Annotated in this window: 57 protein-coding genes and 3 tRNA genes (1 of these 60 cut by a window edge); 36 read left to right on the plus strand and 24 right to left on the minus strand. The window is 59.6% G+C overall.

The window, feature by feature from the left end; genetic code table 11:
- The first annotated feature begins 217 nt into the window (after positions 1–217).
- From dnaA to AADH44_RS00050, 10 genes are all read left to right on the plus strand, one after another.
- Complete coding sequence (dnaA, locus tag AADH44_RS00005; protein WP_341953303.1) at positions 218–1,633, plus strand: chromosomal replication initiator protein DnaA; 1,416 nt, start codon at positions 218–220, stop codon at positions 1,631–1,633.
- Between the two features lie 326 nt (positions 1,634–1,959).
- Positions 1,960–3,105, plus strand: a complete 1,146-nt coding sequence (gene dnaN / locus AADH44_RS00010) for a DNA polymerase III subunit beta (protein WP_341953305.1) — start codon at positions 1,960–1,962, stop codon at positions 3,103–3,105.
- A gap of 3 nt (positions 3,106–3,108) precedes the next feature.
- Positions 3,109–4,005 carry a phosphogluconate dehydrogenase (NAD(+)-dependent, decarboxylating) gene (gene gnd / locus AADH44_RS00015; RefSeq protein WP_341953307.1) on the plus strand — a complete coding sequence of 299 codons (897 nt, stop codon included), beginning with the start codon at positions 3,109–3,111 and terminating at the stop codon, positions 4,003–4,005.
- Between the two features lie 12 nt (positions 4,006–4,017).
- A complete protein-coding gene (gene recF, locus AADH44_RS00020; RefSeq protein WP_341953308.1) occupies positions 4,018–5,181 on the plus strand; it encodes a DNA replication/repair protein RecF in 1,164 nt (387 codons plus the stop codon).
- Positions 5,174–5,674, plus strand: coding sequence for a DciA family protein (locus tag AADH44_RS00025; RefSeq protein ID WP_341953310.1), 501 nt, complete (start codon positions 5,174–5,176; stop codon positions 5,672–5,674). Before recF ends, AADH44_RS00025 begins: the two co-directional genes overlap by 8 nt.
- A gap of 165 nt (positions 5,675–5,839) precedes the next feature.
- The gene (gyrB, locus tag AADH44_RS00030) at positions 5,840–7,834 is read left to right on the plus strand and encodes a DNA topoisomerase (ATP-hydrolyzing) subunit B (protein WP_341953312.1); all 1,995 of its coding nucleotides are present in this window, start codon (positions 5,840–5,842) and stop codon (positions 7,832–7,834) included.
- 59 nt (positions 7,835–7,893) lie between these two features.
- Positions 7,894–10,470 (plus strand): DNA gyrase subunit A, encoded by a 2,577-nt coding sequence (gyrA, locus tag AADH44_RS00035; RefSeq protein ID WP_341953314.1) that lies wholly within the window; start codon positions 7,894–7,896, stop codon positions 10,468–10,470.
- Positions 10,463–10,870, plus strand: coding sequence for a DUF3566 domain-containing protein (locus tag AADH44_RS00040; RefSeq protein WP_341953316.1), 408 nt, complete (start codon positions 10,463–10,465; stop codon positions 10,868–10,870). The genes gyrA and AADH44_RS00040 overlap by 8 nt, the downstream gene beginning before the upstream one ends.
- 48 nt (positions 10,871–10,918) lie before the next feature.
- A tRNA-Ile gene (locus AADH44_RS00045) sits at positions 10,919–10,992 on the plus strand.
- A 29-nt stretch (positions 10,993–11,021) separates the two neighbouring features.
- Positions 11,022–11,094: transfer RNA gene (locus AADH44_RS00050), tRNA-Ala, on the plus strand.
- Positions 11,095–11,177: 83 nt separating this feature from the next.
- On the opposite strand, the gene AADH44_RS00055 is transcribed toward AADH44_RS00050, so the two are convergent.
- Together AADH44_RS00055 and AADH44_RS00060 are read right to left on the minus strand one after the other, a co-directional pair.
- The gene (locus AADH44_RS00055; protein ID WP_341953318.1) at positions 11,178–12,347 is read right to left on the minus strand and encodes an ice-binding family protein; all 1,170 of its coding nucleotides are present in this window, start codon (positions 12,345–12,347) and stop codon (positions 11,178–11,180) included.
- 276 nt (positions 12,348–12,623) lie between these two features.
- On the minus strand, positions 12,624–13,169 hold the full coding sequence (locus tag AADH44_RS00060; protein ID WP_341953319.1) for a hypothetical protein: 546 nt from the start codon (positions 13,167–13,169) through the stop codon (positions 12,624–12,626).
- A 133-nt stretch (positions 13,170–13,302) separates the two neighbouring features.
- Between AADH44_RS00060 and AADH44_RS00065 the strand changes: the two genes are divergently transcribed.
- Both AADH44_RS00065 and AADH44_RS00070 read left to right on the plus strand, forming a co-directional pair.
- A complete protein-coding gene (locus AADH44_RS00065; protein ID WP_341953320.1) occupies positions 13,303–13,842 on the plus strand; it encodes a peptidylprolyl isomerase in 540 nt (179 codons plus the stop codon).
- Between the two features lie 194 nt (positions 13,843–14,036).
- Complete coding sequence (locus AADH44_RS00070; protein WP_341953321.1) at positions 14,037–14,681, plus strand: rhomboid family intramembrane serine protease; 645 nt, start codon at positions 14,037–14,039, stop codon at positions 14,679–14,681.
- A 59-nt stretch (positions 14,682–14,740) separates the two neighbouring features.
- Here AADH44_RS00070 and AADH44_RS00075 read toward each other — a convergent pair whose 3' ends face one another.
- Positions 14,741–14,971, minus strand: coding sequence for a cell division protein CrgA (locus AADH44_RS00075; RefSeq protein WP_100387768.1), 231 nt, complete (start codon positions 14,969–14,971; stop codon positions 14,741–14,743).
- Positions 14,972–15,052: 81 nt separating this feature from the next.
- Here AADH44_RS00075 and AADH44_RS00080 point away from each other — a divergent pair, with 81 nt between their 5' ends.
- The 3 genes from AADH44_RS00080 to AADH44_RS00090 are packed head-to-tail and all read left to right on the plus strand — an operon-like array spanning position 15,053 to position 16,616.
- Entirely contained in the window at positions 15,053–15,826 is a 774-nt protein-coding gene (locus tag AADH44_RS00080; RefSeq protein WP_341953322.1) for a class E sortase, read from the plus strand.
- Positions 15,826–15,984, plus strand: coding sequence for a hypothetical protein (locus AADH44_RS00085; RefSeq protein WP_341953323.1), 159 nt, complete (start codon positions 15,826–15,828; stop codon positions 15,982–15,984). Before AADH44_RS00080 ends, AADH44_RS00085 begins: the two co-directional genes overlap by 1 nt.
- Positions 15,981–16,616: a gamma-glutamyl-gamma-aminobutyrate hydrolase family protein gene (locus AADH44_RS00090; RefSeq protein ID WP_341953324.1), complete on the plus strand. Its 636-nt coding sequence runs from the start codon at positions 15,981–15,983 to the stop codon at positions 16,614–16,616. The genes AADH44_RS00085 and AADH44_RS00090 overlap by 4 nt, the downstream gene beginning before the upstream one ends.
- Here AADH44_RS00090 and pknB read toward each other — a convergent pair.
- From pknB to AADH44_RS00130, 8 genes are all read right to left on the minus strand, one after another.
- A complete protein-coding gene (gene pknB, locus AADH44_RS00095; RefSeq protein ID WP_341953325.1) occupies positions 16,613–18,340 on the minus strand; it encodes a Stk1 family PASTA domain-containing Ser/Thr kinase in 1,728 nt (575 codons plus the stop codon). The two genes, AADH44_RS00090 and pknB, sit on opposite strands and share 4 nt — an antisense overlap.
- A gap of 69 nt (positions 18,341–18,409) precedes the next feature.
- Positions 18,410–20,077 carry a protein kinase gene (locus tag AADH44_RS00100; RefSeq protein WP_341953326.1) on the minus strand — a complete coding sequence of 556 codons (1,668 nt, stop codon included), beginning with the start codon at positions 20,075–20,077 and terminating at the stop codon, positions 18,410–18,412.
- Positions 20,074–21,528 carry a penicillin-binding transpeptidase domain-containing protein gene (locus AADH44_RS00105; RefSeq protein ID WP_341953327.1) on the minus strand — a complete coding sequence of 485 codons (1,455 nt, stop codon included), beginning with the start codon at positions 21,526–21,528 and terminating at the stop codon, positions 20,074–20,076. The genes AADH44_RS00100 and AADH44_RS00105 overlap by 4 nt, the downstream gene beginning before the upstream one ends.
- On the minus strand, positions 21,525–22,970 hold the full coding sequence (locus AADH44_RS00110) for an FtsW/RodA/SpoVE family cell cycle protein (RefSeq protein WP_341953328.1): 1,446 nt from the start codon (positions 22,968–22,970) through the stop codon (positions 21,525–21,527). The genes AADH44_RS00105 and AADH44_RS00110 overlap by 4 nt, the downstream gene beginning before the upstream one ends.
- A complete protein-coding gene (locus AADH44_RS00115; RefSeq protein ID WP_341953329.1) occupies positions 22,954–24,198 on the minus strand; it encodes a PP2C family serine/threonine-protein phosphatase in 1,245 nt (414 codons plus the stop codon). Before AADH44_RS00115 ends, AADH44_RS00110 begins: the two co-directional genes overlap by 17 nt.
- Positions 24,199–24,202: 4 nt before the next feature.
- On the minus strand, positions 24,203–24,712 hold the full coding sequence (locus AADH44_RS00120; RefSeq protein ID WP_341953330.1) for an FHA domain-containing protein: 510 nt from the start codon (positions 24,710–24,712) through the stop codon (positions 24,203–24,205).
- Positions 24,709–25,425: a DUF3662 and FHA domain-containing protein gene (locus tag AADH44_RS00125; protein WP_341955016.1), complete on the minus strand. Its 717-nt coding sequence runs from the start codon at positions 25,423–25,425 to the stop codon at positions 24,709–24,711. The genes AADH44_RS00120 and AADH44_RS00125 overlap by 4 nt, the downstream gene beginning before the upstream one ends.
- 79 nt (positions 25,426–25,504) lie before the next feature.
- Positions 25,505–26,209 (minus strand): M23 family metallopeptidase, encoded by a 705-nt coding sequence (locus tag AADH44_RS00130; protein WP_341955018.1) that lies wholly within the window; start codon positions 26,207–26,209, stop codon positions 25,505–25,507.
- Positions 26,210–26,428: 219 nt separating this feature from the next.
- On the opposite strand from AADH44_RS00130, the gene AADH44_RS00135 reads away from it, so the two are divergent.
- Positions 26,429–26,512, plus strand: a tRNA-Leu gene (locus AADH44_RS00135).
- A gap of 69 nt (positions 26,513–26,581) precedes the next feature.
- Here AADH44_RS00135 and pdxY read toward each other — a convergent pair.
- Positions 26,582–27,433 (minus strand): pyridoxal kinase PdxY, encoded by an 852-nt coding sequence (pdxY, locus tag AADH44_RS00140; protein ID WP_341953331.1) that lies wholly within the window; start codon positions 27,431–27,433, stop codon positions 26,582–26,584.
- Positions 27,434–27,530: 97 nt separating this feature from the next.
- On the opposite strand from pdxY, the gene AADH44_RS00145 reads away from it, so the two are divergent.
- On the plus strand, positions 27,531–27,695 hold the full coding sequence (locus AADH44_RS00145) for a hypothetical protein (protein WP_341953332.1): 165 nt from the start codon (positions 27,531–27,533) through the stop codon (positions 27,693–27,695).
- Here the strand turns inward: AADH44_RS00145 and AADH44_RS00150 are convergent.
- Complete coding sequence (locus AADH44_RS00150) at positions 27,692–28,141, minus strand: DUF2834 domain-containing protein (protein ID WP_341953333.1); 450 nt, start codon at positions 28,139–28,141, stop codon at positions 27,692–27,694. The two genes, AADH44_RS00145 and AADH44_RS00150, sit on opposite strands and share 4 nt — an antisense overlap.
- 104 nt (positions 28,142–28,245) lie before the next feature.
- Here AADH44_RS00150 and AADH44_RS00155 point away from each other — a divergent pair, with 104 nt between their 5' ends.
- From AADH44_RS00155 to AADH44_RS00170, 4 genes are read left to right on the plus strand one after another with little or no spacing between them, the layout of a single operon-like run.
- Positions 28,246–28,767, plus strand: coding sequence for a hypothetical protein (locus AADH44_RS00155; protein WP_341953334.1), 522 nt, complete (start codon positions 28,246–28,248; stop codon positions 28,765–28,767).
- Between the two features lie 46 nt (positions 28,768–28,813).
- The gene (locus AADH44_RS00160; RefSeq protein WP_341953336.1) at positions 28,814–29,875 is read left to right on the plus strand and encodes a 3-oxoacyl-[acyl-carrier-protein] synthase III C-terminal domain-containing protein; all 1,062 of its coding nucleotides are present in this window, start codon (positions 28,814–28,816) and stop codon (positions 29,873–29,875) included.
- Positions 29,872–30,402, plus strand: a complete 531-nt coding sequence (locus AADH44_RS00165; RefSeq protein WP_341953337.1) for an isoprenylcysteine carboxylmethyltransferase family protein — start codon at positions 29,872–29,874, stop codon at positions 30,400–30,402. The genes AADH44_RS00160 and AADH44_RS00165 overlap by 4 nt, the downstream gene beginning before the upstream one ends.
- Entirely contained in the window at positions 30,399–31,514 is a 1,116-nt protein-coding gene (locus AADH44_RS00170; protein WP_341953338.1) for an NAD(P)/FAD-dependent oxidoreductase, read from the plus strand. The genes AADH44_RS00165 and AADH44_RS00170 overlap by 4 nt, the downstream gene beginning before the upstream one ends.
- Before the next feature lie 74 nt (positions 31,515–31,588).
- Here the strand turns inward: AADH44_RS00170 and AADH44_RS00175 are convergent, their stop codons facing one another.
- From AADH44_RS00175 to AADH44_RS00195, 5 genes are all read right to left on the minus strand, one after another.
- Positions 31,589–32,251: an HAD hydrolase-like protein gene (locus tag AADH44_RS00175; protein WP_341953339.1), complete on the minus strand. Its 663-nt coding sequence runs from the start codon at positions 32,249–32,251 to the stop codon at positions 31,589–31,591.
- A gap of 31 nt (positions 32,252–32,282) precedes the next feature.
- A complete protein-coding gene (gene nucS, locus AADH44_RS00180; RefSeq protein ID WP_341953340.1) occupies positions 32,283–32,978 on the minus strand; it encodes an endonuclease NucS in 696 nt (231 codons plus the stop codon).
- An 86-nt stretch (positions 32,979–33,064) separates the two neighbouring features.
- Positions 33,065–34,357 (minus strand): HipA domain-containing protein, encoded by a 1,293-nt coding sequence (locus AADH44_RS00185; protein ID WP_341953341.1) that lies wholly within the window; start codon positions 34,355–34,357, stop codon positions 33,065–33,067.
- Complete coding sequence (locus AADH44_RS00190) at positions 34,350–34,643, minus strand: helix-turn-helix domain-containing protein (protein ID WP_341953342.1); 294 nt, start codon at positions 34,641–34,643, stop codon at positions 34,350–34,352. Before AADH44_RS00190 ends, AADH44_RS00185 begins: the two co-directional genes overlap by 8 nt.
- A 101-nt stretch (positions 34,644–34,744) precedes the next feature.
- Positions 34,745–36,121, minus strand: a complete 1,377-nt coding sequence (locus AADH44_RS00195) for an MFS transporter (protein ID WP_341953343.1) — start codon at positions 36,119–36,121, stop codon at positions 34,745–34,747.
- A gap of 74 nt (positions 36,122–36,195) precedes the next feature.
- Here AADH44_RS00195 and AADH44_RS00200 point away from each other — a divergent pair, with 74 nt between their 5' ends.
- Together AADH44_RS00200 and AADH44_RS00205 are read left to right on the plus strand one after the other, a co-directional pair.
- Complete coding sequence (locus tag AADH44_RS00200; RefSeq protein ID WP_341953345.1) at positions 36,196–38,163, plus strand: M13-type metalloendopeptidase; 1,968 nt, start codon at positions 36,196–36,198, stop codon at positions 38,161–38,163.
- Positions 38,127–39,071 (plus strand): serine hydrolase, encoded by a 945-nt coding sequence (locus AADH44_RS00205; protein ID WP_341953346.1) that lies wholly within the window; start codon positions 38,127–38,129, stop codon positions 39,069–39,071. The genes AADH44_RS00200 and AADH44_RS00205 overlap by 37 nt, the downstream gene beginning before the upstream one ends.
- Here AADH44_RS00205 and AADH44_RS00210 read toward each other — a convergent pair.
- Together AADH44_RS00210 and AADH44_RS00215 are read right to left on the minus strand one after the other, a co-directional pair.
- Positions 39,068–39,724 carry a GNAT family protein gene (locus tag AADH44_RS00210; protein WP_341953348.1) on the minus strand — a complete coding sequence of 219 codons (657 nt, stop codon included), beginning with the start codon at positions 39,722–39,724 and terminating at the stop codon, positions 39,068–39,070. The two genes, AADH44_RS00205 and AADH44_RS00210, sit on opposite strands and share 4 nt — an antisense overlap.
- 78 nt (positions 39,725–39,802) lie before the next feature.
- On the minus strand, positions 39,803–41,038 hold the full coding sequence (locus tag AADH44_RS00215) for a glutamyl-tRNA reductase (RefSeq protein ID WP_341953350.1): 1,236 nt from the start codon (positions 41,036–41,038) through the stop codon (positions 39,803–39,805).
- Positions 41,039–41,055: 17 nt separating this feature from the next.
- On the opposite strand from AADH44_RS00215, the gene hemE reads away from it, so the two are divergent.
- The 11 genes from hemE (at position 41,056) to AADH44_RS00270 (ending at position 50,731) form a co-directional block, all read left to right on the plus strand.
- On the plus strand, positions 41,056–42,114 hold the full coding sequence (gene hemE, locus AADH44_RS00220; RefSeq protein ID WP_341953351.1) for a uroporphyrinogen decarboxylase: 1,059 nt from the start codon (positions 41,056–41,058) through the stop codon (positions 42,112–42,114).
- Between the two features lie 4 nt (positions 42,115–42,118).
- On the plus strand, positions 42,119–43,450 hold the full coding sequence (locus AADH44_RS00225) for an FAD-dependent oxidoreductase (RefSeq protein WP_341953353.1): 1,332 nt from the start codon (positions 42,119–42,121) through the stop codon (positions 43,448–43,450).
- A 66-nt stretch (positions 43,451–43,516) separates the two neighbouring features.
- Positions 43,517–44,188 carry a hydrogen peroxide-dependent heme synthase gene (gene hemQ / locus AADH44_RS00230; protein WP_341953354.1) on the plus strand — a complete coding sequence of 224 codons (672 nt, stop codon included), beginning with the start codon at positions 43,517–43,519 and terminating at the stop codon, positions 44,186–44,188.
- Entirely contained in the window at positions 44,185–45,426 is a 1,242-nt protein-coding gene (locus tag AADH44_RS00235) for a ferrochelatase (RefSeq protein WP_341953356.1), read from the plus strand. Before hemQ ends, AADH44_RS00235 begins: the two co-directional genes overlap by 4 nt.
- The gene (gene hemC, locus AADH44_RS00240; RefSeq protein WP_341953357.1) at positions 45,423–46,337 is read left to right on the plus strand and encodes a hydroxymethylbilane synthase; all 915 of its coding nucleotides are present in this window, start codon (positions 45,423–45,425) and stop codon (positions 46,335–46,337) included. Before AADH44_RS00235 ends, hemC begins: the two co-directional genes overlap by 4 nt.
- A complete protein-coding gene (hemB, locus tag AADH44_RS00245; protein WP_341953358.1) occupies positions 46,334–47,329 on the plus strand; it encodes a porphobilinogen synthase in 996 nt (331 codons plus the stop codon). Before hemC ends, hemB begins: the two co-directional genes overlap by 4 nt.
- Positions 47,326–48,747 carry a glutamate-1-semialdehyde 2,1-aminomutase gene (locus tag AADH44_RS00250; RefSeq protein ID WP_341953360.1) on the plus strand — a complete coding sequence of 474 codons (1,422 nt, stop codon included), beginning with the start codon at positions 47,326–47,328 and terminating at the stop codon, positions 48,745–48,747. Before hemB ends, AADH44_RS00250 begins: the two co-directional genes overlap by 4 nt.
- Before the next feature lie 175 nt (positions 48,748–48,922).
- On the plus strand, positions 48,923–49,276 hold the full coding sequence (locus AADH44_RS00255; RefSeq protein ID WP_341953362.1) for a YtxH domain-containing protein: 354 nt from the start codon (positions 48,923–48,925) through the stop codon (positions 49,274–49,276).
- A gap of 7 nt (positions 49,277–49,283) precedes the next feature.
- Complete coding sequence (locus tag AADH44_RS00260) at positions 49,284–49,712, plus strand: phage holin family protein (RefSeq protein WP_341953363.1); 429 nt, start codon at positions 49,284–49,286, stop codon at positions 49,710–49,712.
- Complete coding sequence (locus AADH44_RS00265) at positions 49,712–49,936, plus strand: DUF3618 domain-containing protein (protein WP_341953364.1); 225 nt, start codon at positions 49,712–49,714, stop codon at positions 49,934–49,936. The genes AADH44_RS00260 and AADH44_RS00265 overlap by 1 nt, the downstream gene beginning before the upstream one ends.
- Positions 49,937–49,978: 42 nt before the next feature.
- On the plus strand, positions 49,979–50,731 hold the full coding sequence (locus AADH44_RS00270) for a uroporphyrinogen-III synthase (RefSeq protein WP_341953365.1): 753 nt from the start codon (positions 49,979–49,981) through the stop codon (positions 50,729–50,731).
- Positions 50,732–50,789: 58 nt separating this feature from the next.
- Here the strand turns inward: AADH44_RS00270 and AADH44_RS00275 are convergent, their stop codons facing one another.
- The 4 genes from AADH44_RS00275 to AADH44_RS00290 all read right to left on the minus strand — a co-directional run bounded on the left by AADH44_RS00275 (position 50,790) and on the right by AADH44_RS00290 (position 54,419).
- Positions 50,790–51,197, minus strand: a complete 408-nt coding sequence (locus AADH44_RS00275) for a DUF1304 domain-containing protein (protein ID WP_341953366.1) — start codon at positions 51,195–51,197, stop codon at positions 50,790–50,792.
- A 122-nt stretch (positions 51,198–51,319) separates the two neighbouring features.
- Complete coding sequence (locus tag AADH44_RS00280; RefSeq protein WP_341953367.1) at positions 51,320–52,309, minus strand: MDR family oxidoreductase; 990 nt, start codon at positions 52,307–52,309, stop codon at positions 51,320–51,322.
- A gap of 104 nt (positions 52,310–52,413) precedes the next feature.
- Positions 52,414–53,439, minus strand: coding sequence for a 6-phosphofructokinase (locus AADH44_RS00285; RefSeq protein WP_341953368.1), 1,026 nt, complete (start codon positions 53,437–53,439; stop codon positions 52,414–52,416).
- A gap of 56 nt (positions 53,440–53,495) precedes the next feature.
- Positions 53,496–54,419 carry a rhodanese-related sulfurtransferase gene (locus AADH44_RS00290; protein ID WP_341953369.1) on the minus strand — a complete coding sequence of 308 codons (924 nt, stop codon included), beginning with the start codon at positions 54,417–54,419 and terminating at the stop codon, positions 53,496–53,498.
- A 307-nt stretch (positions 54,420–54,726) separates the two neighbouring features.
- On the opposite strand from AADH44_RS00290, the gene AADH44_RS00295 reads away from it, so the two are divergent.
- Both AADH44_RS00295 and AADH44_RS00300 read left to right on the plus strand, forming a co-directional pair.
- Positions 54,727–55,980 carry an ABC transporter substrate-binding protein gene (locus AADH44_RS00295; protein WP_341955020.1) on the plus strand — a complete coding sequence of 418 codons (1,254 nt, stop codon included), beginning with the start codon at positions 54,727–54,729 and terminating at the stop codon, positions 55,978–55,980.
- A gap of 150 nt (positions 55,981–56,130) precedes the next feature.
- A protein-coding gene (locus AADH44_RS00300; RefSeq protein ID WP_341953370.1) for a sugar ABC transporter permease crosses the window boundary here: on the plus strand, positions 56,131–56,329 show its beginning. 776 nt of this gene lie beyond the right edge of the window; 199 of the gene's 975 nt are visible here — the first part of the coding sequence; the start codon lies at positions 56,131–56,133; its stop codon lies off the right edge, out of view.

Raw genomic sequence — 56,329 nt, forward strand, 5'->3', positions numbered from 1 at the left:
ATTAAAACTACGGCGTTAAACGGGTGCGGTCAAACCACACTTTGCACAACGGCGCATTATCCACACAGAATACCTCGCTATTGGTAACGACATGCTGTGGACAACTAAGGTGTGAGTCAGTGTACAAAGGCTTCACAACGCCAGTAAATCAGCGAAAATAGCTGTTCTCAACAGTGGATAAGCCTGTGAGTAAATAGCATCAATGGATGGGGTAAGAATGTCGGAAACACCCGACCCGACTAATGAACTGTGGCACATGGTTCTCGCGCAGCTCAATGGAGATGAGCGCATCACTCCGCAACTACAAGGTTTCGTGAGCCTGGTTGAACCGAAAGGTGTCATGGCCGGCACCCTCTATCTCGAGGTTCCCAATGAACTCACTCGAGGCATGCTCGAACAGCGACTTCGACAACCACTCCTCGACGCTGTCGCTGCGCTCAGTAGCGAGCACGGCATCAACAACTTCGCCACTGTCGTCAACCCCGATATACGACAAGACTCCCTTACTCAAGAAATTCCGCGTACTGAACAGCCGTACATCGAGCCAACACCACCAACGTCGATCGAACAGTCAGTACCTCGGCGCAGTGATTCCCGACTCAACCCCAAGTACAGTTTCGACAACTTCGTTATCGGCGGTTCAAACAGATTTGCTCACGCTGCAGCCGTAGCTGTAGCCGAGGCACCGGCCAAGGCATACAATCCACTCTTCATCTATGGCGGTTCGGGTCTCGGTAAAACTCACCTTCTTCACGCCATCGGACACTACGCCGAGAGCCTGTATCCAGGAATTCGAGTTCGCTACGTGAGCTCCGAAGAATTTACCAACGACTTCATCAACTCGATTGCCAATAACCGTGCTTCGGTCTTCCAATCTCGCTATCGAGAGATCGACATTCTGCTGATCGACGACATCCAATTCTTGCAGGGTAAGGATTCAACTCAAGAAGCGTTCTTCCACACCTTCAACACTCTCCACGATCACAACAAACAAGTGGTCATCACGAGCGACCTTCCCCCAAAACATCTCACCGGATTTGAAGACCGGATGCGTTCACGCTTCGAGTGGGGCCTGATAACCGACGTCCAGGCGCCTGATCTTGAAACACGTATCGCAATTTTGCGCAAGAAGGCTCAAAGCGAGAAAATGCAAGTCGGCAACGACATTCTCGAGTTCATGGCATCGAAAGTGTCGTCGAACATTCGTGAACTCGAAGGAACCCTCATTCGAGTCACCGCGTTCGCCAGTCTCAATCGCACTGAAGTCGACATGGCTCTGGTTCAGACGGTGTTGAAAGATCTGATCACGTTGGATGAAGACAACGTGATCGCGCCGGTCGACATCATTAATCACACTGCTGACTACTTCAAGCTGACAGTCGATGACCTCTACGGTTCTTCCCGCTCACAAGCAGTAGCAACGGCACGTCAGATTGCGATGTATCTCTGTCGCGAGATGACCAACCTCTCACTTCCCAAGATCGGCCAGCTCTTTGGTAATCGCGACCACACAACTGTCATGTACGCGAACAAAAAGATCACCGAGCTCATGAAAGAGCGTCGCTCGATCTATAACCAGGTCACTGAGCTCACGAGTCGTATCAAGCAGAACCACCGATTCGGTAAAAGTTAGCTATCCCTCCTTGGGGATAACTTGGGGATAACTCCTCCAACTCGCCGGAAAGATTGTTGATCATCGCACTCGTTCTGTGGAATTGCAGATTCTTGTCAGGTGAGTTTTCGCGACCAAGTGAACAATTCACCCCGTGTCGTCAACAAGTCACATGGATGTAGTTTCCCGTAGTTACAAGAAATCCCACTAGTTATTCACACAATCCACAACGGTTAAGAGTGTGACCTTTAATGAATGAAATTTGAATCCCTAATAACCTGTGGTTCGCAAGCGGATGGGCTGTGCCAGTATTAACGGCCAGAGCTTGATCCGGTTAGGGGTGGTTCATGAAGTTTCAGGTTAATCGTGATGTCTTCAGCGAGGCGGTTTCGTTTGCAGTCAAACTGCTGCCACAACGCACAACGCTGCCCATCCTCAGTGGCGTATTGATCGAGGCGACTGACGAAGGTCTCACCCTGTCGTCGTTTGACTACGAAGTTTCCGCCCGAACACAGATCACGGCAGAAGTTGATGAGCCTGGTCGAGTGTTAGTTTCGGGCAGACTTCTTGCCGAGATTGCGAGCCGACTTCCTAATGCCCCCGTGCGTTTCAGCACTGAAGACAACAAAATCACCGTCGCTTGTGGGACCGGTCACTTCACGTTGTCGAGCATGCCAGTGGAAGAGTATCCGACGCTTCCTCAAATCTCTGATCGTATGGGAACCCTCAAAGCTGATCTTTTTTCCGCTGCAATTGCTCAAGTTGCGGTCGCCGCTTCGAGAGACGACGTCACTCCCGTCATCACCGGAGTGCAGCTTGAAGTTTCCCAAAACAATATTTCACTTGTTGCGACCGACCGTTACCGGGTCGCTGTGCGTGACATCGAATGGGATGCCGGAGCCTCCGGTGTTGAATCTGCCACAGCACTTGTCCCCGCCAAGACTCTTGTTGAGGTGGGAAAGACTTTTGGAAACAGTGGCGAAATCTCAGTCGCTATTACCAGTTCGGATGAGCGCGAGCTGATTGCGTTCCAGGCCGACAAGAAAACTGTGACTTCCTTGCTCATCAAGGGGAACTTCCCGCCCGTGCGACGACTATTTCCCGACACTGTGGATAACTTTGCCGTGATGAACACTGCGGAGCTTATCGAAGCGGTGCGACGGGTCTCGCTTGTGCTTGAGCGCGAAGCTGCTCTTCGCTTCACTTTCACGACCGAAGGCGTGACCCTTGAGGCCATCGGGTCGGAGCAGGCCCAAGCATCCGAAACAATCGACGCGTTTTTGACCGGCGACGACACCGTAGTTTCACTCAAGCCGCAGTTCCTGATTGATGGGCTCAGTTCGGTTCACTCCGAGTTCGTGCGCATCTCATTTACGAAGACCGATAACCCTAACAAGCCTGGTCCGGTGCTTATCACGAGCCAGTCGTCCAAAGATCAACCAGGCAGTGACAATTACAAGTATTTGCTGCAGCCCAATCTGCTGTTGAGGTAACTTATGGCTGACATCACCCATGTAGGACTCATTGGTCTCGGTAAAATGGGCGGAAACATGCGCGAGCGCATGAGAGCCAAGGGATTGACGGTCACCGGTTACGACCCGAATCCAGCAATTAGCGATGTCGCACAACTCTCTGATCTTGTAGATGCTCTTCCCACGCCTCGCATCGTCTGGGTAATGGTTCCCTCCGGTGCAGTAACTGATTCTGTAATTACAGAGGTGGGAGCGTTGTTAGAACCTGGCGACCTTGTCATCGATGGCGGAAACACTCGGTTCACCGATGATGAAATTCATCGTCAACAACTCGCCGTCCGCAACATTGGCTTTGTCGATGTCGGCGTATCTGGTGGTATCTGGGGACTCGAAAACGGTTATGGCCTTATGGCCGGCGGAGAAGCATCCGATATTCACAGGGCACTGCCAATCTTCGATGCACTTCGCCCGGAAGGACCACGCGACGAAGGCTTCGTTCATGCTGGCCCGGTCGGTGCTGGTCATTACGTGAAGATGGTGCACAACGGCATTGAATATGCCCTTATGCAAGCGTGGGCCGAGGGGTTTGAACTTCTCGATAGTCGCAAGGACCTCGTAAAAGACGTTCCTGGGTCGTTTAAGGCGTGGCAGCGCGGAACGGTTGTACGTTCGTGGTTGCTTGAGTTGCTCGTTAAGGCTCTTGAAGAAGATCCAGATTTTGCCGACATCGCCGGTTATGTCGAAGATTCAGGGGAGGGCCGCTGGACTGTGCACGAAGCCTTGAACCAGGCGGTCGCTGTTCCGACAATTAGCGCTGCTATCTTCGCTCGTTTTGTTTCGCGCCAAGAAGATTCGCCCTCAATGAAGGCGGTCGCTGCTCTCCGTAACCAGTTCGGCGGGCATAGCGTCCGCAAGAGTTAAGCCCCCATAGCGATGCTTGTTACTCATGTTGAGCTCAAAGATTTTCGAAATTACGAGTCGCTCTCGCTAGAAATCGGTTCTGGCCCGACCCTGATCGTTGGCTCCAATGGGCAGGGCAAGACAAATCTCGTGGAGGCGCTGGGCTTTCTCAGCACACTTGGCTCGCACCGTGTTTCGGTCGACCATGCCATGGTTCGTCAAAACACCGATGCCGCAATCATTCGTGTGCGACTTGAACATAATGAACGAAAGTTTTTGGCCGAGGTTCAAATCAACCGCGCGGGAGCAAACCGGGCACAGATTAATAGATCTGCAATTCGTACTCGAGAGCTTCCGCGGTACTTCTCCAGCGTGTTATTCGCTCCCGAGGATCTCGCGTTAGTTCGTGGAGAACCATCGGGTCGACGCAGATTTATTGATGATCTTCTTGTGCTTCGCTCACCGCGATTCAGTGGAGTAATTTCTGACTATGAACGTGTCGTGAAACAGCGCAACATGCTGTTGAAATCTGCGCGTGCGTCTGGTGTGCGTGACGCTCAACTCAGCACCCTCGATGTGTGGGATGAGCGGCTCGTGGCATTTGGTGCGGAGATTATCAGTGCCCGCAGTGCGCTCGTTGCGGATCTCAGCCCCGAAGTGTCCAGTGCATATGAGCGGATTGTTGGTGCGGATCATGGTGCGTCGTTGGCAAATTCTCTCAGCATCATTTCGCGCCATGATGATTCCGATAATCCGGTTGCCACGAACGCGATCGGCGAAGTAATTTCTGTCACAGACGCGACCACGGCGTTCACTGCTGCACTCGAGTCCGTGCGCAAGACGGAACGGGATCGCGCGATTACTCTCGTCGGCCCGCACCGCGACGATCTCATTTTTGGACTCAACGGTTTGCCTGCACGCGGCTATGCCAGTCATGGTGAATCATGGTCGTTCGCGCTGGCGCTCAAGCTGGCATCGGCGGAGATCCTTCGGCGTGAATCTTCGGCGGGCGACCCGGTGTTGATTTTGGATGATGTGTTCGCTGAGTTGGATGGGTCCCGTCGACAACGACTTGCCGAGTCGATCGCAGGCTTCGAACAGGTTTTGATCACCGCTGCAGTGTTCGGTGATGTTCCTGAGAAGCTCGCGGCGAACGTAGTGCAGATTCGCGACGGTGGGGTGGTCACCGATGAATGATCGCGATCCTGCTGTCGATGAGCACGTTGCCGTCTATCTGAGATTCCGTGAAGTTTTTGGTGATCCAACGAAGCGGTCGTACATGGCCCGAAAGCGTGATCGTAAGCAACCGGGAACGAGCGTTCCTTTTGCTCCCGGTCGCGATCCTCACGGACTGGGTGATGTGATGGATAGTCTGACCAACAGCATGGGGTGGAATTCTCCTCTTGCCCGTTCCGAGTTGTTGTTGGGCTGGCCACAAATTGTGGGAGCTGAGACGGCGGAGCATTCTGAGCCGGTCGGAATCGAGGAGGGTGTGCTCACTGTTCGGTGCGACTCGACGGCCTGGGCGACACAACTGAGACTGATGCGTTCGCGCATTTCGACCACGATCGAACAGCAATACCCAGAAGCAGGTGTTGACTCGGTGCGCTTTGAGGGCCCGAACGCCCCTTCATGGAAAAGAGGCCCCAGATCAATTCCAGGCCGGGGCCCGCGCGATACTTACGGGTAACAAGGCAAATTAGGTCACGCCACCGAAGAAACTCCCGGAGAACGCAATATGACCTTCGGCGACGCTAGGAATTTGGTAGAATACCGGGAGCCGTCAGACGCACCTCCTTCTGGAGCACCAGCTCTGAATGGCGAGTGTGAACTAGCGGCAGGAGCCTAACTTCAGATGACATCGACGCCCGAAAACGACGTGCCCGAGAATTCGATAATTTCAACCGGTCATGTTGCCGCTGATAGCTATGGTGCCGATCAAATCCAGATCCTTGAAGGTCTCGAAGCGGTTCGCAAGCGCCCCGGAATGTACATCGGTTCCACGGGTCCCCGCGGTTTGCACCACCTGGTTTATGAAGTTGTTGACAACTCCGTTGATGAGGCTTTGGCCGGCTATTGCGACACCATCAATGTGTGGATTCGCAAAGATGGTTCGATTCGCGTGCGCGACAACGGTCGAGGCATTCCTGTTGATCTCAACCAGCAGGAGCAGAAGTCCACTGTTGAGGTCGTGATGACCATGCTGCACGCTGGCGGAAAATTCGGTGGCGGCGGTTATGCCGTATCCGGTGGATTGCACGGTGTGGGTATTTCGGTAGTGAACGCACTGTCGGCGGAGATCGACACCGAGGTTCGCCGTCAGGGTTACGTCTGGCGGATGAGTTTCGCCAACGGTATTCCCACGAGTCCTCTTGCCCAGGGTGAAAGCACGGACGAGACCGGAACGCAGCAAACTTTCTGGCCAAGCAAAGAGACTTTTGAGACCGTCGAGTTTGATTTCGAAACTCTGCGCGCGCGCTTCCAGCAGATGGCGTTCCTGAACAAGGGATTGCGTATCACCATCACTGACGAGCGTGGTGAAGAAGAAGTTATCGAAAGCTACATGTATGAGCGTGGCCTTGTCGATTACGTCGAGTATCTAAACAAGACTAAAAAGAATGAGCTCATCCATCCTGACGTCATAGCGTTCGAGTCGGAAGATAAAGAGAAGCGCATTTCGCTCGAAGTTGCGATGCAATGGACCGCGGGCTACACCGAGAGCGTCCACACGTACGCGAATACGATCAATACGCATGAGGGGGGAACCCACGAAGAGGGTTTCCGTGCCGCACTCACCACTCTGGTTAACCGGTACGCCCGTGAGAAGAACATCATCAAGGAGAAGGATGAGAACCTCTCCGGCGATGACGTGCGTGAGGGGCTGACCGCGGTCATCTCTATCAAGCTTGGTGAACCTCAGTTCGAGGGCCAGACTAAGACCAAGCTCGGTAACACGGAGGCGAAAGCTTTCGTTCAGCGCGTTGCTGGCCAGCAGCTTGGTGACTGGTTCGATCGCAACCCCACGCAGGCACGCGATGTTATTCGCAAGGCGATTCAGGCATCCCAAGCACGACTCGCGGCTCGCAAGGCGCGTGAGCAAACTCGTCGTAAAGGACTCCTTGAGTCGAGCGGAATGCCAGGAAAGCTCCGCGACTGCTCGAGCAAAGACCCGTCACTTTCGGAGATCTTCATGGTTGAGGGTGACTCGGCGGGCGGTTCGGCCGTTCAAGGTCGCAACCCCGAATTCCAGGCAATCCTCCCGCTGCGAGGCAAGATCCTTAACGTCGAGAAGGCACGACTCGATCGCGCGCTCGGTAATGCCGAAGTTCAAGCCATGATCACCGCCTTCGGTGCGGGAGTCGGCGAAGACTTCGACCCAGAAAAAGCTCGCTACCACAAGATCGTTTTGATGGCCGATGCGGATGTCGACGGCCAGCACATTACGACGCTGCTGTTGACCCTGTTGTTCCGCTACATGCGCCCGCTCATCGACTTGGGTTACGTCTACCTTGCTCAGCCGCCGCTATACCGCCTCAAGTGGAGCAACGCCCAACACGAATACGTGTACAGCGATGCTGAGCGCGATGCTCTCACAGAGATGGGCCTCTCGGCAGGCAAGCGCATGCCGAAGGACAACGGCATCCAGCGTTACAAAGGTCTTGGCGAGATGGACTACAAGGAACTGTGGGAAACCACGATGGACCCAGCCACCCGCACGCTTCTTCAGGTCACTTTGGATGACGCGGCCGCCGCCGACGAAATCTTCTCGACCCTTATGGGCGAAGACGTTGAGTCTCGCCGTAACTTCATCCAGCGCAACGCCAAAGACGTCCGCTTCTTAGACATCTAGCTCGAGCAGAGCTCTCGGCGCCCGCATTCGCGACTGACACAGACTGGAACTGAAACTCAATGGCTGACGAAGAAACTCCGAAGAAGACCTTCGAAGACGCACCGATCGATACGCGTCACGACAAGATCAATCAGGTTGATCTCCAACTGGAGATGCAGCGCTCCTACCTCGACTATGCGATGAGCGTCATCGTGGGCCGTGCGCTTCCTGAGGTGCGCGATGGTTTGAAGCCTGTACACCGCCGCGTGATTTATGCGATGTATGACGGCGGCTACCGCCCAGATAAGGGTTTCTCTAAGTGCACCCGTGTCATTGGTGACGTCATGGGCCAGTTCCACCCGCACGGCGACTCGTCTGTGTATGACGCTCTTGTGCGGTTGGTTCAGCCGTGGAGTCTTCGTTACCCGCTGGCTCTTGGCCAGGGAAACTTTGGCTCTCCCGGTAACGATGGCGCTGCCGCCCACCGTTACACCGAAACCAAAATGGCTCCGTTGGCCATGGAGATGGTTCGGGACATTGAAGAAGACACGGTCGACTTCCAAGACAACTATGACGGTCGCACGCAAGAGCCGACCGTTCTCCCCAGCCGTTTCCCGAACCTGCTCGTCAATGGTTCCGTGGGGATCGCAGTCGGTATGGCCACCAACATCCCGCCGCACAACCTCCGTGAGGTCGGCGAGGGCGCACTCTGGCACCTGGCACACCCCGACGCCTCGAAAGAGGAACTCATTGAGGCACTAATTCAGCGCATTAAGGGCCCCGACTTCCCGACCGGCGCACAGATTCTTGGCCTCAAAGGAATTCAGGATGCGTACCGCACGGGCCGAGGCTCGGTCACGATGCGTGCCGTGGTGAACGTCGAAGAACTGCAGGGGCGCACGTGCCTCGTCGTCACCGAGCTGCCCTACCAAGTGAACCCCGACAATCTGGCACTGAAGATTGCTGATCTGGTCAAGGATGGCAAGCTCGCTGGCATCGCCGACATCCGGGATGAGACTTCAGGTCGCACCGGTCAACGCCTAGTTATCGTGCTCAAGCGCGATGCCGTGGCCAAGGTTGTTCTCAACAACCTCTACAAGCACACGCAACTGCAGGAGAACTTCGGCGCGAACATGCTCGCGATCGTTGACGGTATTCCGCGCACACTGTCGATCGACGGGTTCATCACTGCCTGGGCAACTCACCAGATTGAGGTGATTGTTCGCCGCACCACGTTCCGTCTGCGCAAGGCTGAAGAACGTGCCCACATTTTGCGCGGTTACCTCAAGGCGCTAGACGCCCTCGATGAAGTTATCGCCCTTATTCGTCGGTCGGCAACCGTGGAGGATGCCCGTGAGGGACTCATCGCGTTGCTCGAGATCGACGAAATTCAGGCACGCGCCATTCTTGACATGCAGCTGCGTCGACTTGCGGCACTTGAGCGTCAAAAGATCACTGACGAGCACGACCAGATTGAACTCGAGATTGTCGAGTTCACGGCAATCATCGCGAGCGAACAGCGCCAGCGCGACATCGTCAGTGAAGAACTCACCGAGCTGCTCGCCAAGTACGGCGACGACCGCCGCACCGAAATCATGCTGGGTTTCGACGGCGATATGAGCATGGAAGACCTCATCCCTGAAGAGGAGATGGTCGTTACGGTTACTCGCGGCGGTTATGTCAAGCGCACTCGCAGCGATAACTACCGCAGCCAGCACCGCGGCGGCAAAGGTGTCAAGGGTGCTCAGCTTCGAGCTGATGACATTGTCGACCACTTGTTCGTTACGACCACCCACCACTGGTTGTTGTTCTTCACCAACACCGGTCGCGTCTACCGGGCGAAGGCATACGAACTACAAGAGGGCGGTCGTGACGCCAAGGGTCAGCACGTTGCTAACTTCTTGGCGCTGCAGCCGGGCGAAGAGATCGCACAGATTCTCGACATCCGTGACTACCAAACATCGACCTACCTCGTGCTCGCAACTCACAGGGGACTCGTCAAGAAGACGGCTCTTGTGGAGTACGACACCAACCGCAGTGGCGGAATCATCGCTGTAAACCTGCGCGAGGGCGACGAACTCGTTTCGGCAATGCTCGTGGAGAGCACCGACGATGTCCTGTTAGTTTCTCGCAAGGGAATGTCTATTCGCTTCACGGCATCCGATGAAGCACTACGCCCGATGGGTCGATCCACCTCAGGTGTGATGGGGATGAGTTTCCGCGAGGATGACAGCCTCCTCAGTGCGAGCGTCGTACCCGACAGCGGTTACGTTTTCGTGGTCACTGAGGGTGGCTTCGCGAAGCGCACATCTGCGGACCAGTACCGGGTTCAGGGTCGAGGCGGTTTGGGTATCAAGGTTGCCAAACTAGACGGTGCACGGGGCGATTTGGCGGGTGCTTTGATGGTGGGCGACGAAGACGAAGTTCTTGTGGTTCTTGCCAGCGGCAAGGTGGTACGCTCTTCTGTCGCTGAGGTTCCGGCCAAGGGCCGTGACACTATGGGCGTTGTATTCGCTCGATTCGCCGCTGACGACAAGATTATTGCAATCGCACGAAACAGCGAACGAAATCTAGACAACAAAGAACGTGAAGCTCAGGACGAAAGCGTTCCGAGTGAAAATGCCCCCGAGGGGAAGGACGAGTCGGTAGATGAGTAGTGTCGCGGAGAAGCTGCAGCGCAAGTCGCAGCGACAGACATCGGTAAAACAGGTTCGACTCAAGCTGGTCTACATCGACTTCTGGTCGGCTGTTAAGTTCTCGTTCCTGGTGGCAGCATCGCTGGGAATCGTTCTCGTGGTCGCATCAATGTTGGTGTGGATCGTGCTGAACTCCACAGGAATCTTCGGCGATCTCGACCGCATTTTCCGTGACATTCTGAGCGACGAAAACTTCAGTGTCGCCAGCAGTTTCTCGCTTACACAGGTAGCGGGATTCGCATTCGTGGTGGCCATTCTGAACACCTTGATTGGTACGGCACTGGGTGCGATTGCGAGTATGCTTTATAACTTCAGCGTTCGACTAACTGGCGGAATCCTCGTGGGTTTCACTAACAACTAGTCGATTACGTCAAACGGACAAGATACGGTACTCTCGTATCTGCCCAACGGGGGTATAGCTCAGGCGGTTAGAGCGCTTCGCTGATAACGAAGAGGTCCGTGGTTCAAGTCCACGTACCCCCACTGGAATATTCGAAAGAGATTCCGTAATTGGGGCCTTAGCTCAATTGGTAGAGCGCCTGCTTTGCAAGCAGGAGGTCAGGGGTTCGATTCCCCTAGGCTCCACAGCAGTGGTGAATGGATGCATAGTTCACAAAAAGAGCCCGGCCATCGGTCGGGCTCTTTTGCAGAAGTGGCCCGACGTTTCGCTATCCGGTGTGACGCCCGGAGCGTGACGCCGTCGGATGGATCCGTGTGCCGATCACAGCGATGCCGCCAGCAAGGGCCAGAATCAGAGCCACAAGCAGCGACCCAACAACGTCGCTGCCGGTTGCGGGCAGCGTGTCCGCCCCGGCCGCGGATACCGCCGCTACTGCGAGCGTGTAAGTAGCGGTCACATCTGGGGTGGTCCCGTTGCCAGCGGTCACGCTGAACGCGAATGACCCGATTGTCGTAGGTGTGCCGGAGATCACTCCGCTTGCCGTGTCGAGTACGAGACCCGGGGGAAGCGAACCGGTTGTCAGCGCAAATGTGGGAGAGGGCGTGCCGGTTGCAGTAACCGCGTGCGTGTAGGGAGTGCCGACTGTCGCGGAAGCGGGAGCGCCTGAAGTGATTTCGGGGCTTGTGGAGATTGTGCCGAAGGTAGTGCTGCAGCCAGTTGGCACGGTGACCTGGTTTGTGTCGAGAGTCACTGCGCCGGTATTCGCCAGAAGTCGGCCCTCAATTGTCGCGCCGGTGACGGCAGTAATGGATTGATTCGCCATGACGGTGCCGACCATGAGGGAGTTGTCTGCAAGTGTGGCTGAGCTGCCGATTTGCCAGAAGACGTTGCACGCACTGGCTCCCCCGGTGAGGGTGATGGTGCTGGCAGAGCTCGTGATCAAGGTGCTCTCCGCTTGAAACACCCAGACGGATGATGCGCTGCCGGCCAAGGTGAGGTTTCCGGAAAGAGAGAGTTCACCGCCAGCGTAGACGCCCGGGGTCAGTGACAGACCGCTGAGTTCGGCGAGACCGGATGTGGTCGGCGTCAAACTAGCCGCCACGTTGTAGGCGGACGTCAGGTCGCTCTGTGCTTGGGCAGCGACCGCATCGGTCGCGTGTTCGGTGCCCGTGAATGTGCCGTCGGGTAGACCAGTGAAGCCGGTAATTGACGTGCCGGGACTGACGCCAATATCGCCGTTGATTACCGACGGACCAGTGTTGGTCAGGGCGCTTGCACCAAGAACACCGAACGAGGCCGATGCACCGAGATCGATTGGACCATCGATTGTTGTTCTGGCTAGTGCGGGTGTCGCAGATACAAGGGCCACACCGAGTGCTGCGACTAGAGCTGTTGTTGCAAACACACTGCGCCTGAAACAGAAGTGATTTTTATTCACGGGATCCTCCAACGAACGTGAAGGGTAAGCAGGCCTAAAGAAAAATGTTACTGTGCGTGGCTCCGGGTGAGGGAAGCTTACACCTGGATCGATTCCGCCACAACGAATCAAGGTCGTTCCCACTAGTGGGTCGTGCGTGTGTGAAAAAAAGTTCAGGCCCGGTTCGTAGTGAACCGGGCCTGAACTCGTTAAGAGGTTTGGGCTACGCGGTGGGCGTTAGCCGACAATGGCGGGCTTTACCGCCAGAGCAGTGAAGACTAAGCAGAGCAGTGAAGACTAAGCAGTCTCAGCTTCGTCGTCGATCCACAGGTCGTCGTCGGCACGCAGAGTCTGCCATGCGGCATAGGCGACACCGACAGCAGCGACGACACCAATGCCGATCAGGATGTAGCGGCCGAAGCCGGCCGACTTGGGCTGAGCCTTCACGAGCCCGGTTTTTTCACCGGCGGTCACAGCAAGGCCCGATACGCGAGCGAACGCATCCCGAACCTGCTGGTTCTTGGCGACCTCAAGCGCAGCAAGCGCTGTGCCGAGCGCTGACGTGACCGCGGGTAGAACATCACCCTTGATCTTGCTCTTGGTGTTTTCTGCCGCTGAGCGGGCGCCAGCGATTGATGACGACAGCACGGGCTTTACCCGAGAGTCGATAGTGTCGTGAATTTTAGGACTCACTTCTTCACGAGCGTAGTTGGCGGCCTGATGGCTCGCCTCACGAACAACCGCAGAAGCGTGCTCGAGGAGCTCCCTCTGGTCGTTCCACAGGTCTTCAGCCTGACCCTTTAATCGCTTGAGTTCTTTCCGGCGTTTGCGAGTTAGTGCCACGGGAAACCTCCAAAGATGGTCGAACAGTTGTTCCATACTGCCACGCCGGGTTCCGAGTGCACACTGCTTTGGCTGTGAGCACCCTGAATCGTGCGGATAGTAGGCACAGGTTGGCTATGTAAGAATTGACCTTATGTCTCAACACACCGCCGTTGCCACAATCAAGACAAACCTCGGAGAAATCCGTCTCAACCTTTTCGGCAACCACGCGCCGAAGACTGTTGCCAACTTCGTTGGTCTCGCTAAGGGCGAGATCGAGTGGACTCATCCGGCCACCGGCCAGAAGACCACCGCGCCTCTCTACGATGGCGTCATCTTCCACCGCATCATTAAGCAGTTCATGCTCCAGGCCGGCGACCCGCTGGGTAAGGGAATCGGTGGCCCCGGCTACAACTTCGATGATGAGATTCACCCCGAGCTCAATTTCTCGGCTCCCTACATTCTCGCCATGGCAAACGCCGGCACTCGGGGAGGCAAGGGAACCAACGGTTCGCAGTTCTTCATCACAACCGTTCCTACCCCGTGGCTGCAGGGCAAGCACACTATCTTCGGCGCGGTAGCTGACGACGAGTCCAAGAAGGTTGTCGACGCAATTGAAGCCGTTGATACCGATGGTGGCGACAAGCCGCTGAAGGATGTCGTTATCGAGAGCGTCACGATCGACGAGGTCTAACCTTCGTGAGCTCATCGCCGGATGCCAGCGGCAACTACTGCTATCGGCATCCAGATCGGCAAAGTTTTACCCTTTGCCAGCGATGCGGGCGCACCATATGCCCCAGCTGCCAAACACAGGCGGCTGTGGGCGTACATTGCCCCGAATGCATTAGAGAGGCTCGCGCTAGCGGACCTAAGCGCAAACCGATTCTTGTGCGGGCAAGCCGCGCATCCACTGGCAAGCCGGTAGTCACGTACACGCTGATCGCATTGACTGTTGCGATATTTTTGCTTCAATTGATTCCGGGCAGCGGAGTGACACAGGCTCTCGTCTACTACCCGCCACTGACCGCATCAGAACCGTGGCGAATGATCACTTCGGCGTTCTTGCACTCGCCGAGTTCGATCTTCCACGTCGGTTTTAACATGTTCACACTATTCATCTTCGGCCGAGTTTTGGAGATCCCTTTGGGCCGCGCTCGATTCATCGCGCTCTATTTAGTCAGCGCTCTGGGCGGATCGGTTGCCGTGCTGCTGATTGCACCAGGCTCTGTCGTGCTCGGAGCATCTGGCGCCATCTTCGGAGTCGTCGCCGCATTCTTCGTGATTCAGCGCCGCATGGGAATAAATAACAGAGGTTTGCTGATCATTGTGGTGATCAACCTCGTCGCGGGCTTCATTCCTGGGCTAAACATTTCGTGGCAAGCTCACGTTGGAGGTCTCGTGACGGGGGCACTTCTTGCGTTCGTGTTCTTGCGTCAGCGCAACAAGGCATCGGTGATTCCTGAGGTCGCTTTCGTCGCGCTCGTCGTCGCTGGACTGATTGCCCTGACTCTCGTGCGGATCTTCGTTCTATAAGTGACTAAAAGTTATCCACAGGTTTATTAACACTGGGTATAACTACACGTGTGTAGTTTCTAGCGCCACCGAGTAGTCATCAGGAATCCGATGAAAAGGATGCCGAAGCCGACCAAAATGTTCCAGCTGCCGAGCGAAGCGACAGGAAGTTGCTGATTGCTGACATAGAACACGATGATCCACGCGAGGCCGATCAACATGAAGCCAAACATGACGGGCTTGAACCAGACCGCGTTGGGTGCGTCCTCAGCGGGACGCGACGGAGACTTTTCTGCAGAGTTACGGGCCATGAAAGAAATTCTAGCGCGAACGACCTGAGTGGCGAACTACCTCGCGGAAACCGGCCAAGGTCTGCGCGTAGAATCGTGCTTATGGTTCTGGAGGACGGTAAGCGAGTTCGTCGCCACGCACAGCCGCGTCGGCCCGTCTCCGTCATCGGCATCCTCGGAGAACTCTTCATCACCGCGGGCGTGATCGTGCTGCTTTTTCTTGTATGGCAGACCTGGGTCAATAACATTTTTGTGAGCAGCACCCAGCGCGGCGAAGCCCTCGAGCTCAGCCAAGAGTGGAACAAGGGCGAAGCGGTCACGCTCGCCCCCGAGGAACGTGCCGATCCCGGCGTGCCCATAGTCGCAACGGCGCCCGCCCAGGCCGCAGTGTTTGGCACCCTCATCGTTCCGAGGTTCGGTGCCGACTACACCCGCCCGATCGCCGAAAGCGTGAGCCTCGAACAAGTGCTCAACACGCGCGGCGTTGGTCACTACACCGGAACCCAGATGCCCGGCGAGGTTGGCAACTTTGCGGTAGCCGCGCATCGCACAGGCTGGGGAGATCCCTTCTTTGACATCAATAAACTTCAACTCGGTGACAGCGTTTACGTCGAGACCGAAGCCGGTTGGTATCGCTACGTGTTCCGATCGCTCGAGTACGTTCCGGCATCCGGTGTCGGTGTTCTTAACCCCGTGCCGCAGTTCGATGGTGCAGTTGCCAGCGATCGGCTCATGACACTCACCAGTTGCAACCCTATTCACACTGCCGACGAACGCATCATCGCCTACACCGTTTTCGATACCTGGTATCCGCGCTCCGAAGGTGCCCCCAGCGAGATCGCTGCAGTTGTGCAAAACCTTGAAGGAGCTGGCTAATGTACGCTTCCCTCTGGCGTGTACTCCCAGGACCCGCATTCGTGCGCGTTCTGATCGTGCTGATACTGGCCGCGGCAATCGTTGTGGCGCTCTTTGCGTGGGTATTCCCCTGGGTGCTGCCCCTGGTAACGCCGCTGGATGCGACGGTGCAACAGTGACCCGCATCCTCGTCATCGATAACTACGACAGCTTTGTTTACACACTCAACGGGTACCTGCTCGAGTTGGGTGCCACGACCGACGTCGTGCGCAATGACGCATTCAGTGCGGATGATGCGGCAACCTCAATCGCCGACTACGACGCCGTGCTGCTCTCGCCAGGCCCCGGCACCCCCGCCAACGCCGGAGTCAGCATCCCGATCGTGCACGCGGCACTCGCCTCAGGTCAACCGCTGTTCGGAGTCTGCTTAGGCCACCAGGCAATCGCCGAAGCGCTTGGCGCTACTGTCACGCACGCCGACGAATTGATGCACGGCAAGACCTCACAGATTGAGCACGACGACAGTCTCATCTTTCGTGACATGCCCCAGCCATTTACGGCCACCCGCTATCACTCCCTAGCAATTGTGGATGGCACGGTTCCCGACGAGCTTCAGGTGACGGCTCGCACTGCTGGCGGAGTGATCATGGGGGTGCAGCACGAAACCCAGCCGGTGTACGGCGTGCAATTTCATCCTGAGTCTGTGCTCACCGAGGGTGGCTACCTGATGCTCGGTAACTGGTTGTCGCGCGTAGGGATGCCCGATGCACCCGCATTGGCTAAGACGCTGACGCCGCTAGTTCATAATTAGCTGCCGGCGCAGTACTGGAGAGTAACCTCAGACTTCTGCGGTTGGTCACCGATGAGTGACTGGTAGCTGACAACGTTGCCCTTGCAACTGAAGTCTGCAGTGAGTCTGACGCTCAGCTGAAGCGCGGTGAGCGTGCTGTTAGCTTCACCGATATCTTTGCCCGTGACATCCGGAATTTGAACCAAACCGTTTGAGACAACCAGGTTGACGGTCTCGCCCTCACGGATGATTGTGCCGTCAGAGGTGCGTTCGGCATCCCCGCGCGGGTCAGAGCTGATGACTGTGCCCTTCGAGAGGTTAGGCGAATAGGTTTGTGAGCTCGTGCCATAGACGAGTCCGGCAGATTCCAGCAGTTTGATCGCAGCAGCTTCTTGCATGTTGGCGACGTTGGGAACAGTAACCGGTGTGCGACCCATCGAGACCACAACCTCAATTTCGAGCCCGGGCGGCACCGTTTGCCCGGGACCAGGATCGGTACGGATGATGACACCCTCTTCGACGGTTTCACTGGCTTGGTTGACGCGCTTGGGTACCAGATCAAGCTCAGTGAGTAGCGCTTCACCCTCGTCGTAGGTCATAGTGGCAACGTCGGGCACGTCTACCGATGTTGTACCGCTGAGTTGTGCTGGCGTGAGGCTGAAGGCCCACACCACAACGGCAACAATGACAACAGCCATGAGAGCGATTCCGCCCCAAATCCACGCAACCGGTGGACGGTTTTGTGTGCGCGGCGTACGGTCGTTTTGGTCGACGGCGAGCTGGCGGAAAGTGGCATCGCTGCCCGCTGTCGCGTTCGGGTTGACGCCAAACAGGGTGGCGTTGAAATCGGTGGATGCGAGCTGCTTACGTTCCGGCACGGCACCAGCAGCTGCTGCTTCAACATCGGTGCGGAACTCCGCTGCGCTCTGGTACCGGTCGAAGCGATCCTTGGAGAGTGACCGCAACACAACCGAATCGAGGGCGGGAGAAACCGCAGCGGTGGAGGTGCTTGGCGGAATCGCCTCGGCGTTGACATGCTGGTACGCCACCGCGACCGGGTTCTCTCCGGTGAATGGCGGTTGCCCGGTGAGAAGTTCGAAAAGAACGACGCCGGTGGAGTAAAGATCTGAGCGGGCATCCACACTTTCGCCGCGTGCTTGCTCTGGCGAAAAGTATTGTGCAGTGCCGACGATGGCGCTCGACTCGGCGATTGTGGCCGCAGAGTCAGAGACGGCGCGCGCGATGCCGAAGTCCATGACCTTCACCTGACCACCCGTGGTGACCATGATGTTGCCGGGCTTGATGTCGCGGTGCACAACGCCGGCGCGGTGCGAATACTCAAGGGCGGTGAGCACTTGGGCCACGATGCGTGTTGCTTCGGGCGGCGCGAGCGGGCCTTCGGCAACGATGTCTTTCAGCAGCCGACCGTCAACGTATTCCATGATGATGAACGGGATGAGCGTCTCGTGCCCCGAGGGGTCGATGACGGACTCTTCTCCCGCATCGAAAATTCGCACGATGGTGGGGTGCGCCATCTTTGCGGCATCGTGAGCTTCGCGACGAAAACGGGTGCGGAAGGCAGGGTCGTTAGCCAGCGACGGCTTGAGGAGCTTGATTGCTACCCGACGCCCGAGCCGTGAATCGATTCCCAGGTGAACATCGGCCATACCGCCGTGGCCGAGCAACTCGCCAATTTGGTATCGCCCAGCGAGCTGGCGCACGCCCTGTGCAACGCCTTCGCTCACTAGTTCACTCCTGTTTGTTGTCGCGGAAACTCCCGGTTCAGTCTATCCGGTGCTTGTTATGACAGGGACTCACTGAACACTGAAAATCACTTCTGACGACGGCGGAGACTCAAGGTCTGTGCACAGCGCGGTGTACGAGATCTTTGTCTCATCCCCGGAGTTGCCGGGCAGGGTGATCTGGAACTGAGTCTCGTTGGGTCCACGGGTTGCGTTGCCGTCATTGATTGTTGCCCCTTGAACGAGGAAGTTGAATCCAGAACGAGGATGACCCGCGGGGCATCCCTCGTAGTTGGCCCACTTGACCGTTATGACGTCACCCGGGTTGTACGGTTCCAAGGGATCGAGAGTGTTGGCCGAGGGCTGCGTTGGCGTTGGAGTTACCGCAACCTTGTCGAAGAAGTACACCGTGATGGTCTCGCCCTTCTTGACGTTGCCAACGGGCGCCGCACTGTAGGAGAACCCCACCTTTTCAGACGACTCGGCGGCCCGGCCAACCTCAGCGGCAAGCACGAGTCCCTTTTCCGTGAGGATTGCCTCTACCGCGTCTTGCGTGCGATCAAGGAGTTCCGCTTCAGTCAGCTCGACTGTCGTGGGAGTTGGCGTCGATGATGGGGTTGGTGAACTTGACGTCGGGGTGCCCGAGGTCGCTACCGGTGTTTGATCACCGGTGGGGAGCAGTAGTGCGATGATCGCGCCGATCAGCACAACAGCAAGCAGCGAAATGAGCGCGACGATGGGCCACGTCCACGGGTTGCGTTTCTTGGTCTCGTCGAGAGTCTGGGTAGAGGTGGCTCCGGTAGCATCCGCGGTGTTGAGCACGCGGGTCGCCTGAGTGGCGTTACCGTAGTTGAGCCCAACGGTGGCCGCGTGTGAGTTGTCTCCCAGAATTCCGGGAACAGCGGTTGCCGCTGCAGCAACATCTCCCCGGCGCAACGACTGTGCCGCGCGCGAGAGATGTGAGGCGGATGCCGGACGATCGCCGGGCGACTTTGCCAGGCAGGCATACACAAGGTTGCGCACCGGTTCGGGCACCGTCATGGGCAGTTCGGGTGGAGTCTCGTTGATCTGAGCCATCGCAATCGCGACTTGCGATTCGCCCGTGAAAGGGCGTCGACCGGCGAGAGCTTCGTAGGCGACAATGCCGAGCGAATAGATGTCGGTGGTTGGCGATGCGGGGTGCCCGCTGGCCTGCTCGGGAGACAGGTATTGCACTGTTCCCATGACCTGACCTGTCGCCGTGAGCGGCACCTGGTCGGCGATGCGTGCGATACCGAAGTCGGTGATCTTTACGCGGCCTTCTGGTGTGATCAGCAGGTTTCCGGGTTTGATGTCACGGTGCACAAGGCCAGCGGCGTGGGCAGCCTGAAGCGCGGCAGCAGTCTGAGCCACCATGTCGAGCACGCGGTCGGGGTCGAGCACGCGTTCGCGTTCGATGATGGCGCTGAGCGCTTCACCGGGAACAAGTTCCATAACCAGGTAAGCACTGCCCTCTTCCTCGCCGTAGTCAAAAACGTTGGCGATGCCTTCGTGGTTGACGAGCGCGGCATGGCGCGCTTCGGCACGGAAGCGCTCCAAGAACCCCGGATCACCGAGGTACTCATCTTTGAGGATTTTGATCGCAACCGTTCGACCGATTACGAGGTCTGTTGCTTGCCACACCTCGCCCATGCCACCAATCGCTACCCGACTGGAAAGCTGGTATCTGCCCCCGAACGTGAGTCCACTGGTCGGTCTCATCTGTTTAGCACCGCCTCTAGTACTTGACGCCCAATTGGTGCGGAAATGCCACTGGAGGTGCCGGACTGTCCTAGCCCACCACCATCTTCGACAACTACCGCAACCACAACTTCTGGATCATTCGCCGGCGCGAATCCGGTGAACCACAACGTGTATGGCTGACCTTCTCCGTTTTCTGCTGTACCGGTCTTACCTGCGACCTCAACCCCGTCTATTCTGGCACTGCTCGCGGCACCGCTGTTGACCCCATCCACCATCATTTGGGTGAGTGCGGCCGCGGTTTGCGGGCTGATTGCCTGACCAAACAGGGTCGGCTCGAAGGACTGAATAGTTGTGAGATCAGATGCTGTGATGCTCTCAACAAGATTGGGTTGCATCAGGGTGCCGCTGTTGGCGATGGCCATTGAGACCATTGCCATTTGCAGCGGGGATGCACGAACGCTGGATTGTCCGAATGCCGACAGCATTGTCTGTGGGCGGTCAAGTGCACGCGGGTAGACACTCTCTGTGGACTCTAGGGGCACGGAAACACTTTCATTGAAGCCAAACTTGTTGGCCTGGTCGCGAATCGTGCTTGACCCGAGCGCATCGCCCAGCTCTGCCATGGGGATGTTGCAGGAGAGTCGCACTGCGGTAGCGATCGTCGCAGTGCTCCCGGAGCCACACGTGCCACTGTCGGAGTTGCTAATGATGAACGTGCTTTCGGGTAGCTGCAACTCTGCGGGGTTGGGGAAGGCGCTGTCGGGGGAGTAGTTGCCACTCTCGAGTGCGGCCGCTGCGACCACAAGTTTGAAGGTTGAGCCAGGAGGGTTCAACGGGCCCGCCAGTGTGCGGTTGAAGAAGGGCTCATCTGGGTCGCTGAGGAGACGCTCGTAAGCATCGATCACGGCCCCGGTGTTGTGAACAGCCAACTCGTTGGGGTCGAAGGTTGGCTTCGACACCATGGCGAGAATTTCACCGGTCTTGGGCTTTATCGCGATGACCGCACCCTTAAGGTCGCCGAGAGCATCCCACGCTGCCTGCTGAATAGCAGGGTCGATGGTGAGTTCGACGGCAGCACCGGTGGGGTTCTGGCCGGTAAGAATCGAGTTCACCTGGTCGAAGAATTGATCGTTGGATGACCCACTCAAGTAGTCGTTAAGTGAACTTTCAAGACCAGTGTTGCCCTGGTTGAGCGTGAGGTATCCGGTGATCGGTGCGTACAGTTCGCCCTGGGGGTAGACGCGCAAGAACTTGAATTCGTCATCGACGGGCTGTGACAGAGCAATGGGTTCGCCGTTGACGAGAATGGGGCCACGTTCGGCCGAGTAGCTTGCGTAAAGAGTGCGTACATTGCGACCATCCGCCTGCAGGCTGTCAGCGGTGACGACCTGAATGACAGAGCTCGAGATGAATAAGCTCACAAACATAAGCAAGACGACGGTGCTCACGCGTTTGAGTTCGCGATTCATTGCCCCACCACCAATCGGTTTTCGAGCGACGGTTCCACAACGAGTTGAGGTTGGTGGCGCACCGTATCGGAAAGCCGCAACAGCAGCGCAGCAATGATCCAGTTAGCGACCAGAGATGAACCTCCGGCAGCAAGGAATGGTGTGGTGAGTCCGGTCAACGGAATCACCCGAGTGACGCCACCGATAACCACAAACACTTGCAATGCGATCACGAAGGCAAGACCGACACCGAGCAGGCGCCCGAAGTCGTCTTGCCCGGCAAAGCCGATGCGGAATCCACGAGACACAAACAGAAGGTACAGCGCGAGAATTGCGAAGATGCCGATAAGACCCAACTCTTCACCCAACGCCGAAATGATGTAGTCGCTCTCGGCGAGGGGAGTGATCTGGGGGCTGCCGCGTCCGAGACCGGTGCCGATGAGCCCGCCGTCGGCAAGACCAAACAAACCCTGCACCAACTGGTAGCTGCCTCCTGTTGCATCGTAAACGGCCGGGTTGAAGGGGTCGAGCCACGCGTCGATGCGGCCAGAAATATAGGTGAGGAAGCGGCTGGCGACGAAAGCGCCGCCTAGGAACATGGCCATTCCGAGCAGGATCCAGCTGGAGCGGCCGGTGGCGACATAAATCATCACGAGGAAGAGGCCGAAGTAGAGCAGGGCTGTTCCCATGTCGCGTTGGAAGATCAACACGAGCATGGAGGCAACGAAGACCACGATGATGGGGCCCAAATCGCGGGCACGCGGGAATGTCATTCCGAGTACTTTGCGGCCGATCATGGAGAGCGAGTCACGCGCCGACACGAGGTAACCGGCGAAGAAGACGGCTAACGCGATCTTGGCGAGTTCGCCAGGCTGGAACGAGAACGCCCCAATCTCGACCCACAGGCGTGCGCCGAACCGGGTTGCGCCAATTCCGGGAGCGAGCGGCAACAGCAGCAGGGCAATACCGCTGAACATCGCGATGTAGCGGTAACGCTGCAGTACGCGATGATTCTTGATGATCAACAAAACGGCAATGGCGATGACGATGGCAATCGCGGTCCACGTGATTTGGCGAATTCCGCCGCTCGACCAGCCCGTGAGCTCATTGGCGAGGTCAAGGCGGTAAATCATGGCGATGCCGAGCCCATTGAGCACGGTGATGATCGGCAGAATCAGTGGATCGGCATCCCGAGCAGTCACCCGCAGGGTGATGTGCATGGCGAAGACGAGAACACCGAGCAGACCGGAGAGACCCAAAACGGTGAAGCCGAGGTGACCGAGTGCCCCCAACTGCACGAGAGCGATCGACCCGAGGTTGATTCCCACCGCCACAATAATGAGGAGGAACTCGAGATTGCGCAGCCGAGCAGGCACCCGCAGCTTCAGGCGGATGTTCTCAGTAATCGCTCGCGGGCCGGCCGAAGCGGAGGCGCGAACGTCGCTGCTAGGGGACTCGGGCATCAGACAACAATCTCACTATGCGGCGGGCATCGTCGAGGTCGCGCGCGTTAATCGTGTTTTCGACACTGGCGCGGCGGTAGAGCGGCAAATCAACCACACGGACATCAGAGATTTGATAGACGTGCGAAAGCGAAATGGGACCAATGTTCTGTTGCACGCCCTGATAGATCGCAACCTGACCGTCATCGGCGCCAACGAAGTACTGCATTTGGGTGTACTGGTAGCCCCCGATTAGTCCACCAGTAATCGCTGCAACAGCAATGGTGATGAACGCGATCCAGGAGATGCGACGACCACGTACACGGCGACGATCTTCGCGGATAATCGCCTGATAGTACTCGTCAGATTCTGGTTCAAAATGGCTGTCATCAGGCTGCGTTGCCTTCAGCGGGTGCAGCAGCAGGTTCGGGAGGCGAACTGGCTTTTTCGGGATCGAGGGTTCGAACGAGAGCGGCGAAGCAGCAGAACCCACCATGATCGCTGGGGTGTGAGCAGATGTTTCGTCATCGCCGATATCGACAAGAACGACGGTGACGTTGTCGGGGGCACCCTGATCGAGGCTCGCCTGAACGAGACGCGCGGTTGCCGCTTTCGCATCCGTAACACGGCGCAAGGTTGCCGCAATTTTGTCTTCCGTAACAAAACTGCTCAACCCATCCGAACACAACAACCAACGGTCGCCCGGCTGGGTATCAAGAACTTCGGTATCAATTTCGGGAGACGCATCCACATCACCCAACACCCGCATCAACACTGAGCGACGTGGATGAACGGCCGCCTCTTCTTGCGTAATCCGGCCACTCTCGACCAGCCGCTGCACGAAAGTGTGATCGTGAGTGACCTGCGTCATTGTGCCATCGCGCAGCAAATAGATGCGCGAGTCACCAATGTGCGCCATCGCCATCTTGTTGCCAACACGCACCATGCCACTGACCGTTGTGCCCATTCCGGTGAGCTCATTGTGCTCAATAACCGTGTCAGACAGGATGTGGTTGGCTGCGATCAGAGTGTCATGCAAAACCTCTGCCGCTTCTTCAGCATTCGTGAAAACTCGGTCAGCCTCGACAACGTGCTTAATGGTGATCGCCGAAGCAACATCGCCACCAGCGTGCCCACCCATGCCATCCGCGACAACAAAAAGGTGACTGCCGGCGTAAGCAGAGTCCTGATTGTTTGCGCGGACCCTCCCCACATGGGATGCGGCAGCACTGTTGCCCGAATTGGCCATCCAGTTACCGCCGCAGTTCGAAGCTAGTAGTGCCAATCTTGATTGGCGTATTCAACGGAATCGGTGTCGGAACGCTCACACGCTGGCCCGCCAAAAAGGTGCCATTCGTGGAATCAAGATCCTGAACAACCCAACTGTCAGCCCACCGCAACAGACGGGCATGATGCGTCGACGTGTAATCATCACGAATCACCAAACCAGATTCGCTCGAACGACCAATCGTTAACTGCTCATCAGGCAACGAAATCTCTAGCCCCTCTTTCGAACCAGACACAATCACGAGACGCGTGGCATCGAGAGAGTTGCCGGCGGCCGGCGCCGGCGCCACGGGGCGGGTGGGCTGTGCGGTGGGAGGCGCTGAAGGCGCTGCAACCTGTGCAGAGTTTTGCACGGGCATCCGGCGCACCTTTTCTCCAAAGAGGTCGGAGCGCAGGGCGTAGACGATCGCGAACACGAAACCCCACATGATGGCGAGGAATGCGACACGTAACAGCAGGAGGGTTAGTTCACTCATCGGGTGAACCCCCGGTCGTCGCGGCGATCAGCGGGCTGGTCGACGTCAGCAGATTGGGCAAGCACACGGAACACGATACGGGTTCGACCGATATCAATCACGGATTCTGGCGCGAGTGGTGCGCGAGATACCGGCGATCCGTTCAATTTTGAGCCATTTGTGGAGTTGAGGTCGTTAACTTCGGCCCTCGAACCGTCCCACAGGATTTCGACGTGTTTGCGGGAGATGCCGTTGTCGTCGACGGTGATGTCGGCTTCGCTGCCCCGGCCGATGATGGTGCGTGAGTGGACAAGTGGATGCCGGGTGCCGCCAACGTCGAGCACTGGTGTCCACGCGACGGTGCCTTTGACGCTCACCGAACCAACTTCGATCATTCCTTGGCTGAGGGAGTCGTCGGGCGCGAGGACGATGGCGATGCCGCCAGAGAAGGAGTAGTGCTGGGCGGTGGCGTGGCGTTGCACAAGTTCGGTGAGCTCGGAGATGAGTGTTGACCCGAGGCCGGACATCCGCTGGTAGTCGGTCTGGCTGAGGCGAACGGTGAAGTTGTTGGGCACGAGAATGCGGTCGCGTGAGACGACGGCGGCCTGCGTGTCGAGTTCGCGGCGCAGGGCGCTGGTGATTTCGACGGGTTGCAGACCACTTTTGAAGGTCTTCGCGAATGCACCATTGACGGCACGCTCGAGACCTCGCTCAAAGTTGTCCAGAAGACCCAAAGCTCTCCTCATGATCGCTCGTTGTAGTACGTCGATGTTAGCGGCTCAGGGTGACTAACCCGTTATCGACGCCGAGCAGTTAGGGCAGGAGGCCCATCGGGTCAACGCGTGTGCCGTTGATGTAGGTCTCGAAGTGAAGATGGGCGACGGTGACGTAGCCGGTGCTCCCGCTCAATCCGATGGGGGTTCCGGCGGCCACTGTTTGACCGGGTGAGACCATCTGTGAGCCCTGGATCATGTGCGAGTAGAGGGTGGATACTCCGCTGCCGTGGTCGATTTTGATGTACTGGCCCCAGCCGCCACCGTAGGTGACTTGGGTGACGACGCCGGGGGATGCCGAAACAATGGTGGCGCCGCTGCCGGTCATAATATCGATTCCGCCGTGAAATTCTGATCCGCGGTAGCCGAAGCCGTCATTGACGGGGAAGTTTGCTGGCCACACGGCGAGGAATCCGGCGAATGCTCCGGCGTAGGTTCCGGCAAACGAACCGGAGGGGCCCGAGGGAGCGTAGACGGGGGCGGGCGGTTCAACAACAAGCTTCTTTACCGAGAGCGCGTCGCGGGCTGCGGGGGTGATCTCGGCATCGGCAGAAGAAGCAAATGACTGGCTGGGTACAGAAGTTTCTGCCTTGGCTGCTCCGACAGCAGATGACTGCTGCATAGCTGCGGATGCTGAAGCTGCGGATGCGGTGGACAGCAGGTCGCCAGAAGTGGGTTCCATGTGTGCTGCGGCTGGAACAGTCACGCTCACGACAACTGCCATGATTGCGCTGAGTGTCAGCATTCGTTTCACGCGGTAACCCCCAGGGGTGTGGTCTGTGCACTGCTCGGGTTCAGCAGTTTTGGATCAAGTCTGGTTGAACCCGCAGTTTTTGACACACGGGCAGCAACCGACGCTATATGACTAACCTGTGAATCCTAAGTGAATTGGCGCGTGGAGTCGAGTCGTTGATGCTGAGGCCGCTGTGATAATCTCACTCAGTTGAGTGTTAACTCAATCCACGCGTGAGTGGCGGAATTGGTAGACGCGCACGGTTCAGGTCCGTGTGTTCGAAAGGACGTGGGGGTTCAAGTCCCCCCTCGCGCACAGAAAAAAATACTGAAAAGGCTCGCCATTTGGTGGGCCTTTTCTTATTGATCATGACGTTTCTATTGCTTAGCGCACTTGGCGCGCGCTGAACTGCATCCGCGGCTCTGCGTAGAACTCTTGCGATTCAACGAGCTGCAGTTCGCGTTCCCCAGACTCGAGAGTCTTGGTGAGAAGGTCGAAGACGCTGGATGCGGTGCGAGCCAGAGCATCCGCGGCATTGCCCGTGCGCGTGAAGTGGGCAGTGAAGAGGGCGGCGGTTACGTCACCGGAACCGTTGGCTTTCAGCGGCAGTCGGGGGGTCTGCACAATCCAGGCTCCGGCTTCCGTCACGACCATCATTTCGATGGTGTCGTCTTCTCGGTCGGGGCGCTCGACGCTCGTCACCAGGATCGTGCTCGGGCCCATTGCTCGGGCGAGGTCGGCGGATGCGAGGGTCGACTCGATCGTGTCTGGCTCGGTATCGGTGAGGAAGCCGAGCTCGAATTGGTTGGGGGTGATGATGTCGGCGACGGGGACCACGCGCTCGCGGAGCAGGATCGGGATGGCGGGGGCGACGAAACAGCCGGATTTCGCGTTGCCCATCACGGGATCGCACGCATAGATCGCGTTCGGGTTGGCAGCCTTGACCCGGGCGACGGTATCGATGATGACATCGCCGATGCCTTCTCCGCCCTGGTAGCCGGAAAGCACAACGTCGATTTGAGGGAAGACTCCGCGATCTTCGATGCCCGCGATCACCTCGGAAACGTTGGCGGGGTCGATCATGGGGCCGCGCCAAGCGCCGTAGCCGGTGTGGTTCGAGAAGTTGACGGTATAAACAGGCAAGACCTCAACGCCGATGCGCTGCAGCGGGAACACTGCGGCCGAATTTCCGACATGGCCGAACGCGACTGCTGACTGAATGGAGAGGATCTTCATTGGTCAATCTTCCCACTGTTGGGGATGCTTGCGGATTCGGGAGGGCCACTCTCGTCGCCGGATCGGCCTCTACGACCCGATGGCTAGACTGCGAGACATGTCCAAGTTCACAGAGAAGGTTCGATCGATCTTTCGGCGATCTCCGCCGGTGACGAGAGAAGAAGCCATCGAGATAGCCGACTGGGTAAATGAAGGCGGAGCCCCAGATCCCGATGGTCCCCCACGTGTTGTTGACGATCACGACGAGGAAAAGCGGAGCTAGCGCCGCCCCAATTCCACCAGCTTGCGCTCGCGCATGGCGAGGAACAGGGGGAAGGTAAACGCAAAAGCTGTGATGCCTGACAGCACGATGTAGAGCCACGCCCGCTTCATCCCGAGCCTGCGGGCCTCGATGATGATGAGGATGCTGCCCGCAACCGCCACCACCAGCAGGTCGACGCCCAACGAGTTCACGGCGGGGCCGCTGCCGAACCAGTCGCCCAAAAAGTCGCGCAGCTGCACGATCGCGAGCACGTTGAAGAACCACGTGCCCACTAGGCCCACGATCGCGAGTACAACGAAAGTGATCGCGGTGGCGTTCCAGTGTCGGAAGAGGGTGGCGCGCTCGTGGGAAGATTCCGGGGACGTCACGCCCACGTCGGGCGACGGGGCGGCCGGCGACGAGGAAGACAGCGACGGGGGAGAGGACGACGCAGAGGGTTCAGTCATGCCACCAGTGTGCACCCGAGCATCCGGCCCCGCGCATCGGCATGCAGACCGCATGCCGACCGCACACTCGGCAGATGCCAAGCCCGGCGCACCACAATAGGCAGATGGAGCAGACACCAGACCGTGCCGAGTCGGCCGCATCCACAGAGCAAGCCGTCGCCGCCGAAGTCACCGAAACCGCTGAACCGTCGCGCGCCAGCCGTATCGGCCGCCGGGTCGGACGCATCGCGCTCGGTGCATCCCTCGTGCTGGCCGGCATCGGCCATCTCACTTTCGCGCGTGAAGATTTTCAGGCGCAGGTTCCCGACTGGCAACCCTTCGACCAAGACTTTGTGGTTGTCGCCTCGGGTGTCGTCGAGATCGCCCTCGGCAGTGCCCTCATCTTTGCCAAAAAGTATCGCCCCCAGGTTGGTTGGGTTGCCGCCGCATTCTTCATTGCCGTGTATCCGGGCAATATCTCGCAGCTCGTGAACCAGGTCGACTCGCTCGGACTCGATACCGACCTCAAACGGTGGATTCGGATGCCATTCCAACCGGTGCTCATCGCCTGGGCCCTGTGGTCGACGGGTGCGTGGCGCGCGTGGCGTGCCGCCCGCCGCAACGGCAGCCGCGACCTCCGTGCGTGATAACTTCACTGAATGAGCAGGGTCGCTGAATGAGCAGAGTCGCAGCATGAGCAGAATCGCGGCAGTGGCTCCGGTTGTGCCGGAATACAGTTACAGCCAATCCGAAATCACGGCAGAACTTGCGCCGCTGCTGTCAGCTACCGCCTCACATCACGCCGTCATTGAGCGGATGCATGGCGCTAGCGGCATCCAGCGTCGGCACACCGCTCTGCCAATTGAGCGTTACCGCGACCTGGGCGACTTTCGGGAGAGCAATAGCGAGTTCATTCGCGTTGCCACCGACCTCCTCGACCGGGCACTGACGACAGCGCTCGCCGCTGCTGGCCTCACCCCCAGTGATGTCGACTTCGTCTTCTTCACCTCCGTCACCGGGGTTTCGGCACCCTCGGTTGACGCCCTGCTGATTCCCCGGTTGGGGTTACGGCCCGACGTGAAACGGGTGCCTTCGTTTGGCCTCGGATGCGTGGCGGGGGCCGCGGGCTTGGCCCGCGTGCATGACTATTTGGTCGGGCATCCGGATGAGGTCGGAGTCTTGTTGAGCGTCGAACTGTGCTCGCTCACTCTGCAACGCGGCGACCAAACCATGGGCAACTTTGTTGCTACCGGACTCTTCGGTGACGGTGCCGCAGCGGTCGTGATGGTGGGGGATAACCGCAGTGAACCCGGCCCGCGCATTGTTGACACCCGCAGCACCTTCATCGCCGACAGCCACGACGTGATCGGCTGGAATGTGGGCGGAACCGGCTTCGAAATCGTGCTCACGGCGGGCGTTGCCGACGTGATTCAGAACAGCTTTCCCACCGAGGTCAGCGATTTTCTGGGCCGCAATGAACTCGCAATTGCGGATGTCGACACCTGGCTGGCGCATCCCGGTGGCCCTCGCGTGCTCGAAGCGTTCGAAAGCTCGCTCGGGTTACAGCGCAGTGACTTGCAGAGCAGCTGGGACTGCCTTGCCCGCGTCGGAAACCTCTCGTCGGCCGCTGTGCTTCATGTGCTCGCGGATGCCATGAACCGCGACCCCGCACCGGCGGCAGGAAGCCACGCCCTCGCGTTTGCCCTCGGCCCTGGTGTCAGCGCCGAATTCGTTCTGTTGGAGTGGCCAACATGAGCGTGATCGCCTACATCGCCCTTGTTTTTGGCACCGGCATGGAACGTCTCTATGAGTTGCGAATCTCGAAGCGCAACGCGGCAGCTGCCTTCGAGCGTGGCGGTCGTGAGTATGGCCAGAAGCACTTTCCGTGGATGGTTGCCCTGCACACCGGCCTACTGGTCGCGTGCGTTGCCGAAGTGCTCATCGCTGATCGGCCGTTTCTGCTGTGGCTCGGAATCCCGATGCTCATCATCACCCTCCTGAGCCAAGCCGCGCGCTACTGGATCATCAGCTCGCTCGGCGCCCAGTGGAATACCCGCGTGATCGTGGTGCCCGGTGCCGGCCGCGTGCAGAACCGCGGACCCTACCGACTGACCTGGCTGCCGCATCCCAACTACCTGGTTGTTGCCATTGAGGGCATTGCGCTGCCGCTCGTGCATACCGCCTGGGTGACTGCGATTGTCTTCACCGTGCTGAATGCGGTGCTGCTGCTGGTGTTCCGTATTCCGACGGAAAATCGGGCGCTGCGCGAACTGACGCTATGACTGAGTCGGGCGAAGTTGTTGGCGAGGTCATTGGCGAAGTTGACGCGTCGTCGGTCGATTCCGAAGTTGTCGACGTGATCGTCGTCGGTGGCGGGCCGATTGGGCTCGCCGCCGCCATTAATGCGCGGATGCATGGCCTCACCACCCTCGTCATCGAACCCCGCGGCGGCACCATCGACAAAGCCTGCGGTGAAGGAGTCATGCCCGGCGCTGTCGAAGAACTAGCCGCCCTCGGCGTGCATCCGAGCGGCCGCATGATTGCCGGCATTAGCTACCAGAACGGCAAACGCACCGCCGAACACCGTTTCTCCGGCAATGCGGCACTCGGCGTTCGCCGCACCGAACTACACCGGGCGCTCGCCGAGCGGGCCGCCGAGCTGGGGGTGCGGTTTGAGCACGGCAAAGTTGACGCGATCGAGCAGCAGGGCGGCGCGGTATCCGCGCAGCTGGTAGACGGTCGCACCTTCGAGGCACGCTGGATGCTCGGCTGCGACGGCCTGCTCTCTGCGGTGCGTGAGCTGGTTGGCCTGGCCACGCGCCCTCGCCGCGTGAGGCACAACGATTCTCGGCGGTTCGGCATCCGGCAACACTTTGAGGTTGCCCCGTGGACTGACCTGGTGGAGGTGCACTGGGCTCCGAATGCTGAGGTGTACATCACTCCTGTTGGCGACAACGAAGTGGGGGTTGCCGTGCTCGGGCGACGAGGCTTCTCGTTTGAGGAAGCGCTGGCGAGTGTGCCGGCGCTTGCGGAACGACTGCGCGGAGCCGAGCCAGCATCGAGCGCGCGCGGTGCTGGCCCACTCTTGCAAAACACTCGCGGTCAGCGCGCAGGCCGAGTGTTGCTGGTCGGCGATGCTGCGGGGTATGTTGACGCGATCACCGGAGAAGGAATCCGGCTCGGGTTGGCTGAGGCACGGGCCGTGATCGAGTGCATCGTCGCGGACGAACCGGAACGCTACGAACGTGAATGGCGGCGCATCACCCGCGATTTTCGGATGCTCACCACGGGGCTTGTGGCAGCAGCCAACTCACCGCTGCGCAGCGCCATCGTGCCGCTCGCCGCACGACTTCCGCATCTTTTTGGCCGCATTGTTGAGAGCCTCGCCCGCTAGGGACCGCTCGAAAAGCGATCGTGGCCCCTGAGAACGCAGCGGGATACAGCATGCAGCGGGATACAGCGCGCCGGCTAACCGGGAAGCAGCAGCGGCAGAAGTTCTTCGGCCTTCGAAACAACGGCGAGGGATCCCGCGGATTCGCCGGCGTTGCCATAACCCCAGTCGACATAAATGGTGGGGATGCCGTGCTCGGCTGCGCCCTCAATGTCGTAGTCGCGGTCGCCGATCATGACGGGGTTGCTCACGTCGGCACCGATCATTGTCAGGCGGGTGAGTGCTTCAGCGACGATATCTTTTTTGGCACTGCGGATCTCGTCAATCGACGCCCCCGCCATCACTCGAAAATATTGGGTGAGGTTCGCGTGGTCCAAAATTACGGATGCCGGAAATTCGGGCTTCGAGGTAGCTAGCGACAACGGAATCCCGCTCGCATGCAGCTTCCTCAGCACTGTGCGCATTCCGGGGAAAATGTCGCTGCCGTGGGCGTTGTTGCCTTCCATGTAGTGGCGGCGGTAGACCGAAAGCGCCTGGGCGGATTCGACCGAGGTGAACCCGGCGCGGTCGCGAAACGAGTCGAGCATCGGCGGGCCAACATAGGCCAACAGTTCTTCTTTCGAGGGAACCGGGTAGCCCAACTCCTCAAACATGAAGGCGAGCGACGTCGTAATTCCGGGCGCCGAATCAGCGATCGTGCCATCGAGGTCAACGAGAATACAAGTCCAGTTATTTGCCATTTGTGTCAAGCCTAAACTGCGATCGAAGAATCTAGAACAATCGCATGTTGGGGTCATCGAGACCGCGCATCTCGTCATAATCCAACAGCACACAGCGGATGCCGCGGTCCTTAGCAAGAGTGCGCGCCTGAGGCTTGATTTCTTGGGCCGCAAACACACCAGCGACGGGTGCAAGCAAAGGGTCGCGGTTCATCAGCTCGAGGTAGCGGGTCAACTGTTCAACACCATCGATGTCGCCGCGGCGCTTGATTTCGACGGCAACGCTCGCGCCTTTCTCGTCGGTGGCAAGAATGTCGACAGGCCCAATGGCGGTCATGTATTCGCGGCGCACGAGGCGGTAGCCGTCACCCAAAATGTCGATGTGTTCGGCCAACAGCTTCTGCAGGTGGGCCTCGACGCCATCCTTCTGCAACCCGGGGTCGACGCCCAGCTCGTGGCTGGAATCGTGCAAGATTTCGTGAATCGAGACAATGAGCAGGTCAGCCGACTTCGTGTGGGCGACCTTCCAAATCTCGGAGACACCGGCATCCGACTGCTCAGTCTCAGGTTCAAGGGTCGAGAGCACGCACGGTGGGCTCATCCAGTTGAGAGGTTTATAGGAGAGAGCATCGGAGTGCACGAGCACACTGCCGTCAGACTTCAGCAACAGCAATCGTGTGGCCAGGGGCAGGTGGGCGCTAAGACGACCCGCATAATCAACGGAGCATCGGGCTATGACAAGTCGCACCCGTCGAGCCTAACCGTGTGCGGCGGGTGGGGGCGTATGGTTGCGCGTCCCGGTGATCCGCGCTGTGCGCGACCGGGCATGGGTGGTCAGAGTTTTTCCTTGGGAGAACTGATCTGGCTGCCTTCAGTGAGCCGCCGAACATTCCAGCTGAGCCGTTCGACAACACTCGGGTCGACATCGCTCGGTGGCGTGGTGGATGCTTGTGCGTCAGCGAACTCGCGAAGAGTCGTGTCGATCACGCCGTCGATCGTGTCGGCGCGCAACACAGACCAGGATGCCGCCTCCCGGGCAATGCTTTCTGCGCTCACCTTTCGGTGATCGAAGTCGCCGTCGATTGCCATTGCCAAATCCCAGTTGATTCGACCTGACTGATAGAGATTGGGCACGGCGTCGTATAGCTCTGAAAGCTGCGTGCCATCACTCTTGTGCACGAAGCCCACATTCTTGGCGTGTGCATCGTTGTCGCCGATGAGCACGTGAAAGATGAGCTGTCGCAGCCACTGCGCGGTCTCGGCGAGTGCATTCGGGAGCGAGCCCGTGATCTCCGCAACTTTGCGGACGTTGGGTCGTGCCGGATTTGTCGGCCACCGGGCGTCTTGAAACTTGATCTCCGAGTTTTGCCAGTCAAGCCCAAGCGCTTGGGCGGCATCCTCCTGATGGACGAGCGAGACTGAGGTGCCGTCGACCTCCCGGTCGAAACGTTCGATAGACAAAAACGTGGTCTGGCCAACGCTGATAACTTCGCTGCCGAACTGGGAAAGTCCCATTGCTCGTGAGAGTTGGTGGCTGTAGTACTCGTTATAGAGCTGGTGGGGTCGCGAGTGAAGCTGAGGTTTAAGGATGTGTGTGGAGTGCGCGCGGCCGTGAGGTTCATGCCACTGAGAACCAAAGAGTGCGAGCAGTAGCTTCGGCTGAAACCCGGGAAGCATCGAACGGCTGTCATCTTGGATGCCGAGATCGTGACGCTCTACTGCCTGCGTGAGCCGTTGGGCAACGGTCGTGTCGTCTATTGCCGTGTAGTGGGGAATGAAGGGGCTAGTCTCATCGGATTCCCGAAAGGTGAGTGCTCCACCGAGGGAGCCCCCAAATTCACGAAGTAGGTCGAACAGGTCATTGTGGTCAATACCGCGCAGTGCAGCCATTGCTTCACGGTGGTTGCCATCCGGGGTATAGCCGCCGAAGAAATTGGATACCAGTGTGCCGTCGGGCTCTCGGCCGGGAATCGAGGTAAACGACTCGGTGAGAGAGATTTCCCCCGGCTGGTACTCGCTATCCCACTGAAATCGCACTCGATTCTTCTGGCGGCGCTGACCCTGCACCACGGGGATGACGTCTCCGAGGTAGTCGTCGTGGAGGAATACGGCGAGAGTTTCAGTCATCGGTGGAGTTTGTATCGGCGGAGTCTGCATCATCGCGTGCAGCCGGGTCGGGGTTTCTTGCCCGACCGGGGGTGTAGGTCACGCTGATGGTGATGCCCAGTGAGTTCATGGCGCGGAGCAAGCGCGTGATGTACAGGTTGGGGCGCCCATTTTCGAGGTCTTGGAGGTATTGACGCGTGATGTCGAGTTCGCCGGCGAGCTCATCCTGACGCAGCCCGCGGGATTCTCGCGCTGCTTTGATGACAGCGCCAAAGTCTCTGAACCTTCTGACGGTGATCGTGGTCACGGTGTGCTCCTGCGTTCTCAGTTCGGTATTGTGCCGGAATATCCTTGCACACAAGAGTGCCAGAATATTCTTGCATGTACAAGTGCAACGATATTCTGGCCCTAGGAGCGGTCGTTACCCGGCTCGGCGGCCAGATTCTCGGCTGAAATGATCTGCAGTTCCGTCGTTGCAAGACTGACGGCAGCGGATGTCGTACCCGGCGACGCAAAGTCGATGACGTTGCGAGCATGGCGGCCCGCCAACTCGCGGGCGGCGGGTGAGAGCAGCCCCGAAAGCGCGGTGAGTACCACGATCACGAGCAGTGCGTTCAGCACACCAACCTGGTCGCTGATGAAGCCGATCATGGGCGGACCGATGAGGGCGGCCGAGTAGGCAATGGTGGCGACGGCGGTCACCCTAGCGGTGGCGCGTTTGGGGTCATCGGCGGCGGCCGAGATTCCGACCGGGAATCCGAGGGCAGCACCGGCACCCCAGAAGACGGTGCCCAGCACGGCGAGGAGCACGACGGGCGAGAAGATGACGAGCAGCAGGCCGACGGCGGCGAGACCGGCGGATGCTCGAAGCACGGGCACCCGACCGAAGCGGTCGAGGGCGCGCACCCCTAAGAAGCGGGTTGCGGTCATTGAGGTGACGAAGATGCCGAAGATGAGGGTGCCGAAGGCGTTGTCGAGGTTGTAGCCATCGACCATTGCTAGAGCGAGCCAGTCAATGGCGGAGCCCTCGGCGAAAGCCATGCCGAGCACGATGACGCCGATGATGAGGGTGCGGGGCTCCAGCCACACGCTCCGCAGTGCGGGGGCCGCGATTGTGCCGGCAGCGACAGCCATTTCTTGAGTGTTGGGTGGTGCATCCGCCAGAGTCTCGGGCAGCACGAAACGCAATACGACGAAGGCAGTGGTGAGAGCAATCGCGGCGATGACGGTGAGGTGAAGGGCGAGCGGAATGTGGAGCGCTTCGGCGGCGACGCCGAGACCTGCCCCCGCCATGGTTCCGAGGCTGTAAAAGCCGTGAAGGGTAGGCATCGTGGCGCGGCCAAGCAACCGTTCGTTTGCGGCACCCGAGAGATTCATGGCGACGTCGTAGGTACTGAACGCGATGCCCATCACGGTAAGCGAAATGAGGGCACCGACGAAGCTTTCGGCAAGACCTACGCTGAGTCCGGTAGCCGCAAGGGCTGCGGCAAACAGAACGGCGCAAACCTGGATAACTCGACGAGCACCGAATCGTTCAACGACTCGGCCGGCGAGAACGAGTCCGGCAATCGAACCAATCGCGAGCCCGAATAGTAGTACACCGATCTCTGAGTGGCTGGCATCGAAAATGTCGCGAACCGTGGGGATGCGGCCAACCCAGCTAGCAAAAGAGAACCCGGCAAGAGCAAAAAGGGTCGCTATCGCGTTGCGCCATGCCAGCACTTTTCGGTGGGTGAGACCGTGAGAGTACTGTGGCGTGGCCGCTGCAGAGTGGGGGCCGGTCATCACTTAATAGTAGGGCTCTCCACTGGTCTAATATTCGCAGCAAATGCGTTAGGAGAAGGCCCTAGGCTGTGTGCATGAGTGCCGAATCGTCATTGCCGTCAGGAATAGCCGTCCACGATCTTGATCCGCAGGTTCGCCCTCAAGATGATCTCTTTCGTCATGTGAATGGCGCGTGGATTGATCGCACCGAGATCCCCTCAGACAAGGCGCGCTACGGCTCATTCATGGTGCTTGCTGAGGAGGCCGAAGAGGCCGTGCGCGACATCATCATTGAGTCACAGTCGGCCGAGCCGGGCACCGAAGAACGCAAGGTTGGTGACCTCTATGCGAGCTTCCTTGACGAGGCGCGTGCCGACGAACTGCGCGCAACCCCCATCGCGCCGCAGCTTGCCGACGCAGCAGCGGTCGACTCCATCCCCACTCTCCTCAGCACTCTTGGTCGTCTCGAACGCGGCGGCACGAGCGGGTTCTTCCAGATCTTCGTCGACAATGACCCCGGCAACCCCGAGCGCTACCTTGTCTTCATCGAGCAGGGTGGCCTTGGCCTCCCCGACGAGTCGTACTACCGCGAAGAAAAGTTCGCTGACATCCTTGCCAAATACGAGACCTTTATTGAGCGGATGCTCACCCTCGCCGGCCTTGATGCTCCTGCTGAGCGTGCCGCCCGCATTGTGGCCCTCGAAGTGCAGATCGCCTCGAAGCACTGGGATAACGTCGCCAACCGCGACAGCGAAAAAACGTACAACCCGATGACGTGGCAGGCCGCCAACGATCTCACCGGCGCAATCGACTTAACCGTATGGCTCGACGCGATCGATGTTCCCGAGCATGCCCTCGACGAGGTTGTTGTGCGCCAGCCCAGCTTCGTTGAAGGGCTGGAGTCGGTACTGAACGACGACAACTTGCAGGCCTGGCGTGACTGGTTGGCGTGGCAAGTCATCCGCACTAACGCCGCCTACCTCTCGGGTGATTTCGTTGAAACAAACTTCGACTTCTATGGCCGCACACTCTCGGGAACCCCCGAACTTCGCGCCCGCTGGAAGCGGGGTGTTTCGCTCGTCGAGGGCGTGCTCGGCGAAGCCGTCGGCAAGATCTACGTTCAACGCCACTTTCCACCAACCGCGAAGTCGGCCATGGATGTGCTGGTCGCCAATCTTGTTGAGGCCTACCGCCAGTCGATCACCCACCTCGAATGGATGAGCGCCGCCACCCGTGAGCGAGCCCTCGAGAAGCTCGACAAGTTCACCCCCAAGATCGGGTTCCCCGAAAAGTGGCGTGACTATTCCACTCTGGAGATCAGCGCCGATGACCTTGCCGGCAACGTTCGGGAAGCAAACGAGTTCGAGTTTCAGCGTGAACTCGGAAAAATTGGCAAGCCGCTTGACCGCCACGAATGGTTCATGACCCCACAAACCATCAACGCGTATTACAACCCCGGTTTCAATGAGATCGTGTTCCCCGCCGCCATCCTGCAATACCCCTTCTTTGATGAGGGCCGGGATGATGCCGCTAACTATGCAGCGATCGGTGCGGTCATTGGCCACGAGATCGGTCACGGCTTCGATGATCAGGGTGCCAAGTACGACGGAGACGGTCGGCTCATTGACTGGTGGACTCCCGAAGACAAGGCTGCATTCGAAGAACGCACCACGTCGCTTATCGGCCAGTACAACGCTCTCGCCCCGGCGCAGGTCCCCGAGCATCACGTCAACGGTTCGCTCACCATTGGGGAAAACATCGGCGACCTGGGAGGACTTGCTATCGCGTGGAAGGCGTACATGATCTCCCTCGACGGTGCAGAACCGCAGGTTATTGACAACCTCACCGGAGCACAGCGATTCTTCATGTCGTGGGCTCAAGCCTGGCAGCAGAAGGGTCGCGATGAAGAAGTGATTCGCCTGCTGGCGATCGACCCTCACTCGCCGAATGAGTTCCGGTGCAACCAGATTGTTCGCAACATCGACGCGTTCTATGAGACATTTGGTGTTACTGAATCCGATACGTTGTGGCTATCCCCGAAAGATCGCGTCACTATTTGGTAGAGATCGAGCAGAGCCGAGAACGCCGTCATCGCATTCGCGCGCCCCGAGTAGCGAAGCATGCCGGAACTGGTGATGAACCCAACTTCACCAGTACCTTTGCCGCGCTCGGAAGACTGAAGCTTGGCAACTCCGGCGCACGGGTTTCAGCCAGCGCCGTCGACATCAACACGGGCAAAACCGTTCTCAGCATCGACGACCGGGTTGCGCTGCCGACGGCAAGCATCGGCAAGATCTTGTTGCTCATCGAAGTCTCGGCGCGCTTCGACAATCGTGAGTTTGCGCCCTACGGAATTCTCGACAAAGTTCCTGGATCATCGGTTGGTGCTGCCGGGCTCTGGCAGCACCTCCAAGCACCATCGCTACCCGTCGCCGACCTCGCCGCCCTCGTCGGTGCCACAAGCGACAACCTCGCCACCAACATGCTTCTGCGCCTCATTGGGTTGGATGCTGTGCGAGCCCGCACCGAATCCCTCGGCCTCACCAAAACGGCACTGCTCGACCTCGTGCGAGACAACCGTGGGCCCGACGACGCGCCCCAAGTCTCCGTCGGATCCGCCATCGAACTCAGCTGGCTCTTCGGTGCCCTCGCCCGCGGCGAAATTGTGAACTCCATTGCCAGCCAACGAGTACTTGGCTGGCTCTCCCTCAACACCGACCTGTCACTCGTGGCAAGCGCATTCGGGCTTGATCCCCTCGCTCACCGAGGAGCCGACCACAACACGCTGCTGGTCAACAAGACCGGCATCGATCGGGGCGTGCGAGCGGAAGCCGGTGCCCTGAGAGGCAACAAGCGTGCGGTGGCCTATGCGGCATCCATCCAGTTCGAAGACAGCAGCCTTCAGGCACGGCTCCGCACCATCGAAGCACTGCGCATCTTCGGCTACGACTTGCTGGAATACGTGCACTAACGGCGGTGCGCAGCCCACTCGCGATCGAGAATCGCGTAAATTCCGGTATCTGCCCAAGCACCCTTGAACCACATGTCCTCAACATGATGGGCTTCGTGTCTCATGCCCAGTGCCAGACACAGGCGCACCGAGTCATCATTTCGCGGATCCAAATTGGCAAACACCCGGTGAAGTTCGAGCGTGTCGAACGCAAGATCCAGGAGGGCGGATGTCGCCTCACGAGCAAAACCCTTGCCCTGGAAATTAGGATGCAGCGCCCACCCAATTTCGGCATTCGAATCTTCAGCACTCTCAATCTTGAAATACAGGGTGCCGATCATCACGGCACGACGCTCCGCAGCACTGGTCGACTCAGTCGCAGCGCCCGCGACGGGCAGCCTACCGATGTGCTCTGCCACCGGAGGCACAGCGTCCGCAAGTTCGATCGCTAACTGCACGTAATCACCGGACTCACCGAGCTTCTCGCTGGCTGTCCATTCGGCAACCTTCTCCACGATCATTGCCCGGTCGCGGGGTTCGTACAGCATGTAGGTGGTCAGCGCAGCGTTCGACTGCTGGGCGTGCAGGTCATCGGCATCGTTGTCGCTTGTCGTGATCGGGCGAATCACGAGGCGTTCCGTGTGGATCGGAGTGCTGAACTCAAACGGTTTCATCCTGAACCCTCTTCTTTGTGGGCGATGCTGCGTTGTAGGGGATGCTGCGTTGCGGGGTGTGTTCTGAGGTCGGGGGAACTACGCGATGTGCGGTCGTGCAGCGGCGCTAGTCGCGCCAGACGAACGTACGACAGGGATGTTGTAGAGAGCGCCCAGCGCGGCATCAAACTCAGCCGCCCGGCCTTCAGCCGCAAACTCGCGGGCGCGAACGGAGGGTCCGTGAAGCAGAACACCGCCCAGGTGACGGAGGGCAGAAATGGTTTCTTCGCCGGCACCGCGCGCGGTGGCACGAGCGATCTCGGCCTCCAATAGGGCGAAGTGGTGAGTGCGCAGGGCCACAATGGCGGGCTCAGCCTGACTTTCGGCAGCGAATTCGTGGGCTGCCGTACGAACCAGATCCCGAGCATCCGCATGCGCATTCAACTCTTCGAGGGGAGCGTGGAGGCTGATCGTTTCGAGGTCAAGCAAATCAATACCGTCGATGTGGCCGACGGTGGGGTCCACATTGCGGGGGAGTCCGAGGTCGAGAACGAGACACTTGCTGGTGGCGGAGAAACGCTCGGTGCCGAGCACCGCGCTCACGGTGCACGTGACGATGACGTCGACATCGAAGTCTTCGCTCTGGGTAAGGCTGTGCTTGAGTGCGAACGCGGCATCGCGGCCCGAAGGGGAGAAGACACGCAAATCGAGGGCGCCCATGTCGCGCAGCGCATTGACAGTGGTGACGGCGTAACGGCCGGTGCCCACCACGAGCACACGTGTGGTCGACCAGTCAGCGACACGGCTCGATGCCAGTTCGAGAGCAAGTCGCACGAGAGACTTGCCCGACCCAGCAATGGCGGTGCTGTTCTTGATGCCGCGACTGGTGTGGGTGGCGCGCTGAAAGAGACGCTCAAGGTCACGAGTGGTGGTGCCGTCTAGTCGAGCCTGATCGAGAGCCCGACTGACCTGCCCCGAGATTTCCGCTTCGCCCACAACGACAGACTCAAGACCTGAGGTCACCGCAAAGAGATGAGCTGCAGCATCCGCACCCTCATGGACGGCAATGGATTCTCGCAGGGTGTCGACACTCAGTCCGGTTCTCTCGCTCAGCGATTCGAGCAGCGAGCAAACGGTGACCGCGGATGCGGCGGTGAGTGGTTCTTCAACATCGAGGTACGCCTCGAAGCGGTTGCAGGTGGCAACAACGACAGCTCCGGCAACGAAATCGTTGGTCGAAACGAGCTCGGTAGTGGCGGCTGGGGCGACCTCAGACAGACTTTCGAGTACGTCTAAGCTCGCGTTGTGATGATTCGAGCTAAGACACAGGAGCACAACCTAATGTTAACCCCGTGACTTTGATTTCTGACCACCCTCTTCTCGACGGCCGTACAGCTAACTCGCCTATCATCCGGGCCTATCGGGGGGATCGACCCGAAACCACTCCCGTCTGGTTTATGCGCCAGGCGGGCCGGTCACTGCCGGAGTACCGCAAACTGCGCGAAGGCAACGAAATGCTGGAGGCGTGCCTGACGCCTGACCTCGCCAGCGAGATCACGATGCAGCCCGTTCGCCGTCACAAAGTTGATGCCGCGATATTCTTCAGCGACATTGTGATCCCCGCCAAGCTTGCCGGTGTTGAGGTCGAAATTGTTCCCGGTCGTGGCCCCGTCTTTGCAAACCCGATTCGGACGGCAGCGGATGTCGCGAAACTGCGCCCCATTGATCCGGCCGCGTTTGCTCCGATTCGCGAAGCAGTCGCACAGACCGTTGCTCAGTTGGGCACAACCCCGCTCATCGGTTTTGCCGGAGCTCCCTTCACTCTCGCGTCGTACCTTGTTGAGGGCGGGCCAAGCAAAGACCAGCAGCGTGCGCGCACTCTCATGTACTCCGACCCGCAGACGTGGGCGACCCTGCTGAACTGGTGTGCCGATATTGCGGGCGAATTCTTAATCGCCCAGGTCGAAGCTGGCGCCTCTGCCGTGCAGCTCTTCGACTCGTGGGTCGGTTCGCTCTCCGAGCAGCAGTACGTGCGCCGGGTTGCCCCGCACTCCAAGCGCGCCTTCTCTCACCTGCGCGGCTATGACGTTCCGAAGGTTCACTTCGGTGTCGGCAGCGGCGAAGTACTGCGCGCCATGCACGACGTGGGCGCCGATGTCATGGGCGTCGACTGGCGCATCCCGCTCGATGAGGCTGACCGTCGCCTCGGCGGCGGCGTGCCCCTGCAGGGCAACATCGATCCCGCACTGCTCGGGGCTCCGTGGCACGTGCTTGAAGCGCACGTTCGCGACGTGCTCAACCGCGGACGCGTGGCCCCCGCCCATGTCGTGAATCTCGGACACGGAGTGGGCCCCGACACCGACCCCGACGTGCTCACCAAAATTGTGGAGCTCGTTCACCAGGAAGGTTAGTGCCGTGAGTACGACAGAATTCACCGTCGTTGGCGGCGGCATCGCCGGGCTTGTGACTGCGCGCAGACTGGCGATGGCGGGACGAACTGTGCGCCTCATAGAGGCGAGCGATCATCTCGGCGGCACCGTGGCATCCCACCTCGTCGGTGGCATCAATTTGGATTCTGGAGCCGAAAGTTTCGCCACCCGAGGCAATACTGTTGCTGATCTTGCTCGCGAACTCGGGCTCGGCGACGACATTGTGTCACCCAGCGACGAGGGTGCGTGGTTGCAGCCCGTGGATGGCGCGGCCCTTCCCCTGCCCAGCACCGGAGTGCTGGGCATCCCCTCGACCCCCCTCGACGCCCAGACAATTGCCGTGCTGGGTCTTGGCGGCGCACTTCGGGCACAGCTTGATTCGCTGATTCCGTGGTTTGGGCGCCGAACCGACATTTCGCTGGGTGCTCTTGTGCGACAGCGCATGGGTAAGGCGACGGTGGAGAAGCTGGTCGCCCCGGTTGTGCACGGTGTTTATTCGTTGCACCCGAACGATCTCCCGCTGGAGCGGGTTGCGGGGCTGAAGGACCGTTTGGCGCTGCACGGCTCCCTGGCGATGGCGGTGCGGTCGATGCGCAGCGCGATGCCGGCCGGAACAGCGGTTCAGGGTATCCGGGGCGGAATCAATCGCCTCGTGACCGAACTTGCTGCCGACCTGACGGACTACGGCGTGATCGTCGAATTCGAGCGCCGCATTGACACTGCTGAGGCGCTCGCAGACCTCGACGGTACCGTTATTATTGCGGCCCCGGGCATCCTTGCTCCCGTGCATGGGCGCACCGTGACGCTCGCCACTCTGGTGCTTGATGCCCCTGAGTTGGATGCCGAACCGCGCGGTTCGGGAGTGCTGGTCGCCCCCAACTGCACAGCGGTGTCCGCTCGCGCACTCACGCATTCGACGGCGAAGTGGCAGTGGCTGAAGGAGCATGCGGAGGGGCGGCACGTTGTGCGGCTTTCGTATAACGACGAGCCGGACAACTTGGCTGAGGTTGCGCGTCGGGATGCCGAAGTGTTGCTTGGCGTGTCACTTCCGCCTGAAGCGGTGGTGGATTTTGCTCGCCAGCAGTGGATTCGCCCAGCAGCATTGACAGCATCCGAACGAACGGATGGTGTGGTTGTTGTTGGCGAAACTGTCGGCGGAACCGGGCTGGCCGGCATTGTGGCGCACGCTTATGCCACGGTTGATCGACTGCTGGCGCCGGCTGATGAAGATCGGGCTGATGACGATCCTGCTAATGATGATCCGGCTGATGACAACGCTGACGCAGCGGAGACCCGCAAAGCCAAGAAGCTAAAGTAGTTAGGTTCACCTAACTCACAGGTATTCTCCCAGCTTGCCCAGAAGGCACGGGAGAGAATGGAAGACATGACTGACGTCGACACGACCACCGAAGTTTTGGGTTACACACTGTGGGCGGTATTCCGTCACGACCCGCATCGCCCGGCCCCTACCGGTGATCTCGCGCCTGCGGTTGCCGCGGTTGAAGCCCGCGGCGTGACCGTTCGTGGTTTCTACGATGTTTCGGCGATGCGCGCCGATGCCGACCTCATGATTTGGTTGCACGGCGACAAGCCCGAAGACATCCAGTGGGCGTTGCGCGAACTGCGTCGCAGCGAGCAGCTCTCGACCCTGCTTCCTACCTGGAACGCCATGGGGGTGCACCGCGACGCGGAGTTCTCGAAGAGCCACATGCCCGCGTTCATGCTCGGCAAAGAGCCCGAAGCGTGGCTCACGGTTTATCCGTTTGTGCGCAGCTATGAGTGGTACCTGCTCCCGGATGCCGAGCGAAGCAAGATGTTGCGCGACCACGGCATCAAGGGTTCTGAGCTTCCTCAGGTTCTCGCGAACACTGTTGCCAGCTTCGCCCTCGGAGATTACGAGTGGATGCTCGCGCTCGAAGCTCCCGAACTTGTTGACCTTGTCGACCTCATGCGTCATTTGCGTCAGACCGAGGCTCGACTTCATGTGCGTGAAGAGATCCCCTTCTACACGGGGCGACGCATTTCCCTTGCGGAGATCGCCGAGGTGTTGGCATGACCCGCATTCTTGGAGCAACGGATGCCGCAGCATCCGGTGCAGAACACGTCGAAGAGGCCGTAGCCTACGACGCTATTCTGCTCGCCAGTTTTGGTGGGCCTGAGGGTCAAGACGATGTCATCCCGTTCCTGCGTAATGTCACGCGTGGACGCGGCATCCCCGAAGAACGACTCGAAGAGGTTGCACACCACTACCGTGCCTTCGGTGGTGTGAGCCCCATCAACGATCAGAACCGCGAACTGAAGGCTGCCCTCGAAGCCGAGCTTGCCCGCCGAGGAATCGACCTGCCCGTCATTTGGGGAAACCGCAACTGGAACCCCTACCTACGTGACGCTCTCACCGAGGCAAACGAGCGCGGCTACAAGAAGCTCATCGCCGTCGGCACGAGTGCGTATAGCTCGTACTCGAGCTGCCGACAGTACCGCGAAGACTATGCGATCGCGCTCGAAGAGACGGGGCTCTTGGGCACAATCCAGATCGATAAGATTCGCCAGTTCTTTGACCACCCCGGCTTTGTGCAGCCCTTCATCGACGGCGTGCGTGACGGACTCGCACAGGTTGCCGCAAAGGGCATCGCGCCCGAGAAGACGCACGTGCTGTTCACGACCCACTCGATCCCGTCGACGGATGCCGCCAAGAGTGGCCCAGACTTCCGTGGCTTTGGAGAGGGTGGTGCCTACGCGGCGCAGCACCTTGCAGTAGCCGAAGTCGTTATGGCGGCTCAAACGATCAACCCCGAGCACGCCGATCAGCCTGAGAAGTCCGAGCAGACGGAACAGCCGGAACAGCCGGAACAGCCGGAGCAGACGGAACGCACGGTGCAGCCCGCGCACAGCCTCGTTTATCAGTCGCGCAGTGGCCCGCCCTCGATGCCGTGGCTTGAACCCGATATCAACGACGCGATTGATGCGCTCGCCGAGGCCGGCATTGAAGCGGTGGTGATCGTGCCGCTCGGATTCATCTCTGACCACATGGAAGTGAAGTGGGATCTCGACACCGAGGCGCTCGAAACCGCGGGAGGACACAACATGGTTGCTGTTCGCGTTCCGACTCCTGGAGTGCATCCGGCGTTCGTCACCGGTCTTGTTGACCTGGTGTTGGAGCGTCGAGACGGAGTGCCGGTGGCAGACCGCCCCGCACTGACACAACTTGGCCCCTGGTATGACGTGTGTCGTCCCGGGTGCTGTGAGAATGTGCGGCTCGGTTTCAAGCCGGCAGCCGCGGGGGTAGCACCGTGACAGTAGTTCGGATCGGAACGCGGGGGAGCACCCTCGCGATGGCGCAGACCACTACGGTGGCGCGCGCCCTCGAAAACAAGACCGGTGTTGAGACCGAAATCATCCCGATCTCCACTCAGGGTGATCGCTCAACCGAATCGCTTTCGCAGATTGGTGGTCAGGGTGTCTTCGCGAACGCGCTTCGCGATTCTCTGCTGGCCGGTGAGTGCGACGTTGTGGTGCACTCCCTCAAAGACCTGCCTACGGCCGACATCCCCGGCCTCACGATTGCTGCTGTGCCGAAGCGTGCCGATGAGCGCGACGTGGTGTGTGCGCGCGACGAACTCACCCTCGAAACGCTTCCCGCTGGCTCGCGTGTGGGCACTGGTTCGCCTCGTCGTCAAGCACAGCTGCGTTCGCGCTACCCCGACCTTGAGGTTGTCGATCTGCGCGGCAACATCGATTCGCGCCTCGACAAAGTCACCGACGGACACCTCGATGCCGTCATCCTGGCCGCCGCGGGTCTTGCCCGTGCCGCCCGTGCCGCCGCGATCACCGAATACCTCGGCATTGCTGGCTGGCCCACGGCACCCGGTCAGGGTGCCCTCGCGATTGAGGTGCGCACGGGCGAAGAGAAGCTCGCCGCAGTGCTCGACCACAAGCCGAGCCGCACCAAGACTGATGCGGAACGTTACGTTCTCGCCTTTCTGGACGCCGGATGCTCAGCTCCCCTCGGAGCCCACGCGGTCATCGATGACGGTCTCCTGTTCTTAGATGCGCGGGTCTACGCCCTCGACGGCTCCCGGTACCTCACCAGCTCCCACGCGCTGTACGTCAACGATGTTGATGACCCGGCGCGTGAGGCAGCACAGCGGGTCGCCGACGAACTGCTGGCACAGGGCGCAGGGGCTTTGACGGGGGCTCGAGCGTGATCATCCGCCCCCGCCGTTTGCGGTCGACCCCGGCAATGCGTCGCCTTGTCGCCGAAAACCGCACCCACCCCAGCCAACTTATTTTGCCGATGTTTGTGCGCGAAGGGTTGAGCGAACCGGTACCGATTAGCTCGATGCCGGGCGTTCAGCAGCACTCGCTCGATTCGATGAGGCGGGCTATCGTGCGGGCCGCCGAGTTGGGGGTCGGTGGGGTGATGCTGTTTGGTGTTCCTGAGAACAAGGATGCCGAAGGTTCCGGCGCGATTGACCCCAACGGAATTCTGAATGTCGCCACCCGCGCGGCTGTCGCTGAGGCCGGAGATGCCCTCGTGGTGCAGACCGATCTTTGCCTCGACGAATTCACCGATCATGGTCACTGCGGAGTGCTGCGCGAGCGCACCCACCCCGTGACGGGCGCGACCGAGCTGATCGTCGACAACGACGCGTCGCTTGAGCGCTACCGGGAAATGGGTGTCGCTCAGGCCGAAGCTGGCTCCCAGTTGCTGGGTCTCAGCGGGATGATGGATGGGCAAGTCGCCGCCGTGCGTGATGCCCTCGACAGCGCCGGCCACACCGACACCCCCTTACTCGGTTACGCCGCGAAGTATGCCTCCGCGTTCTATGGACCCTTCCGCGAAGCAGTGCAGTCCTCGCTTGAGGGCGACCGTCGCGCTTACCAACAGAATCCCGCCAACCGGCGTGAAGGCATCCGCGAAGTCGAACTCGACATCGACGAGGGCGCCGATATCGTGATGGTCAAACCCGCCATGAGCTTCCTCGATGTGCTCGCCGACGCTGCCGCAGTGAGCAGCGTGCCGGTGTGGGCTTACCAAGTCTCCGGCGAATACGCGATGATCGAAGCCGCCGCAGCGCACGGCTGGATTGACCGCCGCCGGGCCATCGAAGAATCGGTGCTCAGCATCCAGAGGGCAGGCGCCGAAGCGGTGCTCACCTACTACGCAACAGAACTCGCAGAATGGCTACACCGATGAGCAACACCTCCAGCACACCCGCCGACTCCGGCACTGCGACGCCAGCCGCTGCGCCAGCCGCTGCGCCAGCCGCTGCGCCAGCGGCCGCCACCAACCAGCAGTCGTTCGATCGCGCTCGCGGAGTGCTGCCCGGCGGAGTCAATTCACCCGTGCGTGCGTTCGGCTCCGTCGGCGGAACACCCCGCTTTTTCGTCAAGGCCTCTGGTTCGTATGTCACGGATGTCGAGGGCCGCTCGTACATTGACCTCGTCAACTCCTGGGGCCCCGCCATTCTGGGCCACGCTCACCCTGAAGTGATTGACGCTGTTCAGCAGGCGGCGGCGCGCGGGCTCGGCTTTGGAGCATCCACTCCCGCCGAAACCGAACTCGCCGAACTTGTGCGTGCGCGCATCAGCGTCGGCGGCGTCAGCCCCATCGAACGTTTGCGTCTCGTCTCGACCGGCACCGAAGCAACCATGACGGCCATCCGTTTAGCCCGCGGAGCTACCGGCCGCCGACTGCTCGTGAAGTTCGCCGGCCACTACCACGGTCACTCCGACGGGCTACTCGCCGAAGCGGGTTCGGGCCTCGCAACACTCTCGATGCCCGGCTCGGCTGGCGTCACCGCCGAGACCGCAGCCCAAACTCTCGTTATCGAATACAACAACGTTGCCGCCCTTGAACAGGTCTTCGCCGAACACGGTCACGACATCGCTGGCATCATCTTCGAGGCTGCCGCCGCCAACATGGGCGTCCTGGCTCCCCAGCCCGGCTTCAACGAAACCATTGTGCGCATTGCCCACGAGCACGGTGCCCTCGCCATCAGCGACGAAGTTCTCACCGGCTTCCGGGTTGACCCCGCCGGCTACTGGGGCTTGGATGCTCGCGCCAACGCAGGCGGCCCACGCTGGGTTCCCGACCTCTTCACCTTTGGCAAAGTCATCGGTGGCGGATTGCCATTGGCCGCATTGGGCGGTTCGGCTCGCATCATGGAGTTATTGGCTCCGCTCGGCCCGGTTTACCAAGCGGGCACCCTGAGTGGAAACCCCGTCGCCGTCGCCGCGGGCCTTGCTACGCTGCGGCTCGCCGACGACGCCGTGTACTCCCGGCTCAACCAGGTTGCCGAAACTCTTTCCGCAGAAACGTCTGCTGCACTCAGCGCTGAAGGCGTTGAGCATGTTGTGCAGCACGCGGGCAACCTGTTCTCGTTCGTATTCAGCGCGACCGAACCGCTCAACTTCGCCGATGTGAAGGCGCAGCAGGGCTATCGCTATGCACCGTTCTTCCACTCAATGCTCGACTCTGGGGTGTCTCTGCCTCCGAGTGTGTTCGAGGCATGGTTTGTCTCGGCAGCTCACGACGATGGCGTGGTCTCGAAGGTTGTGGAAGCACTGCCTGCGGCGGCAAAGGCTGCTGCTGCGGCATCCGCCCCTCATTAGTCGAACGGACAGCACGGCAACTGGGCACTCTGAGTGAGTTCTGACTGCAGCCCTATGCCAAACTGAGAATATGCCGCACAATGGCTACTTGCGGTAGCAGTGAAACCTGAGCGCGGGCTGCAGCGATCGCGAGTATGTTGGAAGAAACATCCGGCAACAAGAAACGGAGTTCGCCATGAAGGGCAAGATCCTCCTAGTAGTAGGAATCGGCATCGGCTACGTGCTGGGCACTCGCGCTGGTCGCGAAAAGTACGAAAAGATCAAAGCGACGGCGAAGAAAATGTGGAACGATCCCCGCATTTCAGAACAGCGCCACAACGCTGAAGACTTTGTGAAAGACAAGGCGCCGGAGGTTGCAGAATTTCTCGCAGATGGCGCCAAGAAGGTCGTAAAGCAGGTCTCCCACAGCAAGAGCACCAGCAAGAGTCCGTCGACTAAGTCGACAACAACGACCGCTGCTGCAAAGAAGCCTGCCGCCAAGAAGTCTTCGTCAACAGCATCCTCGACGAAGTCCACTAACTCAAAGTAGGGCTGCCATGCACGGTGAATCACCGAAAACAGACCCCCAGCGCGAACCAAAGCGCTCACTAGCGGCACTCATCGCCGACGTGCCTCGCCTACTTGGTGAGCTGGTTCGCGGCGAGATCGAGTCGCTCAAGACCGAAATCGTCGGCAAGCTTAAGAACGCAGGAATCGGGATCGGGCTGTTTGTCGGAGCCGCCTTCGTTGCGCTCTTCGCTCTCATGGTGCTGATTGCCGCAGCGATTCTCGGACTCGCCGAAGTGCTGCCCGCTTGGGCCGCTGCGCTCATCGTCGCGGGAGTGCTGCTGATCATCACGGCTGTGTTGGTGATGATCGGGGTGAACCTCGTCAAAAAGGGCACACCGCCGGCACCGACCGAAACCATTACAAGTATCAAGAACGACGTTCGTGCCATCAAAGGCACACGCAAGCGGAGGTCATGATGTCTGAAAACAACGAGAAGATCGAGCAGGCTCGCGCCGAACTCGAACACACCCTCAACGCGATCGAAGACAAGTTCAATGTTGGCAAGCGCGTCAACGAAGTCACTGCCCGCGCACGCAGCTCCTACGAGAGCAACCCCCTGCCCTGGATTATTGGGGCAGCTGCTGCAGCGGTGTCTGTGGTCGCGGTGGTTGCGTGGGCGATCTTAAGCGATGACGACTAGCTCGATTAGCGTCTAACTCCCTTAGAGGGGGAGTATAGGAACATGGTTAGCAAAGCACTCAATGGTTTGCGCGTGCTCGTCCCACGCGGGGGCCATTGGGGCGACAACGTCGCTGCACTGCTGAGGGATTATTCGGCAGTGCCCGTGATCGCACCCCTCATCAATTTCGCGCCCTCCGCAAACATCCCGGCGCTCGCTAACGCATTTCATGAATTGAACGATGGCCAGTTCGATTGGCTTGCTGTGACGAGCGCAACGACGGTTGACGTTCTCATCGTGAGCGGCGTCACCATCCCTGAGCACACCAAGATCGCTGCCGTCGGAGAAACCACCGCCGCCGCCCTCACTCTTGCCGGCCACCGAGTCGACTTCGTGCCCGAGTTCGACAACTCAGGTCGAGGTCTCGTCAAGGAGTGGCCCGACCGCACACCGGGTCTACGGGTGCTCACACCGCAATCCAATCTTGCCGATACCACCCTGCCTGAGGGACTTGGTGCGCTCGGCATCGAGGTTGTTAGTGTCTCGGCTTACAGCACGGTCGGGGTGCCCGTGGCCGACAAGGTGCGTGAGGATGTCGCATCCGGTCGCATCTCTGCCGTGCTCGTGAGCTCGGGATCGGTCGCCCGACAAGTGGCTGAACAGCTGGCCCCCCTGCCCGACACCACAATTGTGGCGTGCATTGGCCCGCGCACCGCTTTCGACGCACGCGCGGCTGGGCTCACCGTGCACGTGATTGCCGAAGACCGGTCGAGCGCATCGCTCGTCGAAACTCTTGCGGAGTATTTGGGCCGCTAGCGCAGCTAAGCGCGGGTAGTCGGCGCCGTGCCCCGTTTGATTTGCGGCTGCTGTTTCGCTAGCGCACCGTCAGGGCAAGCGCGAGGAAGATGACGCCCAGCAGCGGTGGCACTCCCTGGATCGCTGCCGCGCGCGCCATTTTCGGCTGCGAGGTGATGAGAACCAGAGCGGCGAGCAGCATGCTCAATGCGGCAAACATGACGAGTGCCACTCCTGCTGGCCACAGGTTGAGGGAGCCCATCATCACGAGCCCGGTTGCGGCGCCAACTGCGAGGAACGCGTTGTAGAAGCCCTGGTTGTAGGCCCACGGTTTAATGAGTGCGGCCTCTTCGGCGGTGCGCACACCGAACGTTTTCTGCACGCGAGTTTTGTGCCACAGAACGCTTTCCAAGACAAAGATCATGATGTGGATGAGGGCCGCAAGAAGAACAAAAGCGGAACCGAAGACTGCCAAGACACTGTTCATAGTCGAAAGTGTGGCACAGCGTGCTCGTATGTGGTCGAGCACAGGTGTGGTCGAGCACAGGTGTGGTCGTGCTCGTGTGGTCGTACCCGGGTGTTACCCGGTCGCGAGTGCGAGTTCCGCGGTTAGGCGTGCACGTCAACCACGGTGCGCCCTCGGGTGCGACCGGCGATGATGTCGTCGCCCGCCGCGATGGTTTCGCTGAGCCCGATCACGGATGTTGCGTCCTCAAGGATGCCGAGGTCAAGATCTCGTTCGAGTCGGCTCCACGCCTCGAGGCGCCGCTCGCGCGGAGTGAAGACCGAGTTGATGCCGACGAGACTCACGCCGCGCAGAATGAAGGGCATCACGCTGGTGTGCAGGTCGCTCGACTGGGCGTTGCCGCACGCGGTCACGGTGCCGCCATACTGGGTGGCGGCGATGGCGGAAGCGAGGGTGGTGCCACCGACAGCGTCAATGGCGCCATTCCAGCGCTGCTTCATCAGTGCCCGTGGTTCGGCGCTGAGTTCGGCGCGATCGATGATCGTGGTTGCACCCAACTGGCGCAGGTAGTCGTGTTCGCTTTCGCGACCGGTGGATGCCGTCACCCTGAATCCCCGTCGACTGAGCAGGGCGATCGCGATCGACCCAACACCGCCAGCGGCACCCGTGACAAGAACATCTCCGGTGACGCCACCGCGCTCTAGGGCGAGCACAGAAAGCATCGCCGTGAAACCGGCCGTACCAATCGCGGCGGCCTGCTTGTTGCTGATTTCTTCTGGAACGGGGATCACCCAGTCGCCAGGAACGCGGGCCCGCTCCGCGAAACCACCATGGTGGGTTTCACTCAGTCCGCAGCCGTTGACGAGAACGCGTTGGCCAACGGAGTAGCGGTCATCCGTGGTTTCGGAAACTACCCCGACGAGGTCGATGCCCGCGATGAGGCGAGGCTCGCGCACGATGCCTGGCCTGCCGGTGAGTGCGATGCCGTCTTTGTAGTTAAGGCTTGAGAACTCGATGTCGATGGTGACATTGCCCTCCATGAGCACGCTGTCATCCAGTTGCTCAGAAAGCTCGACGCGGGCCGGAGCTTTTCTGTCGGACTCGTGAGCTATTACTTCGATTCCTCGCCACATGAGTCCAGCCTAGGTGGGCAGGCTGAATGCCGCTCGCGTTCGGGCCGGGCCGCCAGCTGGCAGCGCAGCTTCGGCCCTACAGCTAGTGTGGGCAAAAACGGGCGTTAGCCGAAGAGGATGGCGGCTTCGTCGTAGCGGGCTTGCGGCACCGTGTTGAGCTTGCCGAGAGCATCCTCGAAAGCAACATGCGTGATTTCGGTGCCCCGCAGCGACACCATGCGGCCCCAACGACCATGCTCCACCGCGTCGACAGCAGCCATTCCGTACCGAGTAGCGAGCACGCGGTCGTAAGAGGTGGGTGTTCCACCCCGTTGGATGTGGCCGAGCGTGGTTGAGCGAGTTTCGAGGCCGGTTCGCGCCTCAATTTCGGGGGCGAGGAGGTCGCCGATTCCGCCGAGGCGGGGGCGACCGAAGGCGTCGAGTCCGCGCTCAGAATGTGCGTCATCCATGGTGTCTAGGGTGAATCCCTCGGCAACAACAACCAGCGGTGCGCGGCCGCGGTTGCGCACCGAGGTCACCCATTCCACGATTTGGTTCATGCTGGTCTTCTGCTCAGGAATGAGGATGGCGTGAGCTCCGGCGGCCATGCCCGAGTGGAGCGCGATCCACCCCACGTGACGACCCATGACTTCGGCGACCATGCAGCGGCCGTGCGAGTCGCCGGTAGTGCGTAGGCGGTCCATGGCGTCGGTGGCGATCTGCGTGGCGGTGTCGAAGCCGAACGTGTAGTCGGTGGCGGAAAGGTCGTTGTCGACGGTCTTGGGGACTCCGACAATTTTGATTCCGGCATCCGTCAACCGCTTGGCTGCGGCAAGGGTGCCTTCGCCTCCGATGGCAATGAGAGAGTCAACGCCGAGTCGTTCCATGTTTTCGCGCACGGTATCTGCCCCGTTGGTGCCTTCGAAGGGGTTGGTGCGGGAGGTGCCAAGAATGGTTCCGCCCTCTTTGGAGATGCCCTGAATATCTTTGCGTTCAAGCGACATTGCGTCGCCTTCAACGACCCCACGCCAGCCATCACGAAAACCGACGAACTCTTTGCCGTAAACCTGGGTGCCTTTGAGCACTACGCCGCGAATTACCGCGTTCAGCCCGGGGCAGTCGCCACCGCTGGTCAGGATCCCAATCTTCATGAAACCATCATGGCGTATCCGGGCCGCGATGCGAGCCACGGGTGACGTGACGCGGTCTACCTGACTGTCGCGGCGAGTGGTGGGGCGACAGTTTCTGCGTCGGTCTCCAAAACGGGGATCGGATGTGCGGCGCACGCCACGGTTGCGGCGTGCGCATCGCACACGACGAATTGTTCGCGGCAGGCGGGGTTGTGGCAGTTCTCGATGCGCTTCGTTGCCGCACCGCACTGGTAGCAGTGGCCAATGGTTTCGGCGTCGGCAGTGAAGTCGATGGCCATGCGTTTGTCGAAAACGTAGAGCGAACCGTTCCACAGCCCGGAGTCGCCATACTTTTCGCCGTAGCGCACGATGCCGCCGTCGAGTTGATAGATCTCGCCGAAGCCGCGGCTGCGCATTAATGAGGAGAGTACTTCGCAGCGGATGCCGCCGGTGCAATAGGTGACCACGGGAGTGTTCTTGAGGTGGTCGTACTTGCCACTGTCGAGTTCGGCGACGAAGTCGCGGGTGGTGTCAACATCCGGAACTATGGCATCGGTGAACTTGCCGATGGCCGCCTCGATGGGGTTGCGGCCATCAAAGAAGGTGACGTCGGTGCGGGCAACGAGTTCGTGGAGTTCTTCGGGGCTGAGCTTGGTTCCACCGCCGATGACACCGTTTTCGTCAACCTGCAGTTCGCCTGGTGCGCCGAAGCTGACGATCTCGTCGCGCACCTTCACGCTGAGGCGCGGAAAGTCGTTGCCTTCGCCTTCGCTCCACTTGAAGTCGATGTTCTTGAAGGCGGGATACTCCCGCGTTTTGCGGATGTAGCGCTTCACGTCTTTGAGTTCGCCGCCGACGGTGCCATTCATGCCATCCTTCGAGAGGATGATGCGACCGCCGAGCCCTAGCGACTCGCAGAGGTCGCGCTGCCACAACCGCACAGCCTCCGGGTCGGCCAACGGCGTGAACACGTAGAAAAGCAGAATCTTGGGAACAGCCACGGGGCAAGTTTACGGGGGTTGGATGGGTGCGGGCTCGCTAGCTTTCATGGCTGTAGTTGTCGGGGGGAGCGGGTCGGTGGGATCGCCGTGCGGGGTATCCCGCGATGCGGATCGCGTCGTGTGGAGAAAGTTTGTGAGAGCGCTCTCTTGACAGGAGCGGAGAGAGTCGCCTAACGTGGCTCTCACACTCGTGAGAGCGCTCTCACAGAAATTCAGCAGAGCGATACGAGGATCACCACATCCCATCTAGGCACCACCCGCACGTACACACAAAGGAGTGACCGTGAAGCGTTTCCCGCGCACTAAAATGGCTGCAGTCGTCGCCGGCGCAGCATCCATCGCCCTCATCACCACCGGCTGTTCGGCCGGAACCGACTCCGGAACCTCGGCAGGCGGTGACGTCACACTGACCGTCGCCACGTTCAACGAATTCGGCTATGACGACCTCTTCGCAAAGTACGAAGAAGCCAACCCGAACGTGACCATCAAGCACAAGAAGGCCGCAACGTCGAACGAAGCGCGCGACAACCTTACGACGCGCCTTGCAGCAGGTAGCGGACTCAGCGACATCGAGGCCATCGAGGTCGACTGGCTGCCGGAACTCTTGCAGTACTCCGACCAGTTCATCGACCTCGCCTCGACCGACGTTGACGGTCGCTGGCTTGATTGGAAAGAAAAGGCAGCAACGGATGCCGACGGCCGTCTCATCGGCTATGGCACCGACATCGGCCCTGAGGCCGTCTGCTATCGCGCCGACCTTTTCGAGGCAGCCGGCCTACCCTCCGATCGGGCTGCGGTAGCCGACATGCTCGGGACCAGCTGGGATAGCTACTATGCGGCTGGCGAGAAGTTCGTTTCTGCTGGCACCAACGTGCCGTGGTTCGACTCAGCCGGAGCCACGTGGCAGGGCGTCGTCAACCAGATCCCGAACGCCTACGAAAAAGAAGATGGCAGCATCATCGCCACCGAGAACCCCGAGGTCCGCAAAGCCTACGACAGTGTTCTCGATGCGAGTAGTACCCTCTCGGCGCACCTCTCGCAGTGGAGCGATGACTGGACCGCAAGCTTCCAGAATGACGGCTTCGCGACCATGCTTTGCCCAGGTTGGATGCTCGGCGTAATCTCCGGAAACGCTGACGGCGTTGCTGGATGGGACATCGCAGACACGTTCCCCGGTGGCGGAGGCAACTGGGGCGGCTCGTACCTGACCGTTCCCAACCAGTCGAAGAACCAAGAAGAAGCCCAAAAGCTTGCAGCGTGGCTCACCGCCCCTGAGCAGCAGCTCAGTGCGTTCGCTTCGAAGGGAACCTTCCCGAGCCAGATCGACGCTCTTGCGAGTGACGAACTTCTCGGTGCCACGAACGAGTTCTTCAACAATGCGCCGACCGGTGAAATTCTCGCCAACCGGGCCGCAGCCGTTGACGTAACACCGTTCAAGGGCGCGAAGTACTTCGCGATCAACGACGCCATGCAGCAGGCGATCACTCGGGTTGAAGACGGCCTGATGTCGGCTGACGAGTCCTGGGCACAGTTCGAGACTGACGTGAACTCGCTCGGCTAACTAGCGATACTTCGGTGGTCGGGCCTCGGGCAAGTCTCGACAGGTTCGACCACCGATGCTCGGCCACCGCGCCGCTGGCATTCCCGCTGCCGGCACTCGACCTCAGCACCATTCACCGCGCCCCACCACCGCGAAACCTAAGGACCACCGATGACCGCAGCGATCGACGTGGATGTCCGGAGCATCCGCCGCATTGCCCGCAATCACCGACTCAGCCGGTGGGATGTGCGCTTCTCCCCGTACCTCTACATTTCGCCCTTCTTCATTCTGTTTGCGCTTGTCGGGCTTTTCCCCCTGCTGTACACAGCCTGGGTCTCGGTGCACGACTGGAATCTGATTGGTGGTCAAG

This window comes from Salinibacterium sp. TMP30 (genome assembly GCF_038397785.1).
In the GTDB taxonomy this organism is placed as follows: Bacteria; Actinomycetota; Actinomycetes; order Actinomycetales; family Microbacteriaceae; genus Rhodoglobus.

Coding starts and splice junctions, on each gene's coding strand:
- dnaA (WP_341953303.1), top strand. CDS start 218: ATGTCGGAAACACCCGACCCGACTAATGAACTGTGGCACATGGTTCTC.
- dnaN (WP_341953305.1), top strand. CDS start 1,960: ATGAAGTTTCAGGTTAATCGTGATGTCTTCAGCGAGGCGGTTTCGTTT.
- gnd (WP_341953307.1), top strand. CDS start 3,109: ATGGCTGACATCACCCATGTAGGACTCATTGGTCTCGGTAAAATGGGC.
- recF (WP_341953308.1), top strand. CDS start 4,018: ATGCTTGTTACTCATGTTGAGCTCAAAGATTTTCGAAATTACGAGTCG.
- AADH44_RS00025 (WP_341953310.1), top strand. CDS start 5,174: ATGAATGATCGCGATCCTGCTGTCGATGAGCACGTTGCCGTCTATCTG.
- gyrB (WP_341953312.1), top strand. CDS start 5,840: ATGACATCGACGCCCGAAAACGACGTGCCCGAGAATTCGATAATTTCA.
- gyrA (WP_341953314.1), top strand. CDS start 7,894: ATGGCTGACGAAGAAACTCCGAAGAAGACCTTCGAAGACGCACCGATC.
- AADH44_RS00040 (WP_341953316.1), top strand. CDS start 10,463: ATGAGTAGTGTCGCGGAGAAGCTGCAGCGCAAGTCGCAGCGACAGACA.
- AADH44_RS00065 (WP_341953320.1), top strand. CDS start 13,303: ATGTCTCAACACACCGCCGTTGCCACAATCAAGACAAACCTCGGAGAA.
- AADH44_RS00075 (WP_100387768.1), bottom strand. CDS start 14,971: ATGGCCCGTAACTCTGCAGAAAAGTCTCCGTCGCGTCCCGCTGAGGAC.
- AADH44_RS00080 (WP_341953322.1), top strand. CDS start 15,053: ATGGTTCTGGAGGACGGTAAGCGAGTTCGTCGCCACGCACAGCCGCGT.
- AADH44_RS00085 (WP_341953323.1), top strand. CDS start 15,826: ATGTACGCTTCCCTCTGGCGTGTACTCCCAGGACCCGCATTCGTGCGC.
- AADH44_RS00100 (WP_341953326.1), bottom strand. CDS start 20,077: ATGAGACCGACCAGTGGACTCACGTTCGGGGGCAGATACCAGCTTTCC.
- AADH44_RS00105 (WP_341953327.1), bottom strand. CDS start 21,528: ATGAATCGCGAACTCAAACGCGTGAGCACCGTCGTCTTGCTTATGTTT.
- AADH44_RS00110 (WP_341953328.1), bottom strand. CDS start 22,970: ATGCCCGAGTCCCCTAGCAGCGACGTTCGCGCCTCCGCTTCGGCCGGC.
- AADH44_RS00115 (WP_341953329.1), bottom strand. CDS start 24,198: ATGGCCAATTCGGGCAACAGTGCTGCCGCATCCCATGTGGGGAGGGTC.
- AADH44_RS00120 (WP_341953330.1), bottom strand. CDS start 24,712: ATGAGTGAACTAACCCTCCTGCTGTTACGTGTCGCATTCCTCGCCATC.
- AADH44_RS00130 (WP_341955018.1), bottom strand. CDS start 26,209: ATGCTGACACTCAGCGCAATCATGGCAGTTGTCGTGAGCGTGACTGTT.
- pdxY (WP_341953331.1), bottom strand. CDS start 27,433: ATGAAGATCCTCTCCATTCAGTCAGCAGTCGCGTTCGGCCATGTCGGA.
- AADH44_RS00145 (WP_341953332.1), top strand. CDS start 27,531: ATGTCCAAGTTCACAGAGAAGGTTCGATCGATCTTTCGGCGATCTCCG.
- AADH44_RS00150 (WP_341953333.1), bottom strand. CDS start 28,141: ATGACTGAACCCTCTGCGTCGTCCTCTCCCCCGTCGCTGTCTTCCTCG.
- AADH44_RS00155 (WP_341953334.1), top strand. CDS start 28,246: ATGGAGCAGACACCAGACCGTGCCGAGTCGGCCGCATCCACAGAGCAA.
- AADH44_RS00160 (WP_341953336.1), top strand. CDS start 28,814: ATGAGCAGAATCGCGGCAGTGGCTCCGGTTGTGCCGGAATACAGTTAC.
- AADH44_RS00165 (WP_341953337.1), top strand. CDS start 29,872: ATGAGCGTGATCGCCTACATCGCCCTTGTTTTTGGCACCGGCATGGAA.
- AADH44_RS00170 (WP_341953338.1), top strand. CDS start 30,399: ATGACTGAGTCGGGCGAAGTTGTTGGCGAGGTCATTGGCGAAGTTGAC.
- AADH44_RS00175 (WP_341953339.1), bottom strand. CDS start 32,251: ATGGCAAATAACTGGACTTGTATTCTCGTTGACCTCGATGGCACGATC.
- AADH44_RS00185 (WP_341953341.1), bottom strand. CDS start 34,357: ATGACTGAAACTCTCGCCGTATTCCTCCACGACGACTACCTCGGAGAC.
- AADH44_RS00195 (WP_341953343.1), bottom strand. CDS start 36,121: ATGACCGGCCCCCACTCTGCAGCGGCCACGCCACAGTACTCTCACGGT.
- AADH44_RS00200 (WP_341953345.1), top strand. CDS start 36,196: ATGAGTGCCGAATCGTCATTGCCGTCAGGAATAGCCGTCCACGATCTT.
- AADH44_RS00210 (WP_341953348.1), bottom strand. CDS start 39,724: ATGAAACCGTTTGAGTTCAGCACTCCGATCCACACGGAACGCCTCGTG.
- hemQ (WP_341953354.1), top strand. CDS start 43,517: ATGACTGACGTCGACACGACCACCGAAGTTTTGGGTTACACACTGTGG.
- AADH44_RS00235 (WP_341953356.1), top strand. CDS start 44,185: ATGACCCGCATTCTTGGAGCAACGGATGCCGCAGCATCCGGTGCAGAA.
- AADH44_RS00250 (WP_341953360.1), top strand. CDS start 47,326: ATGAGCAACACCTCCAGCACACCCGCCGACTCCGGCACTGCGACGCCA.
- AADH44_RS00255 (WP_341953362.1), top strand. CDS start 48,923: ATGAAGGGCAAGATCCTCCTAGTAGTAGGAATCGGCATCGGCTACGTG.
- AADH44_RS00260 (WP_341953363.1), top strand. CDS start 49,284: ATGCACGGTGAATCACCGAAAACAGACCCCCAGCGCGAACCAAAGCGC.
- AADH44_RS00265 (WP_341953364.1), top strand. CDS start 49,712: ATGTCTGAAAACAACGAGAAGATCGAGCAGGCTCGCGCCGAACTCGAA.
- AADH44_RS00270 (WP_341953365.1), top strand. CDS start 49,979: ATGGTTAGCAAAGCACTCAATGGTTTGCGCGTGCTCGTCCCACGCGGG.
- AADH44_RS00275 (WP_341953366.1), bottom strand. CDS start 51,197: ATGAACAGTGTCTTGGCAGTCTTCGGTTCCGCTTTTGTTCTTCTTGCG.
- AADH44_RS00280 (WP_341953367.1), bottom strand. CDS start 52,309: ATGTGGCGAGGAATCGAAGTAATAGCTCACGAGTCCGACAGAAAAGCT.
- AADH44_RS00285 (WP_341953368.1), bottom strand. CDS start 53,439: ATGAAGATTGGGATCCTGACCAGCGGTGGCGACTGCCCCGGGCTGAAC.
- AADH44_RS00295 (WP_341955020.1), top strand. CDS start 54,727: ATGGCTGCAGTCGTCGCCGGCGCAGCATCCATCGCCCTCATCACCACC.